This window comes from Paraburkholderia sp. MM6662-R1 (genome assembly GCF_050436245.1).
In the GTDB taxonomy this organism is placed as follows: domain Bacteria; phylum Pseudomonadota; class Gammaproteobacteria; order Burkholderiales; family Burkholderiaceae; genus Paraburkholderia; species Paraburkholderia tuberum.
The window spans coordinates 978002-1031784 of record NZ_JBNDLV010000003.1; the positions used below are offsets into that span (position 1 = coordinate 978002).

The 53783-nt window shown below is 61.2% G+C and carries 61 protein-coding genes and 6 pseudogenes (2 of these 67 running past the window's edge); 41 read left to right on the forward strand and 26 right to left on the reverse strand.

Features of this window, described 5'->3' with window-relative positions; translation table 11 throughout:
- The 5 genes and pseudogenes from OKW39_RS27330 to OKW39_RS27350 form a co-directional block, all read left to right on the forward strand.
- Positions 1-363, forward strand: a pseudogene (locus tag OKW39_RS27330) (LysR family transcriptional regulator); its annotated part reaches 375 nt to the left of the window's first position; the annotation flags it as partial.
- Entirely contained in the window at positions 314-511 is a 198-nt protein-coding gene (locus OKW39_RS27335; RefSeq protein ID WP_429564290.1) for a hypothetical protein, read from the forward strand. The pseudogene OKW39_RS27330 and the gene OKW39_RS27335, both read left to right, overlap by 50 nt.
- A gap of 122 nt (positions 512-633) precedes the next feature.
- Positions 634-975, forward strand: coding sequence for an HPF/RaiA family ribosome-associated protein (locus tag OKW39_RS27340; RefSeq protein ID WP_429332185.1), 342 nt, complete (start codon positions 634-636; stop codon positions 973-975).
- 155 nt (positions 976-1130) lie between these two features.
- Positions 1131-2000 carry a protease HtpX gene (gene htpX, locus OKW39_RS27345; protein WP_429332184.1) on the forward strand — a complete coding sequence of 290 codons (870 nt, stop codon included), beginning with the start codon at positions 1131-1133 and terminating at the stop codon, positions 1998-2000.
- A gap of 168 nt (positions 2001-2168) precedes the next feature.
- Positions 2169-3245 (forward strand): AI-2E family transporter, encoded by a 1077-nt coding sequence (locus OKW39_RS27350; protein ID WP_429332183.1) that lies wholly within the window; start codon positions 2169-2171, stop codon positions 3243-3245.
- 79 nt (positions 3246-3324) lie between these two features.
- Here the strand turns inward: OKW39_RS27350 and OKW39_RS27355 are convergent, their stop codons facing one another.
- On the reverse strand, positions 3325-3762 hold the full coding sequence (locus OKW39_RS27355; RefSeq protein WP_429332182.1) for a GH25 family lysozyme: 438 nt from the start codon (positions 3760-3762) through the stop codon (positions 3325-3327).
- 114 nt (positions 3763-3876) lie between these two features.
- Between OKW39_RS27355 and OKW39_RS27360 the strand changes: the two genes are divergently transcribed.
- Together OKW39_RS27360 and OKW39_RS27365 are read left to right on the forward strand one after the other, a co-directional pair.
- The gene (locus OKW39_RS27360; protein WP_429332181.1) at positions 3877-4227 is read left to right on the forward strand and encodes a hypothetical protein; all 351 of its coding nucleotides are present in this window, start codon (positions 3877-3879) and stop codon (positions 4225-4227) included.
- Between the two features lie 125 nt (positions 4228-4352).
- On the forward strand, positions 4353-4706 hold the full coding sequence (locus tag OKW39_RS27365; RefSeq protein WP_184070392.1) for a BON domain-containing protein: 354 nt from the start codon (positions 4353-4355) through the stop codon (positions 4704-4706).
- Positions 4707-4741: 35 nt separating this feature from the next.
- Here OKW39_RS27365 and OKW39_RS27370 read toward each other — a convergent pair.
- A pseudogene (locus OKW39_RS27370) lies at positions 4742-4887 on the reverse strand (XdhC family protein); the annotation flags it as partial.
- A 302-nt stretch (positions 4888-5189) separates the two neighbouring features.
- Between OKW39_RS27370 and OKW39_RS27375 the strand changes: the two are divergent.
- Entirely contained in the window at positions 5190-5456 is a 267-nt protein-coding gene (locus OKW39_RS27375) for a hypothetical protein (RefSeq protein ID WP_429332180.1), read from the forward strand.
- A 298-nt stretch (positions 5457-5754) separates the two neighbouring features.
- On the opposite strand, the gene OKW39_RS27380 is transcribed toward OKW39_RS27375, so the two are convergent.
- Complete coding sequence (locus OKW39_RS27380) at positions 5755-6663, reverse strand: LysR substrate-binding domain-containing protein (RefSeq protein ID WP_429359835.1); 909 nt, start codon at positions 6661-6663, stop codon at positions 5755-5757.
- Between the two features lie 104 nt (positions 6664-6767).
- Between OKW39_RS27380 and OKW39_RS27385 the strand changes: the two genes are divergently transcribed.
- From OKW39_RS27385 to OKW39_RS27450, 14 genes and pseudogenes are all read left to right on the forward strand, one after another.
- On the forward strand, positions 6768-8144 hold the full coding sequence (locus OKW39_RS27385; RefSeq protein WP_429359837.1) for an FAD-binding oxidoreductase: 1377 nt from the start codon (positions 6768-6770) through the stop codon (positions 8142-8144).
- Between the two features lie 13 nt (positions 8145-8157).
- A complete protein-coding gene (locus OKW39_RS27390; RefSeq protein WP_429359839.1) occupies positions 8158-8454 on the forward strand; it encodes a hypothetical protein in 297 nt (98 codons plus the stop codon).
- Between the two features lie 312 nt (positions 8455-8766).
- Complete coding sequence (locus tag OKW39_RS27395; protein WP_429359840.1) at positions 8767-9558, forward strand: GntR family transcriptional regulator; 792 nt, start codon at positions 8767-8769, stop codon at positions 9556-9558.
- Between the two features lie 96 nt (positions 9559-9654).
- A complete protein-coding gene (locus OKW39_RS27400; RefSeq protein ID WP_429359841.1) occupies positions 9655-9921 on the forward strand; it encodes a hypothetical protein in 267 nt (88 codons plus the stop codon).
- On the forward strand, positions 9918-10688 hold the full coding sequence (locus tag OKW39_RS27405) for a cupin domain-containing protein (protein WP_429359843.1): 771 nt from the start codon (positions 9918-9920) through the stop codon (positions 10686-10688). Before OKW39_RS27400 ends, OKW39_RS27405 begins: the two co-directional genes overlap by 4 nt.
- Positions 10685-11233, forward strand: a complete 549-nt coding sequence (locus tag OKW39_RS27410; protein WP_429359845.1) for a 2,4'-dihydroxyacetophenone dioxygenase family protein — start codon at positions 10685-10687, stop codon at positions 11231-11233. Before OKW39_RS27405 ends, OKW39_RS27410 begins: the two co-directional genes overlap by 4 nt.
- A 23-nt stretch (positions 11234-11256) precedes the next feature.
- Positions 11257-12504, forward strand: coding sequence for a CaiB/BaiF CoA transferase family protein (locus tag OKW39_RS27415; protein ID WP_429564083.1), 1248 nt, complete (start codon positions 11257-11259; stop codon positions 12502-12504).
- Entirely contained in the window at positions 12501-13265 is a 765-nt protein-coding gene (locus OKW39_RS27420; protein WP_429332171.1) for an enoyl-CoA hydratase-related protein, read from the forward strand. Before OKW39_RS27415 ends, OKW39_RS27420 begins: the two co-directional genes overlap by 4 nt.
- Positions 13250-15058, forward strand: a complete 1809-nt coding sequence (locus OKW39_RS27425) for an acyclic terpene utilization AtuA family protein (protein ID WP_429564084.1) — start codon at positions 13250-13252, stop codon at positions 15056-15058. The genes OKW39_RS27420 and OKW39_RS27425 overlap by 16 nt, the downstream gene beginning before the upstream one ends.
- Positions 15055-16215 carry an acyl-CoA dehydrogenase family protein gene (locus OKW39_RS27430; RefSeq protein WP_429359850.1) on the forward strand — a complete coding sequence of 387 codons (1161 nt, stop codon included), beginning with the start codon at positions 15055-15057 and terminating at the stop codon, positions 16213-16215. Before OKW39_RS27425 ends, OKW39_RS27430 begins: the two co-directional genes overlap by 4 nt.
- A 294-nt stretch (positions 16216-16509) precedes the next feature.
- Positions 16510-17004, forward strand: a complete 495-nt coding sequence (locus tag OKW39_RS27435; RefSeq protein WP_429332168.1) for a YbhB/YbcL family Raf kinase inhibitor-like protein — start codon at positions 16510-16512, stop codon at positions 17002-17004.
- A gap of 202 nt (positions 17005-17206) precedes the next feature.
- The gene (locus OKW39_RS27440) at positions 17207-18340 is read left to right on the forward strand and encodes a porin (protein WP_429359851.1); all 1134 of its coding nucleotides are present in this window, start codon (positions 17207-17209) and stop codon (positions 18338-18340) included.
- 30 nt (positions 18341-18370) lie between these two features.
- Positions 18371-18751: a BON domain-containing protein gene (locus OKW39_RS27445; protein WP_429564085.1), complete on the forward strand. Its 381-nt coding sequence runs from the start codon at positions 18371-18373 to the stop codon at positions 18749-18751.
- Between the two features lie 72 nt (positions 18752-18823).
- Positions 18824-19152: pseudogene (locus tag OKW39_RS27450) on the forward strand (DDE-type integrase/transposase/recombinase); the annotation flags it as partial.
- Here the strand turns inward: OKW39_RS27450 and OKW39_RS27455 are convergent.
- Positions 19130-19377: pseudogene (locus OKW39_RS27455) on the reverse strand (VOC family protein); the annotation flags it as partial. The pseudogenes OKW39_RS27450 and OKW39_RS27455 overlap by 23 nt on opposite strands.
- A gap of 624 nt (positions 19378-20001) precedes the next feature.
- Here OKW39_RS27455 and OKW39_RS27460 point away from each other — a divergent pair.
- The 3 genes from OKW39_RS27460 to OKW39_RS27470 all read left to right on the forward strand — a co-directional run bounded on the left by OKW39_RS27460 (position 20002) and on the right by OKW39_RS27470 (position 22093).
- A complete protein-coding gene (locus tag OKW39_RS27460; protein WP_429360670.1) occupies positions 20002-20652 on the forward strand; it encodes a BON domain-containing protein in 651 nt (216 codons plus the stop codon).
- A 524-nt stretch (positions 20653-21176) separates the two neighbouring features.
- Entirely contained in the window at positions 21177-21494 is a 318-nt protein-coding gene (locus OKW39_RS27465) for a transposase (protein WP_429564086.1), read from the forward strand.
- A 32-nt stretch (positions 21495-21526) separates the two neighbouring features.
- On the forward strand, positions 21527-22093 hold the full coding sequence (locus tag OKW39_RS27470; RefSeq protein WP_429564087.1) for an IS3 family transposase: 567 nt from the start codon (positions 21527-21529) through the stop codon (positions 22091-22093).
- Between the two features lies 1 nt (position 22094).
- Here the strand turns inward: OKW39_RS27470 and OKW39_RS27475 are convergent, their stop codons facing one another.
- Genes OKW39_RS27475 through OKW39_RS27485 form a run of 3 tightly spaced genes read right to left on the reverse strand, consistent with a single transcriptional unit; the run spans position 22095 to position 24403 of the window.
- On the reverse strand, positions 22095-23468 hold the full coding sequence (locus tag OKW39_RS27475; protein ID WP_429359710.1) for an IS30 family transposase: 1374 nt from the start codon (positions 23466-23468) through the stop codon (positions 22095-22097).
- A gap of 15 nt (positions 23469-23483) precedes the next feature.
- Positions 23484-24089, reverse strand: a complete 606-nt coding sequence (locus tag OKW39_RS27480; protein WP_429359708.1) for an IS3 family transposase — start codon at positions 24087-24089, stop codon at positions 23484-23486.
- Positions 24086-24403, reverse strand: a complete 318-nt coding sequence (locus OKW39_RS27485; RefSeq protein ID WP_429332140.1) for a transposase — start codon at positions 24401-24403, stop codon at positions 24086-24088. Before OKW39_RS27485 ends, OKW39_RS27480 begins: the two co-directional genes overlap by 4 nt.
- A 266-nt stretch (positions 24404-24669) precedes the next feature.
- Here OKW39_RS27485 and OKW39_RS27490 point away from each other — a divergent pair, with 266 nt between their 5' ends.
- The gene (locus OKW39_RS27490; protein WP_429564088.1) at positions 24670-25824 is read left to right on the forward strand and encodes an IS110 family transposase; all 1155 of its coding nucleotides are present in this window, start codon (positions 24670-24672) and stop codon (positions 25822-25824) included.
- 259 nt (positions 25825-26083) lie between these two features.
- Positions 26084-26638, forward strand: a pseudogene (locus tag OKW39_RS27495) (transposase); the annotation flags it as partial.
- A 551-nt stretch (positions 26639-27189) separates the two neighbouring features.
- On the opposite strand, the gene OKW39_RS27500 reads toward OKW39_RS27495, so the two are convergent.
- The 6 genes from OKW39_RS27500 to tnpA form a co-directional block, all read right to left on the reverse strand.
- The gene (locus tag OKW39_RS27500) at positions 27190-27414 is read right to left on the reverse strand and encodes a dodecin family protein (protein ID WP_429332161.1); all 225 of its coding nucleotides are present in this window, start codon (positions 27412-27414) and stop codon (positions 27190-27192) included.
- A gap of 193 nt (positions 27415-27607) precedes the next feature.
- Complete coding sequence (locus tag OKW39_RS27505) at positions 27608-27988, reverse strand: hypothetical protein (RefSeq protein WP_429564089.1); 381 nt, start codon at positions 27986-27988, stop codon at positions 27608-27610.
- Between the two features lie 519 nt (positions 27989-28507).
- Positions 28508-29119 (reverse strand): Uma2 family endonuclease, encoded by a 612-nt coding sequence (locus OKW39_RS27510; protein WP_429564090.1) that lies wholly within the window; start codon positions 29117-29119, stop codon positions 28508-28510.
- A 116-nt stretch (positions 29120-29235) separates the two neighbouring features.
- Positions 29236-30831, reverse strand: a complete 1596-nt coding sequence (gene tnpC, locus OKW39_RS27515) for an IS66 family transposase (RefSeq protein ID WP_429562207.1) — start codon at positions 30829-30831, stop codon at positions 29236-29238.
- A 92-nt stretch (positions 30832-30923) separates the two neighbouring features.
- Entirely contained in the window at positions 30924-31280 is a 357-nt protein-coding gene (tnpB, locus tag OKW39_RS27520; RefSeq protein WP_429564091.1) for an IS66 family insertion sequence element accessory protein TnpB, read from the reverse strand.
- Entirely contained in the window at positions 31277-31732 is a 456-nt protein-coding gene (gene tnpA, locus OKW39_RS27525) for an IS66-like element accessory protein TnpA (protein WP_429354897.1), read from the reverse strand. Before tnpA ends, tnpB begins: the two co-directional genes overlap by 4 nt.
- Before the next feature lie 703 nt (positions 31733-32435).
- On the opposite strand from tnpA, the gene OKW39_RS27530 reads away from it, so the two are divergent.
- Positions 32436-32645 carry a hypothetical protein gene (locus OKW39_RS27530; protein WP_429564092.1) on the forward strand — a complete coding sequence of 70 codons (210 nt, stop codon included), beginning with the start codon at positions 32436-32438 and terminating at the stop codon, positions 32643-32645.
- Positions 32646-32700: 55 nt separating this feature from the next.
- Here OKW39_RS27530 and OKW39_RS27535 read toward each other — a convergent pair whose 3' ends face one another.
- Positions 32701-34044, reverse strand: a complete 1344-nt coding sequence (locus OKW39_RS27535) for an IS4 family transposase (protein ID WP_425199403.1) — start codon at positions 34042-34044, stop codon at positions 32701-32703.
- A 179-nt stretch (positions 34045-34223) separates the two neighbouring features.
- On the opposite strand from OKW39_RS27535, the gene hfq reads away from it, so the two are divergent.
- Together hfq and OKW39_RS27545 are read left to right on the forward strand one after the other, a co-directional pair.
- On the forward strand, positions 34224-34487 hold the full coding sequence (gene hfq / locus OKW39_RS27540) for an RNA chaperone Hfq (protein WP_429332158.1): 264 nt from the start codon (positions 34224-34226) through the stop codon (positions 34485-34487).
- Positions 34488-35253: 766 nt separating this feature from the next.
- Positions 35254-36384 (forward strand): IS110 family transposase, encoded by a 1131-nt coding sequence (locus tag OKW39_RS27545; RefSeq protein ID WP_090812607.1) that lies wholly within the window; start codon positions 35254-35256, stop codon positions 36382-36384.
- Positions 36385-36793: 409 nt separating this feature from the next.
- On the opposite strand, the gene OKW39_RS27550 is transcribed toward OKW39_RS27545, so the two are convergent.
- Together OKW39_RS27550 and OKW39_RS27555 are read right to left on the reverse strand one after the other, a co-directional pair.
- On the reverse strand, positions 36794-36997 hold the full coding sequence (locus OKW39_RS27550; protein ID WP_137333051.1) for a cold-shock protein: 204 nt from the start codon (positions 36995-36997) through the stop codon (positions 36794-36796).
- Positions 36998-37247: 250 nt separating this feature from the next.
- A complete protein-coding gene (locus tag OKW39_RS27555; RefSeq protein ID WP_429359855.1) occupies positions 37248-37988 on the reverse strand; it encodes a 3-ketoacyl-ACP reductase in 741 nt (246 codons plus the stop codon).
- A gap of 1813 nt (positions 37989-39801) precedes the next feature.
- Here OKW39_RS27555 and phaP point away from each other — a divergent pair.
- From phaP to OKW39_RS27585, 6 genes are all read left to right on the forward strand, one after another.
- Positions 39802-40377 (forward strand): TIGR01841 family phasin, encoded by a 576-nt coding sequence (gene phaP, locus OKW39_RS27560; RefSeq protein ID WP_429332155.1) that lies wholly within the window; start codon positions 39802-39804, stop codon positions 40375-40377.
- Positions 40378-41077: 700 nt separating this feature from the next.
- Positions 41078-41347, forward strand: a complete 270-nt coding sequence (locus OKW39_RS27565; protein ID WP_429359859.1) for a hypothetical protein — start codon at positions 41078-41080, stop codon at positions 41345-41347.
- A gap of 337 nt (positions 41348-41684) precedes the next feature.
- On the forward strand, positions 41685-41957 hold the full coding sequence (locus tag OKW39_RS27570; RefSeq protein WP_429332154.1) for a DUF1488 family protein: 273 nt from the start codon (positions 41685-41687) through the stop codon (positions 41955-41957).
- Between the two features lie 171 nt (positions 41958-42128).
- On the forward strand, positions 42129-42377 hold the full coding sequence (locus OKW39_RS27575; RefSeq protein ID WP_429332153.1) for a hypothetical protein: 249 nt from the start codon (positions 42129-42131) through the stop codon (positions 42375-42377).
- Between the two features lie 365 nt (positions 42378-42742).
- Positions 42743-42943: a hypothetical protein gene (locus OKW39_RS27580; protein ID WP_090812531.1), complete on the forward strand. Its 201-nt coding sequence runs from the start codon at positions 42743-42745 to the stop codon at positions 42941-42943.
- A 47-nt stretch (positions 42944-42990) separates the two neighbouring features.
- The gene (locus OKW39_RS27585; RefSeq protein WP_429564093.1) at positions 42991-43692 is read left to right on the forward strand and encodes an IS6 family transposase; all 702 of its coding nucleotides are present in this window, start codon (positions 42991-42993) and stop codon (positions 43690-43692) included.
- A gap of 1051 nt (positions 43693-44743) precedes the next feature.
- On the opposite strand, the gene OKW39_RS27590 is transcribed toward OKW39_RS27585, so the two are convergent.
- The 4 genes from OKW39_RS27590 to OKW39_RS27605 form a co-directional block, all read right to left on the reverse strand.
- On the reverse strand, positions 44744-45193 hold the full coding sequence (locus OKW39_RS27590) for a hypothetical protein (RefSeq protein WP_429332151.1): 450 nt from the start codon (positions 45191-45193) through the stop codon (positions 44744-44746).
- 139 nt (positions 45194-45332) lie between these two features.
- The gene (locus OKW39_RS27595) at positions 45333-45539 is read right to left on the reverse strand and encodes a hypothetical protein (protein ID WP_429564094.1); all 207 of its coding nucleotides are present in this window, start codon (positions 45537-45539) and stop codon (positions 45333-45335) included.
- A 573-nt stretch (positions 45540-46112) separates the two neighbouring features.
- Positions 46113-46352 (reverse strand): hypothetical protein, encoded by a 240-nt coding sequence (locus OKW39_RS27600; protein WP_090812650.1) that lies wholly within the window; start codon positions 46350-46352, stop codon positions 46113-46115.
- Positions 46353-46408: 56 nt separating this feature from the next.
- Positions 46409-47683 (reverse strand): polyhydroxyalkanoate depolymerase, encoded by a 1275-nt coding sequence (locus tag OKW39_RS27605; protein ID WP_429564276.1) that lies wholly within the window; start codon positions 47681-47683, stop codon positions 46409-46411.
- Positions 47684-48103: 420 nt separating this feature from the next.
- Here OKW39_RS27605 and OKW39_RS27610 point away from each other — a divergent pair, with 420 nt between their 5' ends.
- Positions 48104-48763 (forward strand): TetR/AcrR family transcriptional regulator, encoded by a 660-nt coding sequence (locus OKW39_RS27610; protein ID WP_429359864.1) that lies wholly within the window; start codon positions 48104-48106, stop codon positions 48761-48763.
- A gap of 670 nt (positions 48764-49433) precedes the next feature.
- On the opposite strand, the gene OKW39_RS27615 is transcribed toward OKW39_RS27610, so the two are convergent.
- Positions 49434-49610, reverse strand: a complete 177-nt coding sequence (locus OKW39_RS27615; RefSeq protein WP_425199409.1) for a KUP/HAK/KT family potassium transporter — start codon at positions 49608-49610, stop codon at positions 49434-49436.
- A gap of 29 nt (positions 49611-49639) precedes the next feature.
- On the opposite strand from OKW39_RS27615, the gene OKW39_RS27620 reads away from it, so the two are divergent.
- Positions 49640-49927 carry a hypothetical protein gene (locus OKW39_RS27620; RefSeq protein ID WP_429564095.1) on the forward strand — a complete coding sequence of 96 codons (288 nt, stop codon included), beginning with the start codon at positions 49640-49642 and terminating at the stop codon, positions 49925-49927.
- Between the two features lie 11 nt (positions 49928-49938).
- On the forward strand, positions 49939-50118 hold the full coding sequence (locus OKW39_RS27625) for a DUF2934 domain-containing protein (protein ID WP_429332147.1): 180 nt from the start codon (positions 49939-49941) through the stop codon (positions 50116-50118).
- A 131-nt stretch (positions 50119-50249) separates the two neighbouring features.
- Here the strand turns inward: OKW39_RS27625 and OKW39_RS27630 are convergent.
- Together OKW39_RS27630 and OKW39_RS27635 are read right to left on the reverse strand one after the other, a co-directional pair.
- A pseudogene (locus OKW39_RS27630) lies at positions 50250-50330 on the reverse strand (IS6 family transposase); the annotation flags it as partial.
- 168 nt (positions 50331-50498) lie between these two features.
- Positions 50499-51080, reverse strand: a complete 582-nt coding sequence (locus tag OKW39_RS27635; protein ID WP_429332146.1) for a hypothetical protein — start codon at positions 51078-51080, stop codon at positions 50499-50501.
- Between the two features lie 635 nt (positions 51081-51715).
- Between OKW39_RS27635 and OKW39_RS27640 the strand changes: the two genes are divergently transcribed.
- Positions 51716-51922 (forward strand): type II toxin-antitoxin system VapB family antitoxin, encoded by a 207-nt coding sequence (locus OKW39_RS27640; protein WP_018420240.1) that lies wholly within the window; start codon positions 51716-51718, stop codon positions 51920-51922.
- Complete coding sequence (locus OKW39_RS27645) at positions 51919-52299, forward strand: type II toxin-antitoxin system VapC family toxin (protein ID WP_429332145.1); 381 nt, start codon at positions 51919-51921, stop codon at positions 52297-52299. Before OKW39_RS27640 ends, OKW39_RS27645 begins: the two co-directional genes overlap by 4 nt.
- Positions 52300-52727: 428 nt before the next feature.
- On the opposite strand, the gene OKW39_RS27650 is transcribed toward OKW39_RS27645, so the two are convergent.
- The 3 genes in view from OKW39_RS27650 to OKW39_RS27660 are tightly spaced (at most 54 nt apart) and all read right to left on the reverse strand, a layout consistent with a single transcriptional unit that may run on beyond the window.
- A complete protein-coding gene (locus OKW39_RS27650) occupies positions 52728-53159 on the reverse strand; it encodes a PIN domain-containing protein (RefSeq protein WP_429564096.1) in 432 nt (143 codons plus the stop codon).
- Positions 53156-53398 (reverse strand): AbrB/MazE/SpoVT family DNA-binding domain-containing protein, encoded by a 243-nt coding sequence (locus tag OKW39_RS27655; protein WP_027803752.1) that lies wholly within the window; start codon positions 53396-53398, stop codon positions 53156-53158. Before OKW39_RS27655 ends, OKW39_RS27650 begins: the two co-directional genes overlap by 4 nt.
- A gap of 54 nt (positions 53399-53452) precedes the next feature.
- Positions 53453-53783 carry the end of an ABC transporter substrate-binding protein gene (locus OKW39_RS27660; RefSeq protein WP_429332143.1) on the reverse strand. 728 nt of this gene lie beyond the right edge of the window, so the window shows 331 of its 1059 coding nt (coding positions 729-1059); the start codon falls outside the window, past its right edge; its stop codon occupies positions 53453-53455.

The following is a 53783-nucleotide window of genomic DNA, read 5'->3' on the forward strand; positions in this document are numbered from 1 at the left end:
GAAGGCGAAGCGGAAGACCTGCTGGCGGAACTGGCGCATCACCATCTGGATCTCGTGCTGTCCAGCCAGCCCGCGCCGCACAACTCGAATCTGCGTCTATCCAGCGAGCGCCTGATCGCTTCGCCGATCGACTGGTACGGGCCGGCCGCCGTGGTGCGAAAAACGCATGTCGATCATTTTCCGCAATGCCTCGCGTCGCTGCCGGTGCTGCTGCCGACGGGGCACTCGTCGCTGCGTTCGCGCCTCGACCGCTGGTTCGAAGCGGAAGGCATCCGGCCACGCGTCCGCGGGCGAGTTCGAGGACAGCGCGTTGATGGCGCTGTTCGCGTCGCGCGGCATGGGCGTGTTTCCGCTCGCGGCGTTCGGCGCCGAGCGCAACGATCCCATGCATCGCGGCTTGCGCTGGCTCGGCCGCTCGCCGGAAGTGAAGGAGGAAATACACGCAATCGTGTCGCGGCGCGGGCGGCATCATCCTTTGACGCAAAAGGTGCTGAGTGCGGCGCATGCGTGAGCGCGTTCGTGATCACGAAAAAGAAGGTTCGGTTTTTCCGAAGCTGCATTTCCGTTATTTCTGCTTTTTCCTCGACGCCTCCTCACCGTACTCTTGAGCCGTACCCACGAAGGAGGTGTCTCATGCAAGTCCTGTTCAAGTCCCGCGACCGTGAAGCCGTCCGTCTGTGCAGCTTCGCGCGCCAACGCATCCGGTTCGTGTTTCGCCGCATGGACTGGCTGATTTCGAAGGCGACCGTCAGCATGTCGGACATCAACGGCCCGCGCGGCGGACTCGACAAACGCTGCCAGGTGCAGGTGCAGACGCCCGATGCGACGCCTGTCGTCGTGACGTCGATCGCAAGAGACTGGCGCGGCGCACTCGATCTCGCGCTGGCCCGCGCGGCGCACTCGATCATCCGCAGGCAGCAGGCGCGCATTGCGACTCGGGGTCCCCGTGATTTTGATGCCGCTTACGGGCGATGAACAAGGTACGCGCGAATTCCTATGAAGACAGATAGCAAACGTCTTGTGCTGAAATAGAAACATTACATAAACCTTTCGGTTATCCGGTGTCAAAGGAGAGTTGAGGGTTCTATGTCACCGCAGTCATTCAGCCAGTTTCCACAGGAGACTTGTGAATGAAAAGAATTTTGCTGTTCCTCGCCACCAACCTCGCGGTAGTGCTGGTGCTTTCGTTAGTAACGAATGTATTGGGCGTCGGCCGCTTCCTGACCGGGAGCGGGCTCGACTTCAATGCGCTGTTCGTGTTCTCGCTGGTGATCGGCTTCGCCGGTTCCATCATTTCGCTGCTTATCTCCAAACCGATGGCGAAATGGGCAACCGGGGCGCGTGTGATCGATTCGCCGCGCGATTCGACTGAGCAATGGCTGATCGACACTGTACGGGAGCTCGCGCAGCGTGCTCGCATTCGTATGCCGGAAGTCGCAATTTTTGAAGGCGCGCCGAACGCGTTCGCCACAGGGGCTTTCAAGCATTCAGCCCTAGTGGCTGTCTCCACGGGATTGCTGCAATCGTTGAACACGGAGGAAGTGGAGGCTGTCCTTGCCCATGAGATTTCGCACGTGAGCAACGGCGACATGGTCACCTTGACGCTCATTCAGGGCGTGGTGAATACCTTCGTGATTTTCTTGGCCCGTGTGGTCGGGTACTTCGTGGACAAGACCTTGTTTCGTACCGAACGCGGTGTCGGTCCCGGGTTCTACATTACCGTTATTGTTTGCGAGATGATTTTCGGCATTCTCGCTTCGGTGATCGTCGCGTACTTCTCGCGCCGGCGCGAGTTCCGCGCTGATGCGGGCTCTGCGCAACTGCTGGCTTCTCCGCGACCGATGATCAATGCGCTGGCCCGCCTGGGTGGACTTGCACCCGGCGAACTTCCGCAATCCTTCAAGGCATCCGGCATTACCGACAAGCCGGGATGGCTCGGGCTCTTCTCCACGCACCCACCGATCGACAGGCGCATTGCCGTGCTGCAAAGCAGCGGGTAGTCAGTAAAGCAGGGCTGCGCGCGGCATTCCAACATGCGACGTCGACGTTTAGACAAGGAGTGCTCAGGCGCGGGCCGGTATGGGGCTTCCTGTAACGACCAGGTGCCACGGCGCGCGGAAGCACCGGCGCGCCCGCAAATTCTCAGCGTATCTAAAGGGAAGGCGTTCATGGACGAGAGCTATCAGATGTCCCCGGTCAAGCGCATCATCCTTGCATTTCTTCTTGGCGGGCTCGTAGTGCTGAGCTACGTAGTGCTGCACCTGTTCCTGGTGCCAGTGGCCTGGGCCACCATCTTTGCCTACGTGACCTGGCCCGCTTATCGCCACTTGCGCTCGCTTATGCGCGGGAACGCCACCGGCAGCGCGATGCTGATGACGGTCATTCTCTCGGTGGCGTTCATTCTGCCGTCAATCTGGCTGATCGTGCTGCTGCGTGACGAACTGACCGCGGCCTACCAGACCGTCGCCAGCTACCTCGCCAATGGGCCGCACAAACTGCCGGAATTGATTGCGCGCGTCCCGTGGCTCGGGCTGTGGCTGCAGGATCTACTGAACCAGGTATCGGCCGATCCGATGGCTTTGCGCGCGCAAATCGCTGAGTGGGGCCGGCAGTGGACCGGAGAGGTCGGCCAGTTAGTCGGCGGCGTGGGTCGCAATGCGACGAAATTGGGCTTTGCCTTGCTGACGCTGTTTTTTATGTACCGGGACGGCGAAAGCGCGTTGGATCAAGTGCGCCGCATACTACGGCGTTTTCTGGGCGATCGCCTGGACGCCTATCTCGCTTCTATCGGCGGAACGACCAAGGCGGTCGTCTACGGGCTCGTGCTGACGGCACTGGCGCAGGGCGCGCTTGCCGGCTTGGGTTACTGGGTGGCCGGGATGCAGGCGCCGGTGTTGCTGGCTGCGTTTACGGTGCTGATCGCGTTGATACCCTTTGGCACGCCGTTCCTATGGGGATCGATCGGTGTATGGCTCCTCGTCACAGGAAAAACGATAGCCGGGGTCGGTCTTTTACTCTGGGGCGCACTGGTCGTTAGCTGGGTGGACAACCTGATTCGTCCGCTCGTGATCAGCAGCGCTACCCGGATACCGTTTCTTCTGGTCGTGTTCGGTGTGCTGGGCGGGCTTGCGGCCTTCGGCCTGGTAGGACTGTTTGTAGGTCCCGTCATCCTGGCGGTCCTGATGGCAGTGTGGCGTGGGTGGCTGGAGGAACAGGCAACCGTGGGCACTGGAACACAAGGCTAGCCCAACGCACTGCTGAAGTGATCAACTGCTTGCTGCAGCCACTCACGGCTTGGGCACCGCGGCTAAAGCGGCATCAAAATCACGGAGACGCTGGATCATCCCGCGGACGCGTGAGGAAGGTGGCGAGATCCACTCCGCTGGGAAGCAGGACCACGTCCCTATCGACGAGCGTCTGGATGCCCGGCACTCCCGGCTGGACCGCGTTCTGCCAGATTGAGAACGTCGGCCAGCCGCCCGGGATGATGGGTGCGATCCCACGCGGCTCGAACCCTCCGTCCACGCGCTTTGTCCCATAATTGGCGATCCACAGGTGCTGCTTCGTGAACAGGCTCGCGTTCGCCATGCCGTGCGTCCAGAATGACGGGTACGTGTAAATGATCGGCGCCTTCCCGCTACCTTCCTCCACGATCGACAGGAAGAACTGCAGCGACGCGACCGCCTGGTCCACGCTCACGTTATTTGGCAAGAGCTCAACGTCGACCATTGGCGGCAGATCCCCCAGGTCAGCTCGGGTCACATCGGAGATCGGTTTCCGCTATATTTTCGAGAACACTCAGCTTTCCCTTACATTCACAATCGGTTTGGAACGGCGTCGCAGTTGATCGTTAAACTACGACTTTAGCAGTTCATCGTGCTGCTGTTTCTCGATACCGAGTACACCGGCTTCGGGCAACGGACTCCCCGGCTGATCAGCCTGGGGATTGTTGCCGAAGACGCTAGCCGCGAGTTTTATATTGAGTTCTCGGACACGTGGCAAATCGAAGATTGCTCAGACTTCGTCAAAAGGGAAGTTCTGCCATTGCTTGAGGGAGCGCCCCTTACGTTCGAACAAGGTCGCGTTCGCCTGCGGGAATGGTTTTTCAATGCTCCGCGTGCGGTCCGGATAGCGAGCGACTCGAGCACAGACTTTCGGTTCCTTCGGCTCTGCGGTGAAGCCTCGCCAGCGATACTGCGGCTGCTCATTCGCGAACTCGCCCGATGATCGGCCTGCCAGCGGCCGCGCGTCTGGATACGGACTTTCCCTGAATCGTGCAAGCAGCTTTGTTAGAAGCGGAATGTTGGCTATCTTTGACTCACCATTTGCCAGGCCGAACGAGAGAGGCAATCATGAAAGCATGGAACGTCGTGAATCTGCTCGTCGTCGTGGGATGCGTGACGTTGACGTCGAACGTCTACGCGCAAGCCAGCAACGCTATGCCGATGGGCTCGAGTCCGGCTGCAAGTTCAGGCAAGGCGACGCCAGCGGACAAGAAGCTGGCTCGGGATGTACGCAAGGCGTTGTCGAAAGCGCCCAACTTCAACGTGTCGAACGTATTCGTCAAGGCGCGCGGCGGTGTCGTGACATTATCCGGCAGCGTGTCGGACGGTCCTCAGATCCAGCAGGCCGCGGAAGTGGCGAAGGGCGTGCCGGGTGTAACGTCGGTGAGTAACCATCTGACGCTCTATACGAAAGGGTATTGACCCTTCGAGGCGGCGCCGGGAAGTACTGGCCGTTTTCAGCCGTGAATATTGCAGGAGGAGCCGACGCTTCGTGAAATTTCACGCGCTCCCTTAGCGCCTTCGATTTGCAATAGCGTTGGCAACGTTACGCCGTTCTTCGCCGCTGTCACTCGGCAAGAATCGACACGAGCATTTCAGGCGGGGCCGATCTACACTCAAGTCGCGCCAGAGCACAGATTCATGTTCCAGACACGGCTCCGGCGCTTCTGTGAGGGGCTCAGCACCGCTGGTCGCGATTGGCGGTACCCCACCCTGATGCGACATTCGAAGCCCCACTTTAGGTGACTGGTACGCAGTCAGAAGACGCCACCCCGCCGGGCAGCCTTCGACAACCAGCCGAAGCCGCCTGTCATCAGTGCGGCGTGATGTCGCCTAGCATCCGGCCATGAGGACACGTTGTGGGACAATCCAGTGCGGCAACCACCAGTCTGGAGGGCGAACGTCATGGATTCGTCATACATCAAACTGACAACCCCAATTGTCGACAGCCGGTCAGCGCTGTGGTTCTCCGCGTATGACTTCGGCTGGGGATACTGCGCCTTCGAACTCAGACCGGAGGTTGTTTGCGAATACCTCGGAGCGGCAGACGACAGCCAGAAGCAGTTGCTGCTCGCGTTTCAGTTGGGAAAGCAAAAGTTAGTGGGAGTTGCGGAACGCAAAACACCTCCATCGAGTGGAGAGCGCATCGAGATTACTGGCCAGGATCTTTAAGCCGCGCTGCAGCAGTGCACACGACCGGCCGGTTCGGTCTAAGCACCCGTCATTCGCGCATGAAGTCGGACTGACCGGACCTGGCCGACCTCTGCCTGACGCGATCGGCGGCACGCGACCCCATGCGGTCGTTCACACTCGTATCGTTGCTATGGTCGCTTTTCGGTGCACAACGGCCATCTCTTGGCCACGAAGCTGCCCTGCTCTCACCTGAAGCCACCTTACACGTGACGGTGGAATGGTTCCGCCATTAGAAGGGGGTTTGATAAGGCGATTTTGAACGAACAAGAGGAGCGGATTAAGTAGCTGACCGCAACCACTCCGAGAAGGCTCGGATGGTCCTTTCGCGCGGATGGCCTAGCCTGCGAATCACATAGAAGCCATACCCGGGCAAGCTTAGCTTGAATGCTTTTACGAGCGTACCGGCGGCGAGTTCGGGTGCCACGAGCGCGTCACTAAAAATCCCGATTCCCTGGCCGGCGATCACCGCCTCGATGGCATGCAGCTCCTCCCGGAAGCTCAGGTGCTGCATGTCCTTGAATTCGGGCACTTCGCGCCACCTGCGCTGAGCCGCGGCAAGCCATCTCTGCCATGTGGGCGGCTCATGGTCGACTGGTGACCAATAGGAGTGGATCAGAACATGCTCTGCGAGATCGACGGGTCTCTTCAGTTGTCCCGTTGAAAGCAAGCGCGGATTGTAGACGGGCCAGAATGTATCTCTCAAGAGATCATCGACGATCCCGCCCGTCGGCACTGCTCGGCTGGTCGCGTAACGAATCGCGACGTCGCCCTCGCCGGCCTGCAGATCGAGCACGGTATCCGTGCCGATCACCTCCAGCGGCACGTCGGGATGCAATTTCCGCCACGCGGACAGGCGGGGCACGAGCCAACGGCTGGCAAACGCGTTCGTTGTCGTTACGCGAAGGGGCTGTTGGTCGCTATCCCGCTTGACGGCCGCGATTGCGGTGGCAAACACCTCGAGCCCGCCATGAATGGCGGGGAACAGCCGCGCTCCGGCATCGGTCAGCGTCAAGGGCCGCGGCCTGCGACGGAACAGGGCGCAACCACAATAGCGCTCGAGCAATCGGATCTGGTGACTGATCGCGGTAGGGGTGACACATAGCTCGAGCGCGGCCTTCTTGAAGCTCATATGGCGAGCGACTGCGTCAAACGCGCGGAACTCTACGAGGGGCGGCAGCTTATGCATGTAGCAGTGTAGATGAAATCAGTTCACCCTTAGCTGAATTCTTCGAGTTTGCTCCCGGGCCGATTTCAGTGAAGACTTGGAGCCGAATTCGAGGAGACGACACCATGCTGCCGATTGGATCTTTGGCCGACGCTGCGGCCGAGCTTGCCGCCACCTTCCGCGGGCAACTCCTGCAACCCATGGACACCGGCTATGAGGACGCGAGGAAGGTCCACAACGGCCTGGTCGATAAGCGGCCCGCCTTGATCGCCAGGTGCCACGGCGTAGCCGACGTTGTCGGAGCCCTCGATCTCACCCGCAGGCTCGGCCTCGAGGGTGCAATTCGCGGTGGCGGCCACAACGTGGCGGGACGGGCGACGATTGATGGTGGGGTGATGGTCGATCTTTCGCCGATGAAGGGCATCCATGTCGATCCGGAGGGCAGAACAGTCTGGGCGCAAGGCGGCGTCACTTGGGGCGAGCTCAATCGCGAGACGCAGTTGCACGGCCTGGCCGTCACCGGGGGCGTGGTCTCCAGCACGGGCATTGCCGGGCTTACCCTCGGGGGCGGGGTGGGCTGGCTGATGGGCAAATACGGCCTGGCGCTCGATAATCTGCGGGCGGTGGAGCTCGTCACGGTTGGCGGCAAGCTCTTGCGGGCCAGCAAGCACCGGGAGCCCGAGCTTTTCTGGGCGCTTCGCGGCGGCGGCGGAAACTTCGGGGTCGCCACGAGCTTCGAGTATGAACTCCACCCGGTCGGGCCGACCATTATGGGCGGCCCGATCGTCCACCCGATCGAACGCTCCCGGGCCCTGCTCGAATTTTTCCGCGACAGCACACGATCGCTGCCTGATGAGCACGCACTGTTCGCAACGCTGACGCATGCGCCGGACGGGTCCGGCACGAAGGTGGCCGCCCTGGTCACCTGCCACTGCGGGCCGTTGGAAGACGCCGAAAGGGCCATGCGGCCGCTGAAACAGTTCGCGCTTCCCATCCTGGATGCCGTTGGGCCGATGCCCTACTCCCAGCTCAACAGCATGCTCGATGCCAACTACCCGAAAGGCGCTCTTAACTACTGGAAGTCCAACTTCCTCACAGAGCTGAGCGACGCTGCGATCGACACCATGATTAGCAGCTTCGCGCGGTGCCCGACGACAATGGGCCAACTGCTCCTCGAACATTTCCACGGCGCGGTCACCCGGGTCAATGCTACCGACACGGCCTTCCCGCACCGGCGTGAAGGCTACAACTTCCTCGTGCTCGCTCAATGGATGCAGCCGGCGGAGACCGGCGCCTGCGTCGCCTGGGCTCGCGAAACCTACGAAGCAATGCGACCTTTCTTTGCTGCCGGTCGCTATGTCAACTACTTGGACGACGATGAGACGGGCGAACCCATTGCGGCTGCATACGGTCCCAATTACCGACGGCTTCAGCAGATCAAGGCCCAGTACGATCCGACGAACTTCTTCCGCATGAACCAGAACATCCGGCCGCTGGCCTGACGGGCACGTCCCAATGCCGATCATCTTGACCGGCGCGCGCGCCGGATCTGCAGCGCGCCGTCGGCTTGCCGAAAACTTGTTGCCCGATCCGCTGAGCAAAGAGGAAGCATTGAAGGCGCTCAACGCCGAGATAATGTTGCGATTTCAGGAAGCTGGCATCGCGGCCTTGTCCGACACAACGGTGCACGGAGCGCATTGTCTGCGGGTCGCGATACGCAACGACCGAACCCGTCGCGATGACCTGGATCTGCGGGTCAATGAAATCGTTCGACTTGGACACCAGATTTTGAATGCGCGCCGCAGTGCCTGACTTCTTCGTTCGACTCTCGACCTGCTTCGGCGTTGAAGGCTGAAGCAATATCGCCCTCCGGAACCTCGACATCGTTCGGCTATGGCCGATCAATGACCGTTCTACTGAGCGTAGCCGACGCTTGAATGACCGTTGGAACATGAAGGCGAACGGCTGAAAGTGGCCGAAAGTCGCCCAAAAGCACGACTGGTGCATGAGCAGCAAGGAAAGTTGTTTGGGTGTGCCAGAAACGCGAGCGACTGCTCGCGCATCGCTGACATATAATTCGAAAGTTGGTTAATTAGGATTTATATGATGGCGGATGAGCGACACATGGAGACCGCGTGGCCGGAGCTGCCAGCCGAGCGCGGCGTTGCGCAATATCACCGGCTGGCGTCCCTGCTGCGGCACCGAATTGCGAAGGGCGAGTACCCGCTCGGCACGCAGCTGCCGCCGATCACGCAACTCGCGGACGACCTGAGCGTCGCCGTCATCACCGTTCGGCAAGCATACGAGCTGCTTTCCAAGGAAGGGCTTATCCGCAGCCAGCGGGGCGTCGGGACCCACGTTGCAGCGCTGCCCGCCGTCACGGGCGACCTCGAACAGGTGATCAACAACCCCTTCGCCGCACCGCAGGCGCTTGCCTTCGAGATACTCGAAGTCCGGCGCCGCACCCTTGTGCCACAAGAACTGCTCGGACCGGATGGCCGGTCGGCCGACGAATACGTCTGTGTCCGCAAGCTGCACTCCTATTCCGGCGAGCCGTTCTGCTACGCCGAAATCTATGTGCCGACGCCGGTTTTCGAATCGCTGCCCAAGGACATCGCCATGCAGCGGAAACTGCTCGCCGCGGTGCTCGACAAACTTGGCGCGCGCTGCAAACGCTTGCGACAACGCGTGACCGTGATACCCGCCGATTTTCCTCTGTGCGATATGCTGAAGATCCCGTTTGCCTCGCCCGTCGCGAAGATGTCGCGACGCCTGGTTGACGGCAAAGGCAACGTGCTCTACGCCGGTGCGACCTGGTATCGGGGCGACCGCTACGTTTCCGAGATCGACCTCCCCGCGTCCGCCGTGAAAACCGTGCCCGGGATCACCGAGCCCCAGCGGCGGGCTGTCGGGTAAGCCCGTACTTGACGCCACTTTTCGCATGCCTAAACTACTAACATTAGTCATTTAGGTTTAACTCCCTGAAGTTGAGTCCTCATTGGAGCGATGCGCATGCGGAACCTTCTCTTCCTCCTGGCTACCCCTGTCTTTGAGCCGCGAGCGATAGCGGCGGCCCCTTATCCGGCCAGGCCCATCAAGTCCATCATTCCCTTTTCGGTCGGAAGCGGAACGGACGCCGAGGCGCGCGTGCTCGACCAATCGCTGGCCGCCGGCAAGGGCCAGCCCGTCATCGTGGAAAACCATTCCAATGCCTCCGGCTTCATGGCAGCGCAGGCCGCCACCCCGGCGATCAAGACCGCATGGAGCCAGCCCGAATGAAGCCCGTACCTACCGTGGTCAGGGCGGCCGATCTTGCCGCCTACGCGCCGGCCAACCACACCGGCACCTCCAACGTGCGCGTGATCGGCCCCGAGACTGTCGGCGCGACGGCGCTCGAAGTGCTGGTCGGCACGATCGTGAAATCGCACGGCGCGCGGCCGCACGCGCATCCGCACCTGGAGCAATGCGCCTACATGATCGAGGGAACCGGCGAGTCAGGGGCGGAAGGCCGCGTGGAAGCGATGGAGCCCGGGACCTGGGCCTACGTGCCGGCAGGCGTGTTCCATTCGTTTCGCGTGACCAGCGACCAGCCCGGGCGTGTGCTGGTCGTCTATACACCGCCTTATGGCGAGAACCCGGCGCACACGATCACGGAACCCGACGGCGCTGCCGCCGCGCCTGCTCACGCCAAAGTGCGCGTGCTTGCCGCCGGCGACGCCGCCACCGGCACGGTTCCCCTCATCGACCGCGAGACCGCTGGCGCGCGCTGGGTCGACATTGCGGCGCTGCGCATGCCTGCCGGCAGCGCATCGGTCTGCACCGCGGAGCCTGACGCCGAGCAGGTTCTCTACGTCGAAGACGGACGGATCGACGCACGTGTCGATGGGCAGCACTTCGGTCTCGCCCCGGGCGACTTCCTGTTTCTTCCGCGCGGGGCTGCCGCCTCCCTGCGCTGTTTGCCGGAGCAGCCTGCGTCCGGCTTCCTTATCAAGGGGCGGCTTCCATCGACTGCTTTAAATCCAGTAACAACGGGAGACAATTCATGAACGCAAGAATGCTCGCGCAGCCCACCACGTCCACCGGCGCCCCGCTGCCGCTGCCCGCTCTGCCACAGGACAAGCTCCTGACCATCAACATCGAGCAGATCCCGCTGATCAGGGATGTCTTTCCGGGCATCCACATCAAGCCGCTGCGCCTGGACCTGGAGCGCGGCGAGTGGGTCTTCATGGCCATCCTGGAACCCGGTTGCTCGCTGCCGATTCACTACCACACCGGTACGGCGCAGGTGTGGACGATCCAGGGATGCTGGGCGTATCGCGAGTACCCCGAGCAGCGGCAGACGGCAGGCTCCTACCTGTACGAGCCCGGCGGCTCGGTGCACACCTTCTACACCCCCGAGGACAACACCGAGGACACCATCACCATCGCCTGGATCGAAGGCGCGCAGGTCAGCTTCAACGAGGACGGGACGTTCCACTCGCTCAATGACGCGGTTTCGATCCGGTACGCGATCGAGGCCCTCGCGGCAGCGCGCGACATCGGACCGGTGCCCTACATCCGCGGCAACGGCGCCGACGTAGCCGGTTCCTGACCGGAAAGAGGAGCACGGACAGAATGAGCAACGACTCGAACCAGTGTGGGCCGCTGGCCGGCCTGCGCATCATCGACATCACCGAAGTCGTCATGGGACCATCGGCCACGCAGATGCTGGCCGACCTGGGGGCCGACGTGATCAAGGTGGAGCCGCCCGGCGGCGACATGCTGCGCGCCGTCGGACCCGGCGGGCGCTCGGGCGCCGGCCCGCTGTTCCTCAACCTGAACCGCAACAAGCGCAGCGTCATGCTGGACCTGAAGCGCCCTGCCGGCAAGGAAGCGCTGCTGAAGCTCGCGCAGACGGCTGACGCGCTGGTCTACAACGTGCGGCCGCAGGCGATGCAGCGCCTTGGGCTGGATTACGAGGCGCTGCGGCTGGTGAACCCGCGCATCGTCTACGTCGGCACCTTCGGCTTCAGCCAGCGCGGTCGCTATGCGGACTCGCGCGCTTTCGACGACCTGATCCAGGCGGCCGTCGCGATCCCCGAGGCCAGCGTGCGGGCCGGTTCCGACGTGCCGCGCTATGCCCCGCTCAACCTCTCGGACCGGGCCACGGGCCTGTACGCGTTCGGCGTGATCTGCGCGGCCCTGCTCGCGCGCGAGCGCACGGGCTGCGGGCAGGCGGTGGACGTGCCGATGTTCGAGACCACCGCGCAGATGATGCTGGGCGATCATCTGTACGGCCACACGTTCATCCCGCCGCGCGGCGGCTTCGGCTATCCGCGGCTGCTCAACCCGCAGCGGCGGCCGTACGCCACGCAGGACGGCCTGGTGTGCCTCGTCGTCTACACCGACGCACAGTGGCAGGCCTTCATGCGCGTGGTCGGCGAGGCCGAGCGGTTCAACAGCGACCCGCGGTTTGCCGACGGCGAATCGCGCACGCAGCATGTCGAGGCACTGTACGAGATCCTCGCCGACAAGCTGAAAGCGCAGACCACCCAGCAATGGCGCGAGCTGCTGGAGCCGCTCGGCATCCCGGTGTTGCCGGTGCACACCTTCGAGTCGCTGATGGACGATCCGCACCTGCAGGACATCGGGTTCTTCCGGCAATTCGAGCATCCCACCGAGGGCGTGCTGCGAACCATGGCGGTGCCGAGCGAATGGCCGCAAACGCCGCTGCCGCCGCTGCGCCCGCCGCCGCTGCTGGGTGAGCACAGCGCACAAGTGCTGGCCGAGGCGGGCTACTCGCAGCAGCAGATCCGCGAGATGGAGCAGGCGGGCGTGACGCAAGTGGCGGCGTGCAGCGAGTCAACGGGAGTCGAAGCATGAGCGAGGTCGTGCACGCCAGCCGGCAGGACGGGCGGCTGATTCTCACCATCGACCGCCCGGAGCGCCGGAATGCGCTCAACGCGGAAGTGATCGGCACGTTGCAGGAAGCGCTGGACCGCGCCAGGTCTGACGAGACGATTCGCGCGGTGGTGCTCACCGGTGCCGGCGACGAGGCGTTCTGCGCCGGCGCCGACCTGGGCGGGGATGCCTTCGCGTTCGACTACGCCACGCCGACCAGCGCCTATGCCGACCTGCTGCGCACGGCCCGCACGCTGAACGTGCCGCTCGTCGCGCGGGTTAACGGCGCCTGCATGGCCGGCGGCATGGGCCTGCTCGCGATGTGCGATCTCGCCATCACGGCCCGGCACGCGAGCTTCGGCCTGCCCGAGGTGAAGGTGGGCGTGTTCCCGATGCAGGTGCTCGCCGTGCTGCAGGCCCAGCTGCCGCTGCGCTGCCTGGCGCAGCTGTGCCTGACGGGCGAGCCCATCGACGCGGCGCGGGCACGCGAGATCGGTCTGGTGAACGAGGTGGCTGACGACCTCGACGCTACGCTCGAGCGCCTGCTGTCGCGGCTGCTCGCCAACTCACCTACCGCGCTGCGGCGCGGCATGTATGCGATGAAGGCGATGCGTTCGATGTCCTTCGACGAGGCGATCGCCTTCGGCGAAGGGCAGATCGGCCTGCTGGCCCTGACCCAGGACGCGCGCGAGGGCCTGGCCGCATTCAAGGAAAAAAGGAAACCGCAATGGACGGGCAACTGACATCGTCGACGCCGGGCAAGGTTGTGCGCATCGGCGGCGCCTCGGGCTTCTGGGGCGACAGCAGCCTCGGGCCGCTGCAGCTGGTGCGCTGCGGCGCCATCGATTACCTCGTGTTCGACTATCTCGCCGAGCTCACCATGTCGATCCTCGCGGGCGCGCGCACGAAGCGGCCGGAGGAAGGCTACGCCATCGACTTCGTCACGGTGGCGCTGCGCTCGGTGCTGAAGCAGGCCGTCGGGCAGGGCATCCGCATCGTCAGCAACGCCGGCGGCGTAAACCCGAAGGGCTGCGCCGCAGCGGTGCGGGCTCTGGCCGACGAACTCGGCGTACCGGTGCGGGTCGCGATCGTCGAAGGCGACGACGTCCTCCCGCTTGCCGCCGCGATGCGAGCGGCCGGCACGGGCGAAATGTCCAGCGGCGAACCGATGCCGGAGCGGCTGGTGACGGCCAATGCCTATCTCGGCGCACTGCCCATCGCACGGGCCCTGGCCGCGGGTGCCGACATCGTCATCACCGGCCGCTGCGTCGACAGTGCTGTCACCCTCGGCGTGCTGATGCACGAGTTCGGCTGGGCGGCCGACGACTTCGACCGGCTCGCCGCCGGCAGCCTGGCCGGCCACATCATCGAATGCGGCTGCCAGGCGACAGGCGGCCTGCACACCGACTGGGCCAGCGTGCCGGACTGGGCGAACATCGGCTATCCGATCGTCGAGTGCCGCGAAGACGGCAGCTTTGTGGTCACCAAGCCTGCGGACACCGGCGGCCTTGTCACGCACGCAACTGTCGCTGAGCAACTGTTGTACGAGATAGGCGATCCGGCCAACTATCTGCTGCCGGACGTGACCTGCGACTTCCGCCAGGTGCGCATGGAGCAGGCCGGGCCGCATCGCGTGCTCGTGACCGGCGCGCGCGGCCGCCCGCCGACCGGCACCTACAAGGTCAGCGCCACCGCGCCGGCGGGCTTCAAGATGTCCGGGCAGCTCACCATCGTCGGGATCGACGCCGCAGCAAAGGCCAGGCGCACGGGCGAGGCGCTGCTCGAGCGCGGCCGCCGGCTGCTGCACGACAGCGGGTTCGCGGACTTCCTGGCCACCCATATCGAGCTGCTCGGCACGGAATCGGCTTACGGGCCGCATGCGCGCCCCTTGCCGACGCGCGAAGTCGTGTTGCGCCTGACGGTGACGCATGCCGACCGGCGCGCACTGGCGATGTTCAGCCGTGAGTTAGCCGCACCCGGCACGTCCTGGTCACCCGGCACGACCGGTGCCGGTGGCCGTCCCTCGGTGTCGCCGGTGCTGCGGCAGTTCGCCTGGCTCATTCCGAAGGCGCAGGTGACGCCGACGGTCACGCTCGGCGAGACGACGTTCACCGTGACGTTGCCGCCACCGCAACCGCAGGTCGCGCGGGAACCGCTGGCGCCCATCGAGGGTGCGTTGCCCGCCGGCCCACGCCAGACCGTGCCGCTCGTGAGAATCGCGCTCGGACGCAGCGGCGACAAGGGCGACACCTCCAACATCGGCCTCATCGCGCGGCATCCGGCCCTGCTGCCGGTGCTGAAAGACCAGGTGACGCCAGAACGCGTCGCGGAGTACCTCCGCCATCTGGTGCAGGGGCCGGTCCACCGTTACGAGCTGCCCGGCATTCATGCCATCAACCTCGTCTGCGAGTGCGCGCTGGGCGGCGGCGGCATGGCGTCGCTGCGCAACGACCCGCTCGGCAAGGGCATGGCGCAGATGCTGCTCGACATGCCGGTCGACGTCCCCGCAGGCCTGCTGCAGGAGCGCCCCGCATGAATTTCGACTTCTCCGACGACCAGCTTGCAATCCGCGACGCCGTCGAGGCCCGCTGCGCCGACTTCGGCGCCGATTACTGGCTTGAGCGGGACCGCGATGGACGCTGGCCCAGCGAGTTCTGTGACGCCGTCGCTCGCGGCGGGTGGTTCGGCGTGACCATGCCCAAGGAATATGGCGGCGCCGGCCTCGGCATCTCGGCGGCCGCGATGGTGATGCGCACGATCGGCAAGCTCGGCTCGGCGGCGGTGTCGTCGGTACACCTGAACCTGTTCGGCCCGCAGCCGGTGGTCGTGTTCGGCAGCGAGGCGCAAAAGCGGCGCATGCTGCCGCCGTTGATCGACGGTTCGGATCGCGCCTGCTTCGGCGTGACCGAGCCCAGCGTCGGTTCCGACACCACACGCGTCAGAACCTTCGCCCGTCGCGCAGGCGACCGCTACATCGTCCGCGGCCAGAAGGTTTGGACCTCGACCGCGCAGCACGCCAACAAGATCCTGCTGGTGGCCCGCACGACGGCGATCGAGGCATGCGCGCGGCCGATGGACGGCGTCACGCTGTTCTACACCGACCTCGATCGATCGCGCGTGCGCATCAGCGAGATCGACAAGATGGCGCGCAAGGCAGTGGACTCGAATGAACTGTTCATCGACGGACTGGAGATCCCCGTCGAGGATCGCATCGGCGACGAAGGCCAGGGTTTCAGGTACCTGCTGCACGGCCTGAACCCGGAGCGCATCCTCGTCGCGGCTGCCGCGCTAGGCGCCGCTGAGACAGCGCTGGCGCGGGCAACCGACTACGCCAGGGAACGCGTCGTGTTCGGCCGGCCGATCGGCAAGAACCAGGCGATCCAGCATCCGCTGGCGGAATGCTGGATGCACCTGCAGTCGGCCGAACTGCTGATGTGGAAGGCGGCGGCGCTCTACGACGCCGGCAAGCCCTGCGGTGTCGAGGCTACGGCGGCCAAGTACCTGGCGGCAGAGGCCAGTTTCGAGGCGTCGTTGCGTGCGGTGCGCACGCACGGCGGCTACGGCTACGCGACGGAGTACCACGTCGAGCGCGGCCTGCGCGAAAGCGTGCTGTCGCTGCTCGCACCGGTGACACAGGAGCTCGCGTTGTGCTACGTCGCCGAGCAGGCGCTCGGGTTGCCGAAGTCGTACTGACCCGCGCAGCGCGAGACAAACCGCATCCAGGGCGTGGCAACGGCACGTCCGACGACACCGACCGGATCAATCAGCAACGGTCCATAAACCCGAGCCTGGAGACTGCGAAATGAGAATGAACATTGCGGGAGGACACGATTGAATAATCGTCCGCCGCCGAACGTGTCGTGCGAGGGGAGGCCGTGGCGCAGCTGGAGGAAGCGGCGCCATGACAAATAAGTGCATCGGTTCTGGGGCGCATCCAGGCGATGCGGCTTCCCTGGTTCTCAAATCAAGTAAATCAAAGGAAATGGCGTGAGCATCTTGACAGTGATATCGCCTGAATTCAGGGATCAGGAACGGCTGCAACTGGTGCATGAATTCGATGGCTTCGACGGGACCGGCCAGAACCGTTCGCCCGCGCTGCAATGGCACGGCGCGCCGGCAGGCACCAGGAGCTTCGCCCTGACGCTGTACGACCCGGACGCACCCACCGGCAGCGGCTTCTGGCACTGGATCCTGTTCGATATCGATTCGTCCGTCACCCAGCTCGCCGCAGGCATAGGCTCATCCGACGCCACTGACCTGGGCGCCAGCGGCACTCAGGCCACCAACGATTACGGCGCCACCGGCTACGGCGGTCCCTGCCCGCCCAAGGGCTTGCCGGCGCACCGCTATATTTTCACCGTGCACGCGCTGGGTGTGCCCAAGCTGGAGCTGCCGGCCAACGCGCCCAACGCGGTGGCGCGCTTCGTTATCTACCAGAACACGCTCGCCATGGCCACCCTGACCGGCCTCTACAACCGCTGAGGGTGCGCCTTGCTGTCACTGTTTGAACCGCTCGCCGGCAGTCCCAGGGCGATCAGCCCGAATGGAGGAGCCACGATCTAAGCATGGGGACTGCTTCCTGTCCACCCGATGCCGATAGAAACGCCCGGCCCAGTTTCATTCCACCACTAGCCGTACGCCTGCCGGAAGTGTCCCGCGATCGCGACACAACTAGGAGACCGAAATGAAATCGAAGTGGAGTGGCGCTGCAGCGCTTGTCGTGTTCGCGAGCGCAGCACATGCGCAATCGTCGGTGACGCTGTACGGCCTACTCGATACCGGGTTCCTGTATCAGAGGGCGAACGCGAGCAACTTTCAGTCGAAGGTGAATCTCGGGCATGTCTACGAGCTCAAGGACGGCGGCATCTATGCGAGCCTCTGGGGCTTGAAGGGCACCGAGGACATCGGGGGCGGCTACAAGGTCAACTTCAAGCTGCAGGGGTCGTTCAACACGCCCACCGGGAGGGCCGGACTGGCCGGCACGCCGACCGCCACCGCGATGTTCAACGAGCAGACTACGGTGGGCGTGTCGAGTCCGTACGGCACGCTCGACCTGGGCCGGCAGATCCTGCCGATGATCTATGCGATGGCGGACACCGACGTACGGAACGCCCAATACTTCGGCAGCATCCTGACCGCGTGGCTCGGCCTGAACCAGGCCGCGGGCTGGCCGGGCACCAGCACGAACGGCTCGATCGGCGCGCTGTATGACGACAATGCGATCGTCTACCAGTCGCCGAAATTCTACGGCGCATCGCTTGCGCTCGAGTACGCGCCGGGCGGCGTCGCCGGGAAGTTTCAAGGCGGCACGCGCGAGTCGGCCGTGCTCAAGTATTCGAACTACGGCCTCAACGTGGCGGGGGTGTACTACAACGGACACGACGCCAACCCGTTTGCGCCCAACGGTGCCGTGACCCCGGCGACAGGCCTGAACAACAACCGGTTCTGGTACGTTGGCGCGCAATACACGTTTTACAATGTTTCCGTGTCGACGTCGTACGCCATGGGCAAGAATCCGGCGAAAAGCAGTCAGGACAGCTTCGAGATGATCTCCGCCGGCCTCGGCTACCAGTTCACCCGATTCTTCAAGGTCACGTCGGGCTTCTATTACCTGAGGGACCGAAATTTTTCGTCCAACCAGTCGAATCTGTTCGCGGTGGGCGCCGAATATAACCTGTCCAGGGCCACCCTCGCCTACGCACAGGTCGGGTACGTCAACAACCGGGGCAACATGAGCCAGACGATCATATACGCCGCGCCGGTTCCGGAAGGAACGTCGAGCACCGCAGCGATGATCGGCATCCGTCATGCTTTCTGACCCCGTGAACCACGACAAGCGGAGCATCGAATGAGCACAAGCAACATGGCACTCAGGATGGCCGGCGGCATATTGCTCGCGCTGGCATCGGTTCACGTCTCGGCGCAGTCAGGCGCAGCGAGCGCGGCGTCGAATGGCGCCGCGACGGCGGCGTCGGCCGCACCGGCGGCCAAATCGGACCGGGCGGCCAATCGCGCACTGCGCCGCAAGGTCTATTCGGCCATCGTGAAGCACAAGGAGATCAACGCCGGGAACATCAGTGTCGTCGCGAAGGGCGGTGCAGTCACGCTCTACGGGACGGTCGTCGACCCATCGCAGATCGACAAGGTGGCCGAAATCACCAAGGGCGTCCCGGGCGTCATCTCCGTGACCACCAAGCTGACGGTCGAGAAACCGTTCGGCGGCCAGTAAGCTATGGCGGTTCTGTTGCAGTAAGGCCGGTCCGCTATGATGTGCGGAACGACATGAACGACTGAAAGCTCGATGAAGACGATGAATCCGGTGGTGGCCCGAGTGCTCAAACGCCTGCATTATCCGCTGGACGTGATTCTGACTTGCGTGCGCTGGTAAGTGGCCTATCCGCTGAGCCTACGGCACCTTGAAGACATGATGGCTGAGCGCGGCGTTTGGATCGATCATTCGACTGAGCACCGCTGGGCCATCGAGCGCTGTTGCCGGTGCTGGAGAAAGCGTTTCGCCGCCGCAAGCGTCCGGTGGGTAAGAGCTGGCGGATGGACTAGACGTACATCCGCGTCAAGGGGGAATGGCGGTATCTTTACCGGGCCGTTGCTCGATGCGCAGGCACAGATGATCCATATTGCGCCCCGCACCTGGCGCACCGCTCTCTGGGCGATCGATCTTTCCGCCGACCTTCAGCAGATCGATCAGCGAGTGCCCGGCGTGTAACTGGATGAGCCCGAGATCCGCCTGTTCCTTTTCCACACTGCAACCAAGCACATCGCAGTAAAACCGGGTCTCGAATCGAGATCGGCGGCCCTGATCACGACGTGGTCGATCTCACGGATTTGAAACTCCATGGAAAAGCCTCCTCCTTCGTCCGGTTCTTCGTGCCGCTCGCGGGAACTTTCCGAGTGTAGGAGAAGGACGAGCCGGGCGTTAGCCTCGTCGCTTCGCCGAAGGTGAATCCGCTTGCTCATCGCCATGCGGATCGCACGTTGTCGGTATTTGCAGAGACGACCTGACCGTCGGTGATGTTTTTGAATGCCCCGGTGTACGCGCACGGGGCGATCAGGATTTCCAGCGGCATCATCGCGCGCGGGCCAGATCTCCGCGCTGTCCAACAGACGGCTGCTGCCCAATAGAAAGTGCGCACGAAAATCGCGTCGCGTTTGAGCGACGTTGCGTCCGGTGCAGTTCCAGTCGGCGGGCAGTCACTTTGAGCGACCGTTGTAGCTCGCGCAGCCGACGTTCGAATGTCCGCGTGACAGCGCGAGCCAACGGCCGTAGATGGCCGATCACCGTCATAGCGGGCGCGCGCCGGGGCCGGGCCACGCCCGCGCACACTGAAGCTCTGGGTTGATCGATATCAACATAGTCAGAACGCTTCGGACGATGCTAGAAGTTGCGCGTCACGCCACGTGCGGGATGCGTCGCCGTGCCGGCGTCCTTCGGCGCCGTCGACGATTGTGCAGGAGACCGGGATGAAGTCAGACCAAGCGCTAAAACAAGACGTCGAGCAGGAATTGCTCTGGGACCCGGCAATCGACGCCAGGCAGATCAGGGTAGCGGTTCATGATCGCATCGTTACACTCGTGGGGGCAGTGTCGAGTTACGCGCAGAAACTCGCGGCACAGAAGGCGGCGCAACGTGTGACCGGCTGCCGCGCGCTCGTGATGGAATTGAATGTCCCGGAATCGTCGCCTGCGTCGCACAGCGACGAGGATCTCGCCACCGCGATCTTATCGGCGCTCAAGTGGCAGGAGGACTTCCCCAAGGACGCCATTCAGGTCGAAGTCGAACGCGGTTGCGTGACCCTTGCCGGCGAAGTCGACTGGGGCTATCAGCGTCATGCCGCTGAAATGCTGGTGAGCCGCATGCGTGGAGTAATGGGTGTGTCGAACCAGATCACCGTCCGGGCCGATGAAGTCGCCGCCGACGTTGGTGCCCAGATTTCTGCAGCACTTGCGCGACGTGCAAAGCGAGAGTTCGCCGGCATCGCAATCGACGTGCACGACGGGGTCGTCACGCTGACCGGTACTGTCAGTTCGCTGGCAGAAAAGCGCGCTGCGTGCGGGGCTGCGTGGTCAGCGAAAGGAGTGCAGCGCGTCGTGGATAAGTTGAGCGTGGTGTGAAGCGCGGACCTAGGGCGCAATCGTGCACCTCGCTTCGACTCAAGTGTTCGACAGGCACTCGACGTTCCAAGGACGGCCTCCTACGCTGCGGAAGGTCTTCACTTCGGTGCCACAGCAGCCATTCGACTTCCGCTGGAACTTGTCGACAGCGAACGGGGCTTTCGAGAAATTCGAATGCTCCTTGCCGACCCGTTGCTGACCGTCGGCCCCACCGAGACATATATGGCGGCTCTCAAGCGATACTGTTGAAAAAGTGGCTGACCGTCTCTCTCGGGAGGTTTTCATGGGTCTTCTTACCCTTGATCGACGCTCGCGAGCGGTTCGTGGGCCGATCTGAGAGGTCGATTTTTTAGCTTGCCAATTGCAAAAGCCATGTAGCGACTTTTTCAACAGTATCGAAGCAGAACTGCCGCCTGAATGTCATGGCGACGCAACGAACGGAGGCCGCCTTCTGGCCGCCCGCTGCCTGTCTGAGATTGACCCGCAAAAACGGACACCTATCCTTTTGATCAGGAGGTGTCGAAATGGGCAGGCATCGTACCCCATACCCTGTGGAATTCCGGGCCCACATGGTTGAGCTGGTGAAGGCCGGAAGAACGCCTGAGGAACTGGCTCGTGAGTTCGAACCGACCGAGCAGACGATCAACAACTGGGTCGCGCAGGCCGATCGCGATGCGGGTGTGCGTCACGACGGGCTGACCACGGCCGAGAGGCAGGAACTCACACGGTTGCGTCGTGAGAACCGGCAACTGGAGATGGAGCGGGACATTCTCTCGCAGGCTGCGGCCTGGTTCGCGAGGGAGACGGGAGCCGTTCCGCCGAAGGGCGGTACGGATTCATGAGAGCGAACCGGGCCAGGTGGCCCATTGCCACAATGGCACGGCTGCTCAGGGTCTCCACGAGCGGCTACTACGCATGGCTGGTGCGAGAGCCATCGAAACGCTCATGCAGCGATGCGCAACTGCTCGAGCGTATCCGCACGCTGCATGCGAGTTCGCGCGGCACGTATGGGGCGCCACGTATCCATGCGCAGCTTGCGCGTGAAGGCGTGCACGTCGGACGCAAGCGGGTCGCACGCCTGATGCGCATGGCCGGCCTGCATGGTGCGAGCCGGCGGCGCTGGCCACACACCACGCGGCAACGCGCGGGGGCACGGCGCGCTCCGGATCTGGTGCGTCGGCACTTCTGTGCCGAGGCGGCGAACGTGCTGTGGGTGGCGGACGCCACCTACATCCCGACTGGCGAGGGGTTTCTGTACCTGGCTGTGGTCCTCGACGTGTTCAGTCGTCGCATTGTGGGCTGGGCGATGTCCAGCCATCTGTACACCGAACTGATGTTGCGCGCACTCGATATGGCGTTGCTGCAGCGACGCCATGAAGGCATCATCCTGCACTCAGACCAAGGGTGCCAGGGCGGATTCAACCGGTCGTCGCAACACTAGATTATTGAACAGATTTTAGGTATTCGTCCAAGGCCTCCGCAGGCGTCTTCCAGCCGAGTGTTTTCCGGGGCCTGGTATTCAATGTGTTAGCAACGGCCTGGATCTCGCGAGCACTCCACCGGGACAGGTCTGTGCCCTTTGGAAAGTATTGTCGTAGAAGGCCATTGGTGTTTTCGTTCGTACCACGCTGCCATGGGCTGTGCGGGTCAGCGAAGAACACCTTCACGCCGGACTCGATCGTGAAGCGGGCGTGATCGGACAGTTCCTTGCCACGATCCCAGGTCAATGATCGCCACAACTGAGCAGGCAAGTCCGCCACGGTCTTCTTGAGTGCGTTGGCCATCGTAACAGCTCCGTAGCCGGCCAGCGCAGGCCCGTTTTTCGTGCGTGGAATTAGCCCATAGCCTTTCTCGCGAGGTAAGTGCACGAGCATCGTAAAGCGGCTTGATCTTTCCACCAACGTCCCGATGGCTGATCGGTTTAAGCCGATAATCAGGTCGCCCTCCCAATGGCCTGGCACAGCACGATCTTGCACCTCTGCAGGCCGGCTGGAAATCATCACCTCCTCGCTGACGTGCGCCCACGCCTTGGCACGCGCTCTCGCTCGGGGAACGCGCAACGCGCGCCCGGTGCGAAGGCAACCCACCAGCTCGCGCTTGAGCGCACCGCGCCCTTGAATATAGAGCGCTTGATAAATGGCTTCGTGAGAGATGCGCATAGATTCATCATCCGGGAAATCAGCTTGCAATCGATTGGCAATCTGTTCAGGTGACCAGCCGTTGACCCACTTTCGGTCACCGCGATGTGGTTTATTGCGCCCCTTGAACGGTGCCTGCCTGGGCCCCGCAATTTCACGACCATCAGCGTCATGTACCTTGCCCTCAAGGCGCTCCTGTACGTATTGGCGCAGCCGTGCGTTCGTCGCCAGCTTCGCTGGCTTTGGTCGTTTGGCGAACCGTTCCGCCTTCCACTGCGCGACCGAAGCACGATACTCGAGGCACCCACCACGGGTTGCCGCATTGCGTGTGAGTTCCCGCGAAACGGTTGACGGACTGCGTCCAGGACGCCGGGCAATTTCGCGTACCCCAAGACCTTGTACCGAGAGCAACGCTATATCTTCCCGCTCAGCGAACGACAAGTATCGACCAGCGATAGGTTTCGACATGAATAGTGGCATGCCGCCACGATAGCGGAACCAGCGCGAGCCTACCGCTTGAGATACGCCTACCGCCTCCGCTGCTTTCTCGCTTGTAATGCCCGTTGCGATCTGTTGCCAATACCGACGCTCCATCACATGTCCAAGTGATGGCGCACCCGGCGAGTACATCGCTTCTCGCCCTGTCAACCGATACACCTGCTTTGCACTTCGTCCCATGCAACACCTCCTCGATCAAAGGTGTTGCAACGACCGGTTGAATCCGCCTTGACAGCCTTGATCGGAATGTAGAATCACACCGTCATGGCGTCGCTGCTGCAACGCCATGTCAAACGCCCGCAACATCAGTTCGGTGTACAGATGGCTGGACATCGCCCAGCCGACGACGCGACGGCTGAATACATCCAGCACAACCGCCAGATAGAGGAATCCTTCGCCCGTGGGTACATAGGTCGCATCTGCGACCCACAGCACGTTTGTCGCGTCGGCACTGAAGTGCCGGCGCACCAGATCAGGCGCACGCCGGGCGCCTGCGCGTGGCCGCGTGGTGCGCGGCCAGCGCCGCCGGCTTGCCCCGCACAGACCCGCCATACGCATGAGGCGCGCCACCCGCTTGCGCCCCACGTGTATGCCTTCGCGCGCGAGTTGCGCATGAATACGCGGTGCCCCATACGTGCCGCGCGAGCTTGCATGGAGCGTGCGGATATGCGCGAGCAGTTGCGCATCGCTACGCGTGCGCATCGCGGGCTCCCGCACCAGCCATGTGTAATAGCCGCTCGTCGAGACGCCGAGCAGCCGTGCCATCATCGCGATGGGCCAGCGGGCCCGGTTCGCTTTCATGAATCCGTACCGCCCTTCGGTGGAATGGATCCCGTCTCCCTCGCGAACCAGGCTGCCGCGTGAGAGAGTATGTCGCGCTCCATCTTCAGTTGCCGGACTTCGCGACGCAACCGTGTGAGCTCCTGGCGTTCGGCTGTGGTCAGACCGTCATGCCGCACACCTGTGTCGCGATCAGCCTGCGCCACCCAGTTGTAGATGGTCTGTGCAGTCGGCTCGAACTCCTTTTCCAGTTCCTCCGGCCTGCGCCCGGCCTTCACCAGCCCGACCATTTGCGCCCGAAATTCCGCCGGGTACGGGGTACGATGCTTGCCCATAATCGGCACCTCCTTCTCCAAAGGATAGATGTGCGTTTTTGCGGGTCAACTTCAGGTCTGGTCGTGGGACATCACCTGGCTACCGGCGGCGGTCAAGGGCAAGTATTACTACTGGTACATGATGCTGGACGTGTTCAGATAGTATGACTTCCCGTGAGGTGGAAGGCTGGCCTGGCGTGTGAAAACAAACGCGGGTTAGCATGACTGCCAGAGCCGCACGGTGTGGACAGGGCCACACCCGGCGATTTCCGTCACGGAGGCCAGCAATGGAAAACGATAGCACAGTCTATGTAGGGCTCGATGTTCACAAGGACTCGATCGCGGTCGCCTATGCGCTGGGCATGGGCGAAGTGGAGCAGTTGGGCAGGATCGGAACGACGAAGACTGATGTTGACCGGTTGTGCAAACGTCTGCAGTCCAAAGGGCGACACGTGCGCGTGGTCTACGAGGCCGGTCCATGCGGTTATGGGCTTTACCGGGAACTGGTTCAGAAAGGATTCGACTGCATGGTGTGCGCGCCATCGCTGATTCCCAGAAAGCCCGGTGATCGCGTCAAGACAGACCGGCGGGACGCGATCAAGCTAGTGCGCGCACTGCGCGCGGGCGACCTCTCAGCAGTGTATGTGCCGGGCGTAGACGATGAAGCATTCCGCGATCTGGCCCGTGCGTGGGCAGCGGCCAAAGCCGATCTGAGGCACGCGCGGCAACGGCTGAAGTCATTCCTGCTCGCGCATGGTGTAGGTTATACCGGTACCGCTGACTGGGGACCCGCGCACCGGCGATGGATCAGCTCATATTCGTTTCCAAGTCACTGGCAGCAACTGGCCTTCGACGAACACCGTCGCACGATCGAGGACAGGCTCGCGCAATGTGAGCGTCTCGAGGTGGCGCTGCGCGAGGCCGTGCTCGAGTGGCGCTTTTATCCGGCCGTACTGGGCCTTCAGGCCATGCGTGGCATACAGTTCACCACTGCGATCGGAATGCTTTCGGAGCTCGGAGACCTGTCACGCTTTGAGCATCCGCGCCAGCTGATGGCATGGCTGGGCGTCACCCCCTCTGAATACTCTTCCGGAGAGCGGCGTCGTCAGGGAAGCATTACGAAAACCGGCAACAGTTACGCCCGCAAACTGCTCGTCGAGGCCGCCTGGAGCTACCGGTTTCCCGCACGTGTGAGTACAGATATCCAGCGTCGGCAAGAAGGCATCCCCAAGCCCATTACCGATCGAGCCTGGGACGCACAGTTGCGGCTGTGCCAGCGATATCGCAAACTGGCAGAGCGCGGCAAGAATGCGAACATCGCTGTGGTTGCCGTGGCCCGTGAACTCGCGGGATTTATCTGGGACATTGGCCGGCTGTCAATGTCCCTGGCTGTACCGGGCGGTGCACAGCCAACACACCAGCTTCATCCTGCCGGCCACTGAAAAGCAGCAATCTGAAGGAGTTTCCTGAAGGCGGCGTAGCCCGGCACACGAGTAACCCGCGCTCCGGCTATGCAGCGGATGTCATCCGATTTGCGGCTTCAGATAGCGGCAGGCTCATTGGGCGGAACACTGTAATGCGGTAACCAACCCGCGTATATCAGGGTGATCCACCGTCGAGACTTACTGCTACGTCGCCCTCAGGAAATTTAGCGTCCTGAAAAACCGAAAACCGATCTCTCTTGACACGGGAAGTCATATCAGCCGCAAGATTGTCGGTCACGAAGTTCAAGAGGTGGAAGCGGCAGAACTGGCGGCGTTGCTGATGCGGCGCGCGAGTCTGGCCGAGGGCTTGGCAGGACGCCCCCTGGTGCTGCATTCGGATAATGGCAGCCCAATGAAGGGCGCAACGATGCTCGCCACCTTGGAGAACCTGGGCGTGGTGGCCTCGTTTAGTCGGCCGCGCGTGAGCAACGACAACCCATATGCCGAGTCGCTATTCCGCACCTGCAAGTACCGGCCTGACTATCCGCGCCGCCCGTTCGGCAGCGTGGACGAGGCACGCACCTGGACGCAGCAGTTCGTGCGCTGGTATAACCACGAGCACAAACACAGCGGCCTGAAATTCATCACGCCGGCGCAGCGGCATAGCGGCGTCGCCACTGCGGTGCTCGCGCAACGCGAAGCTGTTTACGCGCAGGCCAAGGCGCGCAATCCGCAGCGGTGGTCCCGATCGACTCGCAATTGGAAATTGAAGGACGAGGTCTGGCTCAATCCGGAGCGAGTTCAGCCGACAGAATTAAAGCAGTCCGCGTGAAGTGACGTGACAACTACGTTGACAACCGCCGATTGGCGCCGCATAAGCAGTCGCGGAGGCTCGTCTCGCGGTTCGTCCCGACACGGCAATCGATGGACCTCGATGAGCTGGACATGAGCCCCTGCGGCGCCACGCGCGAGTGGCTGTAGCGCTGCAGCGCCAATGTAAATACTCCTGCCGCATCGGCCAGCGGCGGTTTGACCGCGGCGCGACAGTAGCCGGGCCCGGATGGACTGCGTTATCAGCGATGCGACGAACGTGGTCGAATTTACGTGCGTTGGAGGCGAGCGCGTCCCGCCAGCTCGCAGCGACAACGGGCGCAGGACTGACTGAAGCCCGCTGCCACGCAGGCACACCGCCAGACTGAACTGCACGGCCCCGCAGGCGCGCTAGCGCTACATGCCGAGGGCGTCGTGCATCTCGACCACCGGATCGTAAGTGCTAGCATAAGCATTCTGGGAGTTGCGCCCTCCGCAACCGGCGTACAAACTCGATGCCGCAAACTTGCAGTATCGGAAGCCTCTTCTCTGCCGTGGTGCGGAGTCGCCGTTTCATGCTTCGTACTTGAACGACAAAGATACCCGCGCCCGGTATTCAACGACCTTGCCGCTATCGACCCTCATGTCGAGCTTGCAGACCTCGGCGACTCGCAAATCACGCAGCGAGTTCGCTGCAATTTCCACAGCATTTTTCGCCGCATCCTCCCAGGAGGTTGTGCTGGTGCCGATAATTTCCGTGACGCTGTAGACGCTGGATTCGGTGTCTTGCTTGGCCATGATTCCCGCTCCTCTGGGTTAGGAGGCACGTTTTCCGCACCTCAATGATTTCATCATAGGCCGTCCTGCGAGCCACGCGTCGCTTGAAGTGGCAACGCGCGCTGCCAGAGTCCCGCCAGGATGCGGGCCAATTTCCAAGGGGGAGCCATGTTCGATTGCACACCAAAACGTCGACACGCCTGGCGGCCGGGCGCTAACGTGCACGGACTTTCTCGAACGGTCGTTGCGGCGTCGTGCCCTTACAGCGGCGCACAAAGGAGGCAGCCACAGGGACCCAGTCGCGTTGTCGGTATCGCGGATACGGCATTGTGGTGCAGATAGCGGAAGTCCAAAGTCCATCGTTTAACGGAACAGAACGCCGTTTCTCACTGTCGTGGTCCATAGAAAAGGAGGGGTCGCCGGCGAGCAGCATCGCAATCTTGCCGGAGCCGGTGAAATCTATGTCTGCCAGTGAAGCGTTGCGCATGCGAGGGAGCGCGCAGACGTTCACCGATTCCACGTTAGCTTGTGCAGAAGCGGAGTAGATTGGGGGCACCACGCCGAGCCGTTGTTGTTCATAGAGCCGCTGCTGCACCGCATCGTTCCGCTATCGGAGCAGGCGGAATTCGGCGGCGTGCAGTGCGGGGCGGAACGCGCGAGTCAAGCGATAATTTTTAGCTGTTGGACAGCACGCGCGTGAACAGCATGGGGAGGCCTCACGCATCTCAACCGCTGCCCGTAGACGCCTGCAGGGTAGCCGCTGTGGTCAAGCTCGCGCTCAGGCAATCGCCTGTTCCTCGTAGAATAGGCCTTGCTGCATTTGAGGCATTATTTACGAGGCAAGCATGGCCACGACCCGAAAGAGCAGAACAACCGCTCCGTAGCGAGATATTGAGCAGATTATGAATCGCCTTTGTCAACCGGCCTATAGGGGCGGGCTTCAGCAACAATACGTCCCATAGCGGCCCGTCACGAGCAAGAAATGCGGACGCCGCACAGGTTGGAGTTGGCGATGTCTACAAAGCGGAAGTCCGCATCGAGGAACGACAGTTCTGCGCCCGCGCGGTTGCGACAAGTACCCGGGCCGACATCAGGATGAGTTGACGCACACGGCTTATGACTGCGCCGATGTCGCGCGATTCAGCAGCGGCGCATTAGCGTTGGTCTGCTTCGCCTCCCACTGCACCGAGTCATGTCCGACAGCCCGGGCGGAAGTCATTTCCGCAGCTCGATGGTGTATATCGTCGCAGACCTGACTGCCGATGATGCTGACGGACGCACTGACCTGGCAATAGAGGGGCTCGAGCGAGAGTGCTATCGCGAACACGGAAGCGTGGCGTCGGCCCTCGGCTCCCCAAAATTCAAGTCCCCCATCCTGTCTGACCACAATCACCTCCTTCGCGCCGCCTTCCAGGTACGACGCGACCCTACGGTTCATCTCGCGCTGCCGGTCGCTATCGAGCAGCACTTCTACGCATAGGTCGGGTACAAACGGCACGGGGGTGTCACCATCAAGACCTTCCCATTTTTCGGGCGCCATCCATATCACGTCCGGTACCCGGATACCAAACGATGGCGTCATCACGGGCACTGACATGGCGGCAAGGTGCCCCATCTGCTCGGCCAGCTGACAGTAAATGTCTGTGAAGGCCAGCTGGCGCGTTCCCGACGGGCAACCATTCGCCACCACCTCGCCGAACCCGTTCAACTCGTACCGGTCGCGCATGGCATGTTGGTAAGCGCACGATCCAGCACACGGAATTGACGTCCCTGGGTGGTGGGGAGATGGCGTCTCACGACAGCGCGTCGATTGGTGAAGTTCGCGCCAATGCGCTGGTCAAATCAAACGGGGTTGCGTGCTGCAGCCGTGAGCTTCGCGAAGTTGAAGGGCAGCAGGTCTGTGACATCGGCATCCGGTGCGCGTTGCGGCAATTCGGTCAGCACATGCACGAGATATGCGTAGGGTTCGACATTGCAGGCTCGACACGTGAGCATCAGGCTGTAAACGATTGCGCTCGCTTTCGCCCCGGCAACAGTGTCACTGAACAGCCATGAGGATCGGCCTGTACAGAATGGTCTGATGTCGCGCTCGATGACGTTGTTGTCGACGGCGGCACGCCCGTCGCTCACGTAGCGGCAGAGATACGTCCACTGGTTGCGTGTATATGAGATTGCCTTGCCCAGCAGGCTTTCTGGCAGAACCTGCGGCGCCTGTTCGTCCAGCCACTTTCTGAACGCTTCGAGTAGTGGCACGCTGTGCTGCTGGCGCAGCCGGTATGTGTAGTCAACGCGCGTCTCGCCTTCGGGCATATCGGCTTTGGCCAGCGCCTCGACCTGATACAGCGCCTTGAAGTATTCCAATGCCTGCCCGGCGCGGCCGCCGGGTTTTTTCATGCCCTTGAGCGCGTCGACGAAGGCCCGACGGGCGTGAGCCAGGCAGCCGAAGTGGGTTGGTCCTTCGAGCGTACGCCAGGCGGCGTATCCGTCCGTCATCAGCAGATCTTCATAGCCGGCGAGGAATGCCTGAGGATATTCCTGCCCCCGCCCCGGCTGATAGTCGAACAGTACGACCGGCTCCGCACAGTCTTCGGCACTGCGGTAGACCCACATATACGATGTGCTCTGCGCGGTCTTGCCGGGCTCCTTGAGCACCTGCACCGTTGTCTCGTCGCCATGGATCAACGGCTGCGACAGCAGCGTCTTGCGCAATGCCTCATAGAGCCGGCGGTAATGCAGTTCAGCGGGCCGGATGATCCAGTTTGCCAGCGTGCCACGTCCGACTTCGATGTCTGCGCGCGCCAGTGCGTGAGCCATCCGGTATAGCGGTGTCCCGTCGACATACTTGCCGGCAGTAACGGTGGCGATCATCGCCGCACTGGCATTGCTGCCCGGCAATGGCTGCGCTGGCATCGGTGCGGTGATCACCGGCGTGCGTTCGGCATGGCGTTCGCAGTGGCGGCACGCGTACTTGAAGCGCACGTGCTGCAGCACGGACGCCTTCACCTCGATATGCAACTGTTCGCTGACCTCTTCGCCCATGCGGTGAAGTGCGTGTGCGCAGCATGGACAGATCTTCTGCTCTTCGGGCAGGTCGTATTCGATGCGCTGACGTGGCAGGTGCGCCGGCAGTGGTTTGCGTCCGGGCCTGTTCCGTGCCGCCCCGGGTACATCTGGCAGGCCAGTATCGGGCAGCGCGAACGTGCCTTCGGCATCGCCGGCGTCATCGTCGTCGTGGTCGGTGGCGGCGATCTGTTCGGCCTCGTCGAAGACACGAGCCCCGAGCTTCTCGCTACTCGGCGCGAAGCGCTTGCTCTGCGCCAGGCGGAACTGCTCCTCCAACTGGGCAATCCGTTCGCCCAGCTGCCGGTTGCGTGCCTCGAGTTCACGGATATAGGCCTGGGCGACCGACGGCAATCGGGAGAAGTCGTCTTCGTTCATGCTCCCAGGATAGCGAATGATTGCGCGCGACGGGTTTACGGGAATTTGTAACCGTCCACCCGCCCGTTGTTTTTACTGGGAACGCCCGGCGTTCAGCTCGCGTGATGGTACCGCCGTGCCGGATGGCGGCGCACTGCGTCAACGTCAATGCCCTCAAGGAGCCAATGCAGCTGTTCGGTCGTCAACTCGATCACAGCCTGTTGCCGACGTGGCCAGACGAAGTGGTCCTGCTCGAGGCGCCGCAGCATCAGCCAGAAGCCGGTGCGCTCGTAGAACAGTAACTTGACCCGGTTGCGTCTGCGATTGTGGAAGGCAAACACGGCACGTGCAAATGGGTCGAGTTGCATGGACTGCTCGACCAGTGCCACGAGGCTATTGATACCGGCACGGAAATCGATCGGCTCACGATGCAGGAAGACCTTAATGTTCGCCTCGAACCGGAACATCATTGGGCTCTCAGTGCGGCAATCATCGCGCTCACCAGTGCGGCGTCGCGCCCTGAGCATTCGAGCTCAAGCTTTACACCGTTGGGCAATCTGGCCGACAGGCGCGCAGCTTGTGTCGCCGGTGGCGACAGATCTGCGCGATCCAGTTCAGGCGTCGGCTGCGCAACATGTGTCGTCGGCGCCGCGTCGTCGATCGCGACGACCGGCACGAAGGCCGACAACCCGACAGCAGTGTTGAATCTCGCGGAGGAAGTCGACTGTTCGCGCAGCCGAACCCATTTGCGCAACTGGTTGGCGTTCACCCCAGCCTTCAGGGCGAGGCCAGACAGCGATGCGCCTGGCTGCAGGCAGGCGTCGACCAGTCGTCGCTTGTCTGACGGGTGGAAACTGCGCTTGCCGCCGACACCAACGCGTGTCACCCGCAAGGGCAAAAAGGTCAGGTCATTCTCGGTCATGGATTGCGTCCGCAAGTTTGGGTTGCGGACGCAATCGTGGACCTTCTCAAAGGCAGAAGCTAGGTGCGTGAAAACTAGCGCTTACGCATGTTGCGCGGTCGCGACAAGGCGATGCCATGCGGCAAGCAATCCGTTGCGGTCCAGCAGGATGGGCGTGTCCATGGTTGTCTCGCAGGGAAATTGTCCTAAGCGTATACCCTCTCCCTGTGGTTTAACAACGTGTAACACTTCATTCGTACTGTGCAGTGCACAATTAGAGCTCGGCCAGCAGCGTTATCGGGTGTCCGCAGCCGCACACTGCGGCTGTCAGTTTCCTTGCTACTGGAGGTCCTGCAGTCTAGTATTCAAGTAGTTTCTCAGGTTCGCTGTGCAGTGCGGCAGGAGGAAACCGATGAGAGCCAGGACACGACGTGCTGATAGGACATTGGGTGACGTCAACCGCGCCCGCACCTGCGCGGTGCTGAGGGCGGTCTCGACCCGGAATACAATGCGATTGGCAGCAACGGAAGGCACCACCGAGGCCGCCTTGCCACACGACGTCCAGCACCGCGAGTCACATGAGCCGTCAACGCAGATTCGTGTCCGTCGCAGGCCGAAGCGGGTGCTTAACTGAACTGGTGGGGACGCCCGCAAGTTGGCGGGGCCGGGCAGCGCCTTGAGGCAGTCAGCTTAGGGTGAGTTCTGCCCGCTGAGGAGTTCCAATATGAAACTTGACGCCGCCACTTTCCGGCAACTGCGTCGCCTGGCTCCCGTCCTCGACGACATCCTTAGCGCAGGCGAGGTCGAGTATGCAGACCAGGCTGTGAATCTCACTGCATTGGCAACCCTGTGCTCACAATTGTTTGACGCATACCGCCACCTGCATCCGAACGATACTGAGCAGGCATGCATCGACGCTCTCGAGTCGCGGTAACACACTTCCTCTGGACTGGCTCGCGGCTTCAGGTCATAGCGTTATACATAAGTCCTTAGCCGAGCCCGTCGCGGAGCGCGCGTAGCGTGTCAGCGGCAGCGAGTACCTGATCGAGCCCTCGCCAGATGGTCTTGGCACCCGGTTCACCGTCGCTCTTTCGGCCGAGGAAACCACCGATTTGCGCAATCAGCCGCACGACCTCATTCACAGTGGGCGGCGGCGTCGGCATCTTCTTTTTGGCCAGCAGGTGGGCGCCACGAATTTCGTCCGGATCGAAGAACAAGGCGGCATCCAGATCCGGACAGGTCCGGCCTTTGCGCATCAGATACGTCACACGCCATGCCACTACCAGGAACAAGGCCAGCGCACGCTCGATCCGGTCGACAGCGGCCAATTGCAGGGTCTCGACTTCGCAGCCGTTCTTGAGCACATGGAAATAGATTTCGATTTCCCATCGGGCCCGGTACCAATTGATCAGTTCGACCGCGTCTTCCTGGGTTGCGACGGCTCGGTTGGTCAGCAAACGCCACTCAATCGGCTTGATGCCAGCGGGCGCCCCCACTTCGCGTGCGATTACGCAGTGAACCTTGAGCTTGCCGCGTTCGCCGTCCACTATCTCGACTTCGCGAGCCCACAGTTGCTGGCGTACGGTGCGGCTCTTCTGAGTCTCGCGGGCGCCGGTCATGAAGGTGATTTCACCCAAGGGCTCAGCGCTGGTTGTACTCGCCCACAGCCTGGCGCCGTCACCGCCGGGCAGGCAGCGGTCATGTTGGGCGCGCACCAGCCAGTCCGCTGGCGTGCCCAGTTCGTGCGCCCGGCGCATCATTTCCACCATGTCCGCCTCGCGGTCGGCCACGTACACCAGTCGCGTGTGCGGCATGTCCGGCGCCATTTCCGCCACGCGCTCGTAGCCTTCGATCCAGCGCGTGCTTTCTTTCGGCCCAGGACGGACACCATCGGCGTCAAGCTCCTCGCGCGCCCACATCCATGCATCGAGCACGCCCAGCGGTTCGCGTTCGGTCGTCACCGCATAGGTCGGGTGCAAGTACAGCCCGCGCCTTGCTTCGTAGTTCAACGGCCCCAGACCGTCGATGTCCTGGCCGTTAAAATCAAGCTCGGTGGTGTCCTGGATGCACAGCACGACCGACTGGCTGCGCATGCGTTCCTGCGTGCTCGCCCAATGCGGCTCCAGGATGGCTTCCCAGGCCACATCCGTATTGCGCAAAAATCGGTACGCCGCGCACGTCTCGCTCCAGCTATCGCACGCCTGGGGGATACTGGCCGTCGGATTGGCCGCAAGTCGTTCCATCAATTTCTTTGCCCTCCTGTCCAGGCGGGCGTCGCCAAGGTCCAGCCCCGCAAATTCCTGCTCGATCCACTGCTGTGCCGCCTTCGTCACCGCGTCCGCCCAAATTACGAGAGTAGACGCGATCCGGCCAAAGTTTACAAGCACGGCTTTCAAGTCATTGAATGTAAACGGCTTGCTGGCGCGGGCGGCTGCCGCAGCGAGATGTGTATAACGCTATGGCTTCAGGTATCGCCGGTACAATCAAAGAACCTATCGCTTTGACCCAGAACATGACCGCACCTCCATGCGTACAGGACGATTTTCTGCAGACGCTCGCAAAGGACAAGACCACCGTAAACGTGTTCCTCGTGAGCGGTATCAGACTGATTGGCCAACTGGCCGGATTTGACCAGTTTGCAGTGCTGTTGGAGTCTGGCCCAGGCGTGCAACTTGTTTACAAACATGCCATTTCGACCGTGATGCCGGTCAATGGCAGGGGCCCGGCACGCGGTTCCGGCGCGGCGGTGAATCGGGACAAGCCGGACAACTTGTGAGTTCGGGTCCGATGAGAACTGTCATGACATGCTGTGGTCTACGCTTGACCTGCGCATAGTCAGGCGACGTCCACGTCGGGAAGGTCAGACAGGCGCGCACAATCCGTACTCTTCGGAACGATAACTCCGGCGCACCAAAGGGTCACGTCGCGTTCCAGTACGCCAAGCGAACTGGCCACCCGACTGGAAGTAACCTTTGCGCGCTTGATGGTCATGTCCAGCCGTGCAGCGAAGGCTCGCCTGGAACAATGGCGCCGCTAGCTGCGAAGTCGCATCAGCGTTCCGTTGCCGTTATTCACGGACGCTATCCGTCTCCCGCGACAACAGAGGCACGCCAGCGTCACTCACTCGTTGAAGAGGTCGCGGCACGGGGCGCCATATCGAACGTCGAGCGATGACTCGTCCATGAAAACGAGTCGCTTTACAACTCCACAATCCTGGACTTTTTGAACGGCGTCCCGTTTCACGAAGACGCCTGGACGTTCGTCGGGTAGAACCAGCTGCATCAACGGTCCGTATGTTTGCATGGCGTTGAAAAAGCTGGGTTCCGCAGAGGGCTCCGTCACCCCCAGCCAGTAAACCAGGGCTGCGCCAGGATTTCGGGCGTCGCGTGCAAGAAAGCGCAACGTCTTGCGGGTAGGCAGTATGACTTCCTGCGGGACAGAGGCTGGCCTGCCGCAACGGAATCAAACGCGGGTTAGCATTGCTGTCAGAGCCGCACGGTGCGGACGTGCCGCACCCGGCGATTTCCGACGCGGAGGCCAGCATGGAGCACGATAGCACTCTTTACGTGGGTCTTGATGTTCATAAGGATTCGATCACGGTCGCCTATGCCATTGGTTCGGGCGAGGTTGAACTGCTCGGCAAGATCGGTACTACACAGGCCGACGTGGAACGGTTGTGCAAGAGACTGCAATCTAAAGCGCGATGCGTCAGCATCGTCTACGAAGCCGGTCCGTGCGGATATGGGCTTTACCGGCAGCTTGTCCAGAAAGAATTCCAGTGCATGGTCTGCGCGCCCTCGCTGATTCCCCGCAAGCCAGGTGAGCACATCAAGACTGACAGACGTGATGCCGTCAAGCTCGTCCGATCGCTGCGTGCCGGCGACCTGTCGGCCGTATACGTCCCCAGCATCGACGATGAAGCATTCCGGGATCTGGCCCGCGCATGGGTGATTGCCAAGGACGACCTCAAGCGTGCACGGCAACGGGTAAAAGCCTTTCTGCTGTCGCACGGCGTGCGCTACACCGGCTCTGCCGACTGGGGGCCGGCGCACCGACGCTGGCTGAGCGCATACAGCTTCGACAGTGCGTGGCAGCAGTTTGCGTTTGAAGAGCTACGTCGCGCGATCGAAGACCGGCTCGCCCAATGTGACCGGCTGGAGTCCGCGCTGCGTGAGGCAGTCGTCAACTGGCGCTTCTATCCCGCCGTCCTGGGCCTGCAGGCAATGCGCGGTGTCCAGTTCACCACGGCAGTGGGCATGCTCGCCGAGCTGGGCGATCTCTCACGCTTCGTGCACCCACGCCAGTTGATGGCGTGGCTGGGGGTGACGCCGTCCGAGCACTCATCGGGCGGCAAGCGTCGTCAGGGCAGCATCACTAAAAGCGGCAACAGTTATGCAAGAAAGCTGCTAGTTGAAGCTGCATGGAGCTATCGCCACCCTGCGCGTGTGAGCCCCGATATTCAGCGTCGTCACGAAGGTCTGCCTAAACCGATTGTAGATCGAGCCTGGGACGCACAGGTGCGCTTGTGCCGACGCTATCGCAAACTCGTCGCGCGCGGCAAGCAGAAGAATATCGCCGTAGTCGCAGTTGCCCGTGAACTCAGCGGATTCATCTGGGACATCTGCCGGCTCTCCTTGTCGCTGGCCATACCGCGCGAGACACAGATGCCATGATGTACAGCAATGCCCTGCGTCTGCATCCACCGTAACGACACGTGCAGGAGTTTCCTGAAGGCGGCGTAGCCCGGCACACGAGTAACCCGCGACCAGGGTAGGCAACGGATCTCATCCGAATTGCGGTGGTAGGTAGCGGAAGGCTCATTGGGCGGACATCTGTAATGCGGTAGCCAATCCGCGGATATCAGCTTGATCCACCGTCGAGATTTACTGCTACGTCGCCCTCAGGAAATTCAAACATCGAAAACACAGAACCGATCATATTGACACGAGAAGTCATATCACCCTGGTAGGACGAGGGTTCGATATGCGGCGCATCGCACATGCCGGTCTCCGGTTGGTTGTCCGTACGTTTTGCGAAATCGGCCGCATTACGGCCCATTCATCGCGACGAGTGTCGGGCTTGTTACAGCGGCTTGATGTTGGCAGCCTGCTTGCCCTTCGGCCCCTGCTTCACTTCGAAGCTGACCTTCTGATTCTCCTGCAATGATTTGAAGCCGCTGCCCTGAACCTCAGAGAAGTGGGCGAACAGGTCTTCTCCGCCGTCGTCCGGCGTGATAAAGCCGAAGCCCTTGGCGTCGTTAAACCATTTTACTGTTCCGGTTGCCATATTCATTCCACGAAAGTTTAATGCCGCATTTTCGTTTGCTGTATTTCACAGCGCAGCGAATCAGGAGGAAGAGTCTTACCACGCTGACACCGTTTCTGCGCGTCACATCGGTCGTTAATGTGACGCGACTGGTCCTGTATTGAGCCATCAATGTGCGTGCCGCAAAGCGGCTTGAATCTCGTCGTCACCTTGTCAAAAACGCAGGCCGGGACCTCTAGCGACCTGCGCGGACCACGCGTCCAAAGAGGCCTCAACCCATATGAAGCCCACCGTTGAGCGAAAAATCAGCACCGGTCGCAAAGCCGGATTCATCGCCGGCAAGCCACGAGACAATTGACGCAATTTCCGACGCCTCCCCAAGACGGCGCACCGGAATGCCCTGAATGATTGCGTCCAGCACTTCGGGGCGCACCGCCCGAACCATGTCGGTTCCGATATAGCCTGGTGAGATCGTATTCACCGTGATGCCCTTTGTCGCTACCTCCTGCGCGAGCGACATCGTAAAGCCGTGAATGCCAGCCTTCGCTGTGGCGTAGTTGGTTTGGCCGAACTGTCCTTTCTGACCATTCACGGATGAGATATTGATGATTCGCCCCCACTCCCTGCTGACCATCCCCTCGATGACCTGCTTGGTCACGTTGAAGAGGCTCGTCAGGTTCGTGTCAATGACATCGTTCCAGTTCTCCCTGGACATCTTGCGAAACGTCCCGTCCCGCGTAATGCCGGCGTTATTCACCAGCACGTCAATCTCACCGACCGCTTTCTTCACTTTCGCGAAAGCGGCCTCTGTCGACTCCCAGTCGCTGACATTGCCCTCTGAAGCCGTGAAGGAGAACCCAAGCTCAGCCTGCTCGGCCAACCACCGTTCCCGTCGCGGCGAGTTCGGTCCACATCCGGCCACGACAGTTAGCCCGTCCTTGTGAAGCCGCTGACATATCGCAGTACCAATTCCACCCATACCCCCGGTTACGTAAGCGATTCGCTTTGACATGCTCTGCCCTCAGTTGCTGTTACGGTTAGGGAATAGAATAGTTTTCCTCGTTAAGTCACTCGGGACACCGACGTGGCGGCTTCGGTATGACTGCTTTTCCCGTGCGAAGAGCGACGCTCCCGTGTCCAGCGGCATCGCGGCCAGAGATTTTCACTCTTCTGCTCAGTCCGCCCTCTGCGTCCTGGCGTTCCGCGAGTGCAAGCTCTGGACGTTTTCGGGGCCTGCGAGCAGAGATGGGGCGGGAGGGCGCAGTGGGTGGCGCCTCTGGCAAGCGGCCACGCTCGATGAAGTCGAGAAGCACCTTCACTGCTTCAGGCTTCCCACGCTTTCCCAACCTATCAAGAAGTGCGCGCGCGAACGGCTCCAGGTCGTCGCGTCCGCGAGATGCCTCAAACAGGAGAACGGTTTCCCTTATCGCTGCCGCCATGCTTTCCGCGCACAGCGTGCTCGAAATTAGCGAGGCAGTTCGCGCCAGCTCCCTCTGGTAATGCCCGAGGCACCGCGCCTTAGCGGATGCGAGGTTGTGTTTGCCAGCTTTCAAAGCGCAACCCGACTCAACGGTAAATCCTGGTGGACTGGACTACCCGCAGGCGGCGTTCGTGCAGACGGGACGCCGAGCAGGAAGGGAGCAGCAAGAGGCATCCCGACCGACGGGAGGACTGCCTGACTTGCTGCGCGCGAGTATGCTCGCTAGACGAGGTGAGTCTGCCCGGTGCAGAGCCAGTGAATATCCAGATCAAGAGCAGCGGCGAGACGCGTACAGGCGTTCAGCGGAGGCACTGTGATACCGCTGCGCCAATACTGCACGTCGTCTTCACTCACGCCTAACCTCTTCGCTGCGTGGGCTGAGCTGATTCGGGCCCGTTTGAATGCCCTGTCAAGCTGTGCGGCCAACGCGCGCCTGAGGCGGTCGTCCTCGACGCTACGCTCGAGGTGGCCAATATTTTGTAGATGCCGATTCATCGCTCAGGTCTCTCAGCTTTATTCTTTATAGATTTCAGCGCCGGTTTGTCCGCGGCGTCGAGTGACGTTACTGGTTCGTCATGACAACCTCGTGACTCAATGTGGCGCCCCTACATCGCCTTGTCAGTACTCCGAAATTCTGTCCCGTCTGGTAGCACAACGATTTACCGCAACAAACATCGGCGTCAAGCGAAAAGCAGTTCCTGGAAAATCCGAACACAACATCAAGCGGTGAGCCGGACTTTTCCGCTTACGAAACGTGGCGAACCGCCCTCACGATGGCAATCACCCGTCCGTTGAAGCTCGATGCCAGCACTGTCCCCCTTGCCCAAACAGGGCGCCGTTAAGGCGATGGGGCCAATGACGCTTTCACGCCGGGTGCGGACGCTGCGGTCTCGCCCTCTAGCTTCCTCGATGCCTCCACCATTGAAGCACGACGCCGTGCACCAGCCTTCTGGCGAACCGGGTAGGTACCGCGTCGCGACCAGCAACTGAACGCGCGAGCGGAAACAACTCCGCACAACGTCGGAACGAGCATGACTGTACAAATTTTCTGCGGCGCTGCACAAGTCATCGTAAACACCAATATGTGGGAAGCCTGTACCGGTTGACTGCTGGGGCTTCTACTTAAAATTCATCTTCGCCAATGCCAGTAAGGCTTTCGGCGTCGACCTCCTAGGTCGCGCCTGATGCGTGCCGAAAGGTCATTGACATTCGCCCCAGCCGCTCTAGAATGATTTTGCTGCATCGCATTAATTGCTCGACGTTGTGGCTTTTGGTGGCTGATAGCTCGCGATTCCGTGCATCGGAACCTTGGGACGCTGGTCCCGCATCCTCTATGGAGTTAAAGATGAGCAGTATTCCCCCGGAACAAATCGTCGCTGCGCAGAAAGCTGGTGTTGACACAACATTTGGCATCCTGACCAAATCATTTGACGCCATCGAAAAGCTGGTCGGGTTGAACATGCTAGCAGTCAAATCAAGCCTCGCCGAAAATCAGGGAATCCTGGTCAAGGCGTTTTCGGCCGGAGCGCCGCAGGAGTTTTTCGCACAACAGGCAGGCCGGGCTCAACCCGCCATAGAAAAAGCACAGTCATACTGGCGCCACGTTTACGAAATTATCTCCAGCACTCAAGCCGAATTCGCCGCCGTCGCCGAAGCAAAAATCAAGCAGTTCCAGCACGATGCACAGGCATTTGTCGACAGCGTCGCGAAGAACGCGCCGGCGGGAAGCGAAAACGCCGTGGCTGCGTGGAAGACCTTCATCACCACGGCAAGCGAGACGGCGAACACGACGTATGAAGCTGCGAGCAAGGCCGCAAAGCAGGCGGTAGAGACTGCGGAGAGCAATATCAGCGCGGCGGCGTTGACCTCGGCCAAGCGGACTCGACAGCTTGCAGCACCGGTCGAAACCAGTGAGAAGTAGTCACGTTTTGTCGTAGCTCACTACTATCAAATCGTTCAGGCGAGCACCCCGCCCGCGTTGCTTGCGGGGTGGCCGCCTGTGGCGGTGCGAGGCGCCCGGTGCGCCTCGCACGCGGTCGCGGAACTCGTCTCCTGCGCCAGAAATTTTCAAGCGCCGTTGCGCAGGTCGCCTGCCGTAGCTTCGTTTGATTTCGTCCGGCATCCATCACGCGAAGCAACCACATTCTTCGAGGCCGCAGGTACATCGAGGCTTGTGCAACCGGGCAACGCCGAGCCGACGGTAAGGAGACTGAAGGAGGAGCGGATGAACACGGCAGAAAGGTCCCTGCGTTCGCTGGTTGAAAAATGGCTGACACCAGCTGCGGCGACGCCGATTCGGGTAACCCGATTCAGTCGCACAGGCTCTAGCCGCAGGCGTTACGTGCGCGTTGAGGCACAGCGACCGGAAGGTTCGGTTGGGCTTTTTTTCTTCCGGCACGATGACGGCACATGGCAGGTGTTCCCGCCCGGGACCCACGGGCCAGGAGTATGTGCTGGCGCTAGCGCCGTGTGATTGGGTCATCGCAGCAGTCTGTTTGTCGCATTGCTTGATTTCAAAATCCCGACCTATTTTTCATATTTTTCATATCAGTAAAGTTGGGCGCGACCGTTTTTCCGGACATATGGCGCAAAGCAGAAGCAGGTAAATCAGAGCGCACGCAATGACCTTCACTGACAGAAACCCGACGGGCGTGAGTCCCTACACATTCCGTAATATCGACCCCGCGATTGCCCATCTCGAGCAGGTGCTGGGCGCGGAAGGAGCGGAGTCTCTATTCACCAGAACTTACTGGCGCGGGCGCGTGCTTCAGGCACTTGCGACGCAGGGACTTTCACCGGACCAGCAACAACGACTGCAGAGACTGCTGGAAAGCATCGATGCATTCCCGCCTGAAATATCCGTCTCCAGTCCGGAACAGGCGATGAGTTAGGCAAACCCGCGGAGGGCTCGCACATCCAGGCGGAACTCGCCTCATCGATAGCCACTTCGGAGTTTCTATTGCACCACGCCATCGAAGTCGCGAGTTGGTTGCAGATGCAACTACAAGGGAAAAAAGTCTCGGGCTATCGTTCGGGACAGGCGCCGCTGCGAACCATCCTGACTGCACTGCGCCCGCTACCCTATGGGCTGCGGTGACGCTTCCGCATAACGAAAGGACTCGACAGCGGTCAACCCCGGGGGCCGTCTGATTTATTATTGACCGGGTATGCCAGCGGGTGCTCTCGGCGGCTACCCCGCGTTCGAGTCAATAAGGAATCTATACATCTATGGACGACACCCTCACCGCGGAACCCTGCGTTTCTTCAGACGGAAAAGTGGTTGCTTTCGCTGCATCTTTTCGCAACCAGTCGGTGCACTGCTCAATCACGTGCGACGCGCTCGAACGGCATTTCTGGTTGCCGGCCGGTGCTAACGAGGCGCGCACATTGAAAGCATTTGCCGACGGACACCAGCGCATAACGGCAGCCGTTGAAAGAAGACTGCTCAAGAAGACCGGCGCCCCGATAGTATTGTCGGCAGCAGACTTTGCGGACCGATGACGCGGCTCCAGCGGCGACCGTCTGTGACGTCTCGCACCGATTAAATCCGACGCATCTTTTAGAGTCGGCGCATTGCGTGCTTCCAATGCAGGCAGCCTCAGGGAAGCAACGCCAAACGCCAACCGAAGCGTCCGGACGGTGGTCGCGCCCGGTCCCCAGGAAACAACGACGATGAAAGCGAAAAAGGTCTCGGCGGAGGCACGCGCCCTCGAGCGCGTGGTGACCGCCGCGCGAGAAGTACAAGCCGCGTCACTACGGCTGGAAGCGCACTACGCAGGAGACCCACGTAAGCAACCAACGACCTTGGCATTGGCCAGATTCGCGGCGGCCATGCAGGAACTGAAGGACGCGCGGGAAGCCTTCGATGCGCTGCTCGAGAAAACAGACCTGACCTCACCCAGACGGCAATCTCACGAGTGAGCTTTGTGAGGCGGCAGTCGCTAGACATTAGCTTTTTCCCGCACTCGCCCTGATGGAATGCCGCAGCCGCATTACCATCGACTGTTCACACCCATTAAGCTGGAGTTCCTGATGGCCCTTCCACCCTCTGTGCAAGACGGGTTTCTTCAGATGTTGTCCAGAGACAAGATGGCTCGCCTGTGCCCATTCGGACACGATGCCGCTGTCGAGAGGGCGCGGAAATTATTGTGGTCCGGCCTGGGCGTTTCCGAGCAACAGAAATCCAATTCATTGACGGTCGGGATTGCCCGCGAACGTAACATTCCGAACATAACGAAGCGCTGCGACGTTTCAGACTGACACATCGCATATACCCGAGGCACGGCATGGAGTCCAAGCCAATCCATCACAAAGAACACGTCATCGTGCCTCTCCCCTCGATGTCGGTGCCAGGGTATGCGGCAAGCGCGTTTGTCACCAGCCCGACCGGAAAGCGCAGCGCATTCGGCATACTCGCCTATTTTGCCTCGGAGAAGGCCGCGCTCAAATTCGCCATCGCGTACGCCAAGGCGGTTCTGTTGCAGTAAGGCGGTCCGCTATGATGGGCGGAACGACACGGACGACTGAAAGCTCGATGAAGACGATGAATCCGGCGATGGCCCGAGTGCTCAAACGCCTGCACTATCCGCTCGACGTGATGCTGACTTGCGTGCGCTGGTACGTGGCTTATCCGCTGAGCCTACGGCACCTTGAAGACATGACGGCTGAGCGCGGCGTTTCGGTCGATCATTCGACTGTGCACCGCTGGGCCATCAAGGTATTGCCGGTGCTGGAGAAAGCGTTTCGCCGCCGCAAGCGCCCCGTGGGTAAGAGCTGGCGGATGGACGAAACGTACATCCGCGTCAAGGGGGACTGGCGGTATCTTTACCGGGCCGTCGACAAGGACGGCAACACCATTGACTTTCTGCTACGCACGCATCGGGACAAGACTGCGGCCCGGCGTTACTTTGAGAAATCGATCGCCCAGAACGATATACCCGAGACGGTAACCATCGACAAAAGCGGCGCCAATCTCGCCGCGCTCGAAGCGATCAATGCTGGTCGTGAAGCGCCCATCAGGATCCGCCAGTCCAAATATCTCAATAACCTGGTCGAGCAGGATCATCGGGCGATCAAGCGACGAACGCGGCCCATGCTGGGGTTCAAGACCTTTCGCTGTGCCCGGATCCTTCTGGCCGGCATTGAGATTATGCACATGATCGCCAAAGGACAGATGAAATGTGCTCGCGGAGCCCATCCGTCCGCCGCTGACCAATTCTACGAGATCGCAACATAAGCAGTACTTCGCATATCGATTCCGCTCGCTCTTTAAACCTTACCGCGACAAAGCCCTTTATCCCCGGTCCCCGGTGGCATCGGTGCTCTCCGTTCCCGGTCCCGGGACGACGCCGTCAACTAAAGTTGTAATGCCATGTGTGATTCCAACCAAAGTTGCAACGCAATGGCCGGCCCGGGCGCCCAAAGCGGTCATGGCACGGAAGCCGAGTGACCTGCTCAGGCGCATACGCAGGAAAAAGCGCACACGTGGTAGCAAGACACGCGGGGCGTTACAACTTTAGTTGAAATTTAGCTACAAGATTAGTTGCGTGAACGATGGGGACGAGTGAAAAAAAGCATCGCGAAACCAGGCTATTTGGATAATTTACTTCTCACAACAGCCGTATCTCGTTGCAAAACTTAGCCGATGCAATTCTTGCCGGTTAGCGTGGCCGCGGCCTCGTCGGCAGTGTTGAGTCATTCCTGCGCGGGGCTGCGGCATTTGACTGCCATGTAATTGGTAATCCATATTACTTGCACGTTGCGATTACGCGAGTGTTGGCTTTAGCTCGATGACAGGCCGTACGTCCCTGCCACTTTCGCGGCATTCCTCGAATTTTCGACAAGCGAAGCAGTCACCGGCTTCTGCGTCAGCGGCCCGGTTGCGCGCGGCCGAGACGGCGCTGTCAGGTTGAGAAGGCGCTCGGGTAAGATGTCTGGATGAAGAAAGCAGAATCCCTGTATCACACGCATGAAAGGATTCCGCATCGCAGCGCACGCAGGCGTTGCGGTCGGACCGTTCCGTCAGCACTTCGCATTACCCAGACACCGGATGAACGCATCGTGCCATCGAAACGAACTTGAGGCGCGACTCACCGCCTGGCAGCGGCGGACAATTGTCGAAGCCGCCAACCGTGAACATTAATTAGGATGCCATACGTTATCTGCAGAACTCATGCGGCCCACGTCAAGTCGACCACGCCGGAAGGCCCATTGATTGCACTACGGCGACGCAAACACTCATGTAACAACGCCATCCCACTGCATGCATGACGGCATCGCTGGGCGCGTCACGGTCCGCTGCAGAAAATGGCCGTTAGCAAGAGGGGGACAACCTGATGAATGACAGCGCCGCTGCCGGTCTTGCGCGCGTGCGCTTCTACTGACTCGGTGGGGCCGATTACTACCACCCCATAGGCTGAGTCCGGGACGGGCCGGCCATCTCCGCGTTTGAACAGTGCATCGTCGTGTTCATACCCTAGGACGGCGTAGACGGGAAAGCCAAATGCCGTCAACTTGCTGCCGTGCGCCGGTCGAAATGCGTTGACCGAGTTTGCTTCGACGCGCATCGGATTCGGATCGATATACTGGCTCTTTAGCAGCGGGGCGATGAACGCGTGGGCGTTCGATCTACAGTCGAGTTGCGGATCGAGCGCGTAGGCGTAGGACGAGCCCGAAGCGAGCCCCGCGGCGATAGCAGTAAGCACCGTTACCCATGCGTAGATTGCGGAAACCTTCATCAGTCGCTCCACTCAATCGAGCTTGCTCACGATCCGGAATTAGCATGTCCTGCACCCGCTCCGGTTTCATGGCCAGCGCTCATATGCGCATTCCAGGTCAGCGTGAGGGCCTCCCTGGTGGCGCTCCGGCATCATGTTTTCAGGATGACGAAGATTCCGCGCACAGGCCTCCCCGACACCGAGACCAATCGGATTCCTCACCATTCATCAATGCGGACTCCAACGCATGAACAAAACGCTGAAACGCATCCAGGGTTCCATGGACGCTTCGGTAGTCGGTGCAACCGATCCTGCCATCAAGTACGACTAGCATTCCGGCATTCCCCGCCAGTTCCAGGATGTTCATTCCGTTCTCCTCAGATCGCTCGACTATCGACCCGTCGCTCACGCCGCAAGCCGGTAAGCACGCATCGCGGACCTCCCAGCATCCAGCAAGACCGGGTTCCTCAAACAGAAATCGGTCCGACCTGATGCCGGCATTGCCTTGCCAGCAGGATCCGGCCCACGATCTCTACTAGTCTCGATGAACTCCTGGGAACATAGGAAAGTGCCCAGCCGGGAACGGGACGATAGACATGCAGTTCCACGCGTGATAAGCGCAGTGCGCTTCGAATACCTGCTCATTGGACAGGTCCCAGGTTCGTCGTACTGCCAGGACCCTCACAACGGCCACCGCCCCCCACTACTCCAACACCTCCCGCACGCCGTTTCATCGCAGTCCCCTCCGAGGCAGGATCTCCTTGGCGCTCGCCATCCGCAAATATGGCGAGCACCAGGCAGCATTTAAGACCGGGCGATTCCAGACGTCCGTAACGCGAAACCGCGGCTTGTACTAAAAATGCGAGCCCGCCGCGTTATCACACGGCCGACCAGGCCGGCCAGACTTCCCGTGCTGACGTGCCAGGTCTGTCTATCCAGTTCATGGGTAGGCATGCATCACTGGCCGCCTGGACGCGGGCGGGAACACGCGCCACGATCCGTCATCGTGCCGGAAGAAGAAAATGGCCAGCGAGCCGGTCGTTCGCAACGACTCCACGCGCACGCAGCGTCTGTGGCTCGAGTTTGCACGACCGTATCGGGTCAGGCGGACCGGCATGGCCGGCGTGGGCGCCAGCCATTTGTCGATCAACCATCGCAAGGACTTCTGATCGGTGTTCATCTGCTGCTCCTTCAACCCCATGGCCGTTGATCGGGCGCGCCCCTTGCCGTGCGCCGTCAGGCCGCCACGTCCTCGAGGAAACCGGTGTGCAAGTCGGCCGCTGATTCGTTGCTGACGTGCGATTCGTGCTGATAGATCAGGTCACGAAGTTGCGGATAGATCGCGGTGCGCCAGGCATGGCCCGAGAAAATCCCGTAGTGGCCGCAGCCGCGGGCCGTCACCCGGTGTTTGAGCAACGCGTCGAGTCCCGTGCACAGATCGTGAGCCGCGTGGGTCTGGCCCCGCCCGCAGATGTCGTCCCGCTCACCTTCGACGGTGATCAGTGCAGTGGCCTTGATGGCGCCCGGGCGGACGTGTTCGCCGCGCACCTGCCAGGTGCCGCGCGCCAGGCAGAACTCCTGAAAGACCACCCGAACCGTTTCCAGATAGTATTCGGCCGCCATGTCGAGCACGGCGTTGTACTCGTCGTAGAAGCGGCGATGCGCGTCGGCGGCTTCGCTGTTGCCGGCTGCCACGTCGCAGTAGTAGCGCACGTGCGAATCCAGGTGGCGCTCGGGATTCATCGCCACGAAGGCCGCGTGCTGCAGGAAGCCGGGATACACCTGGCGGCCGGCACCGGGATAGTTACCCGGCACGGTCTCGATCAGTTCGTGTGCGAACCAGTCGAGCGGTTTGCTGACGGCGAATTCGTTGACGGTCGTCGGGCCGCGACGCGCGTCGATCGGGCCGCCGATCAGCGTCATGCTTCTGGGCGTCGTCTCGCCATGGGCCGCCATCAGCGAAATAGCGGCGAGCACCGGCACGGTCGACTGGCAGACCGATACAACATGAACGTCCGGTCCCACGAAACGCAGAAATTCGCGCAGATACGCGACGTAGTCGTCCAGGTGAAAGGCGCCCTCGGCGAGCGGAACCGTGCGGGCATCGCGCCAGTCGGTGATGTAGACGTCGAAATCCTGCAGCATCGCCGCCACGGTGTCACGCAGCAGCGTCGCGTGATGGCCCGACAGGGGCGCGACGACCAGCGCGACGGGATGCCTGTGGGGCGTGGCGCGCTCGAAATGCAGCAGCCGGCAGAACGGCTGGTCCAGCACGACAGTTTCAGTCACCGCGACCTGCTGACCCTCGACGACGGCGTCGGTCAGGCCGAATTCCGGTTTCGGGTAGCGCTTGCAGAGCCGCGCCAACAGCTCGCAGCCGGCCACGAGCTGACTGGTGGGCAGCGCGGAAGCGGCGTTGCCGGAACCTGCAAGGAAGCTGCCGGTGGCCTGCAGCCAGGGAAGGAACGGCGCCCAGATCGCAGTTTGCAACTCGCGCAGGGGGTAGGACATCAACACGTCAGCTTCTCCTTGACTACGGCAGCCGCCTCGACGCATTCAGCAACCTGAGCTGCTGAAATAGGTCTTATGACCAAATACTAGTGGTCGTTAGACCAATAATCAAGACCAGTAACGAGGGGAGAAATACCAATAAGTACGAGGATTTAGCAACTGCTCGGTGGGTCAAGCCCAAGCAATTGGTCGTTAAGCCGGTGTTGGGCAGTATGTTAACTGTGCTTAATTGGTTTCTTGACCTACCATACATAGGTCGAATGACAGGAAGGGACGGCTGCTTCCGCTTTGCGGCGGCCCGGCGACACTGACTGACGAATCCCCTCTTGAGCCAGGCGCGAGCCGAGTCAGGCGCACCATTTCGGCGGCCGGAAGGAACTGTCCTGCGGAGATAACCCGTCACTGAGGAGTTGGGCGCAGATGAAAGAAATGACGATCACATCGGCGGAAATGCTAGGCTCGAGCGCGCCAGGCGAGCCCCGGCGGCGAGGCAACAGAACAACGCGCGTGCCGGAGATCCTCGAGGTCGCGATCAGCGTTTTCGCTACCGAAGGTAACGCAGGGTTCACACAACGCCGTGTGGCGAGCGATGCGGGTATTCGCCTGAGCACCTTGCAGCACTATTTCGGTACCCGGGAAGACCTGTTGCGAGCCACGTTGAGAGCGATGGCCAACCGCTACCTTGAGCTTTATCGAACGCTCGCCAGGGATAAGCTTCGATCGCCGGAAGCCCGCCTCGATGCGATCGTCGACGAGGCGTTTGCTGCACTGACGCGGCCTGGCACCAGCACGAGCGCCTTCGCCCTCGAATCGTGGAGTTTGGCCGAGCATGAGGAGTTTGCGCGCGATTTGACGGCGGAAATCACGGGAGAATTCCAGGAAATCTTTGCGAGTCTTGTTGCGAAAATAAACCCGGCGCTGACGTCTGGGGAATGCGCGCTCCGAGGTGCTTTGCTCGTCTCGCACTTGCAGGGCCTGGTCGTTTTTATCCGTCGAGCTGGAGATAACGCGCCTGATCTGGGCGCATTTCAGACCGCCGCAAAAGTCGTTTGGAAAGCGCTGAGTAAAGCGCCTCAATAAGCGCGTTCAAATTCGACCACCTGATACGAGCGGGTCGCCGCGGGCGTCCCTGCCTCGTCGTCTCAACGCGGCAAACCCTTGTGGGCGGCGACAATGACTACGTCCGGTCGTGTTGCCTCATGAAGGAATGTTACCCGGACGGATTGTTGTCGTTTCGCTTTCTTTCTTCTCTTCTTTCGTGGTTTGCCGGGCGCGGAGCGCCCGGCCCCCGGCGACTTTCGACGTCTCCGCAACTACACTTCGGCTGGCGCATCAGCGGACTTTCGCAGGCCGCCCAGAATCAGTTCTTTTACGCGCTCTGCTCGCCATGCCTTGCCCCGGCGCTGCAGCGTTCGTAGTTGTGCCTGACTTGCGTACGCCTGCGGAAACATCTCGGCCAACCGATCCATCAATACGTTGGCCGGCATAGAGGGCGGATTCAACCGTCCTTCGATTAGCGGCCACGTCGGCGAACGGATCCACCCGACTTCTCCACCAGTGCTTTGCCTTAGGTTGCTTTCGGTGCGTTGGACGTGCCTCACCTTCCTTCCATGCCGAAGAGAGGCTGGCGAGGAAGACGGCAACGTCTGATTCGCCAGCCGGCGCTGCTTCAGCACGCACGCCGTGGGCTGCGAAGTCGCTCAATGTGGTACAGCGAATTGACATTTTTATTGTCTCAACGTTGACGGCTTTAACGCGTTCTACGCATGACGATTTGCTCAGTCGGCGCGCCGACATCGAGCACGCCTTGCCGCAGCGCATAGATCGGGCTGGTGCCGATGTCGCCGAGCACCACGCCGAGTGCGCCGAGGATTAAGAGGGGCGTTCCGGCGCGGTGTTCGTTGCGCTCAGGCCCAGGCGCTCCGATGACCTACGTGTTCGCGCATGAATGGGGGCTTGGGTGAGCCTCAGATACGAAGGCGTGCTGCAAAAATTGTTCCGCGCGATGCGCGGCCCGACGCCATCGGAGATCGTTCGTTGGATCATGGCTTTTCACCTTCTGTCGGCAAGGGCAAGGGCAGTGGCGGAGGAGAAATTCGTACCGCGCGCGAAGACGGACGACCTGTGCCGGCGGTCGGCCCCAGCAAGGAACAGCGCTTGCTGCACTCCATGTTGCCGCCGCGCAATCCGTTTCAAACGGCAAGTTCCGCAAACCCGGAGCAGGTCTTTTTTCTGGTCTCGTGAGGAGCATGAACATGGAATACATGTCGGTGGAAGAACGCATCAGGACCAGGGCTTACCGTTTGTGGGAAAAGGCGACCGAGCCCAAGGGGACACCTGAGGAATACTGGGAACAGGCGCGTGCCGAGATCGACGATGAAGACGCGCATGCCGACGCTTCGGGTGTGCCCACGGAGCCACCCGGAACGCTGTGACGGATCTCCCGCGATCCGCCGCCCGCGCGGTCCACTGCCTGGGGGCGCGCCGTCGGGCCTGCCCGGCATTCGAAAGGGTTTTGTCGCAGTGAGGAATGCGGGGTGAACGAGCTCGATATGCACAGTACTGCTTATATTGCGAGGTCGTAAAATTGATCGGCGGTGGACAGATGGGTTCCGCGAGCACACTTCATCTGTCCATTGGCGATCATGCAAGCTTCCGCTGTCGCATAAGACACCTCCCTTGCTTGTGCCAACCATGCCGTCGTTGGCTTCGAAATCAGCCCGCCCCGTTCAGATCCAGCGACAACTGCTTTTTCGCATTTGCGCCTGGCGCTTCACCAGATGCATTCCGTTGTAGCGATGCGGCTTTTAGCACATCAAGATGAAAACCGCCCCCGCGCCGACGCTGACAATGCCATCGAACTCCTGCGCGGGATAATCGCCGCCTGCGGGGACATCGCTGCGCCCCCACCGCTTCCTGAAGCGCCTCGCTCAAGCGACGTCCGCCAGCATCGACTGGCGACAGTCCGACGCAGAACACCGGCACGCATACTGCGCCCCACGGAGGTATCGAAACCTGCCGCCTTGAAGGCTTCAAGCCCCTTTCTGTAACCCGCACCCATGATCGAATGTGCAGTGGCGAACTGCTCCATCAACTTACGGCTCCTGCCGTCGCCCAGTTTCGCCAGCAGCATGGCGGTCTGCTCGTGGACGGAACGCTCCTGCTGCTCGAAAGCCGCCCATCCGCTCGTGAGCTTCGCGGGGTTCTTCCCGCGCAGCAAAATGTCCTTCCACTCCTGAACCTGCATCTTGAATGTCACCAGTATGCTGGTGACTACCCGTTCGTTGGCGACGTTATCGCGGACAACGGTGTGGTATGCCGTAATCGACTGATCCTGCGAATGAAGTCCGTACATCGCACCGGCGATCATCGGAAATAGCGAGGCTGCGAACGCCACGGGAAGCTTGATCGTCAGTTTCGTTGATATGGTCGGGTCAGCTACAGAACGGTAGGTGAGCGCGTCATCTTCATGTCCTCAGCGCGGGCTTGACCCACGCGGCTTGACGGTGCAACGACGCACATGCCCGGTTTACGGCCAACCGGTATACGAAATGAATCCATCCCTAATTGTTGAACGCACCTCAGCAGTCCTGGCCGCAAATTACCGGAACGATCACGGGTTTTACGCTTCCGTTATGGGTTTCTGAAAGCGCTGTTGCGAAAGTTGGTAAAAAGCGAGGGACGCATCGAACATAATTTTCGAGGAAGGTCGGTTACCTGAGCGAAGCCGACGTTCGAATGTCCACTTGACAGGGGCGCGCAAACGGCCGTGGATGGCCGGCTAGCGCCAGCTACAGCCATGAATCACGGTCCGAAGGCGCCAACGTTCGAGAGGCATAGCGCCGTCCTTCTTCGCTGCTCTGTCGCCCCATGCTGGGACAGGCTCACGGCAATAGGTATAACGGGGTGCCATGGCGGAATAGTCCTCCGACGCAGTCCAGTCCCCTCGACACTCCGTGCGGCCTGCTTCAGAAGCGTTAAATATTTGATGCTATAATTGATGCGATTCAGCATCAACCGGGAGTCATCAAAATGCGAACCACTGTTACGATCGACGACAACCTTTACGAGCGCGCTCTTGAGCTCGCCGACCCTGACATGGATAAGGCCGACCTGTTTCGGGTGGCGATGCAGACGTTTGTTCGCGTTCAGGCTGGTAAGCGTCTGGCGTCCCTGGGTGGCACCGAGCCCGGTATGCCCGACATCCCGCGGCGCCGCTCGGAGCCTGCGGCTCAATGAGCGTCCTCATCGATACATCTGTGTGGGTTGATCATTTCCGTCGCGCGAATATGAGACTTACCCAGCTGATCACCAGCGATCAGGCGCTCACACATCCAGTCGTGCTTGTTGAACTCGCCTGCGGCACTCCGCCTGCACCCCGCGCACGTACGCTCCACGACATCGGGCTGCTGCAACATGCGACGCACGCGACATGGACCGAGGTGATGGAGTTGATCGAGGCAAGACAAATTTATGGTCGAGGCTGCGGCAGCAGCGACCTTACGCTGCTTGCGTCAACTTTGATGACTCCCGGTGCGTCACTTTGGACCTTGGACAAACGACTCGCCCAGCTCGCCGGTGAACTCGGCATCGCGCACATGCATGACATGCACTAGGCACGTCATCCACCAGGCACGTCATTCGGCACTTTCCAGGATCAGCGCTATCGTTGTGCAACAACCTGCGGTCTTACAGCTCACCCACCTAAGCAGATCCTCACGACGCTTCTCCGGTCTGCAAGTGGATTTTATATACCGCACGCTACTTAGTTTTACTAATGAAAATTCGCCAATTACATTATGTCAAGTCAGTGCTCAAGCGGAGGGCAGGCGGTCTCATTTTTGCGGTCGTGGCCGCCACGTTCATGCGTCGGTACGAGCGAGCCGAATCGCTTCACCGGCTCGCGCAAGGAATTCTGCGAGCTGAACAGCGGCGCGTGGATATGGACGGTCGACCGTTTCCTGGCGCAGCAGTTCGCCGCGCCGGATGGAAAAAGCGTCGCCGCTACAAACCGTGCAACGCCCGATGACGAATTAGACGGCGGTCAACTGGGTGATCGGAACGAATTGACCACCGTCAGCCGGTCGAAGATGACCTGGCCGTGTTGCATATCTTCGCTGTAGAGTACTTCGCAATCTTCAAGCAAAGCGAAGGCGATGATGCACGAATCGTAGAACCTGAATCCGTAGTGTTCGGCGATACGGCGTGCTTCCTTGTGGACTTCAAGCGTCAGTGGCACGATCTCGCAGAACTCCTCCACATCGCCCAGGAGAACGTTGATTTCCGGCCACGAGAGCCCCATTTTCCGGCTCATGACGAGCGTAATCTCGTTCATTACCTGCGTGCTGATGACGGGCATCGGAGTTCCCTGCACCACCAGCGCCTCGGCCCGGTCAGCCTTCGCGGCGTCGCTGGAGAACAGATAGGCAATCACATTGCTATCGACGGCAAATCGCGCCGGTGCCTCAACCGTCATTCAGCGTTTCCCCTTTCGCTGAGCGATTCCCGATCGAACTTGAAGTCGGCAGGCAGTCGTCCGCGGTACTTGCGCAGGCGCTCGATCCGCTCAGCGACGGTCGGCCTTTTGCTGACCGAGAACGCGCCGGATTGTTCGGCATAGATCTCAATGTCGTCGCCCTCCTTCAAACCCAGTGCATCGACGACGCTCGCGGGCAGCCGGACGGCAAGGCTGTTGCCCCATTTAGCGACTTGCATCATTATCTCCGGTAGATATACATAAACCGTATTGTATATCCAACCCAATACTTTTCAAGTGCGAAGACGGTTCTGATGATTGCCTCGCGGGCGACTATCCGTGCACGTCGCTCCCAAGCGCAGGCTTATGCTTTGGCGAGCCCAACGGCATACCGCCCCCAGCTCGTCGATCGACATGCGGCGCGGCGTGAGACCCTGCTTGAACGCGGTCGCTTCGAGGGTTTCGATCGTCTGCAGGTTTTCCTGCAGACCGTACGGCAGCGGATCGTGACCGACGATCTTGCGCAGTTCGAGATACTTCTTGTCGCTTGCGCTCGTCGCCTCACCCGCATCGAGACGCTCGAGCCATTCTTTTTTCGCCTGCGCGAAGGCATCGAACAGCGAT

What these genes read in the sequence shown, in the direction of transcription:
- OKW39_RS27335 (WP_429564290.1), top strand. Translation starts at nt 314, where the DNA reads ATGGCGCTGTTCGCGTCGCGCGGCATGGGCGTGTTTCCGCTCGCGGCG.
- OKW39_RS27340 (WP_429332185.1), top strand. Translation starts at nt 634, where the DNA reads ATGCAAGTCCTGTTCAAGTCCCGCGACCGTGAAGCCGTCCGTCTGTGC.
- htpX (WP_429332184.1), top strand. Translation starts at nt 1,131, where the DNA reads ATGAAAAGAATTTTGCTGTTCCTCGCCACCAACCTCGCGGTAGTGCTG.
- OKW39_RS27350 (WP_429332183.1), top strand. Translation starts at nt 2,169, where the DNA reads ATGGACGAGAGCTATCAGATGTCCCCGGTCAAGCGCATCATCCTTGCA.
- OKW39_RS27365 (WP_184070392.1), top strand. Translation starts at nt 4,353, where the DNA reads ATGAAAGCATGGAACGTCGTGAATCTGCTCGTCGTCGTGGGATGCGTG.
- OKW39_RS27375 (WP_429332180.1), top strand. Translation starts at nt 5,190, where the DNA reads ATGGATTCGTCATACATCAAACTGACAACCCCAATTGTCGACAGCCGG.
- OKW39_RS27380 (WP_429359835.1), bottom strand. Translation starts at nt 6,663, where the DNA reads ATGCATAAGCTGCCGCCCCTCGTAGAGTTCCGCGCGTTTGACGCAGTC.
- OKW39_RS27385 (WP_429359837.1), top strand. Translation starts at nt 6,768, where the DNA reads ATGCTGCCGATTGGATCTTTGGCCGACGCTGCGGCCGAGCTTGCCGCC.
- OKW39_RS27390 (WP_429359839.1), top strand. Translation starts at nt 8,158, where the DNA reads ATGCCGATCATCTTGACCGGCGCGCGCGCCGGATCTGCAGCGCGCCGT.
- OKW39_RS27395 (WP_429359840.1), top strand. Translation starts at nt 8,767, where the DNA reads ATGGAGACCGCGTGGCCGGAGCTGCCAGCCGAGCGCGGCGTTGCGCAA.
- OKW39_RS27400 (WP_429359841.1), top strand. Translation starts at nt 9,655, where the DNA reads ATGCGGAACCTTCTCTTCCTCCTGGCTACCCCTGTCTTTGAGCCGCGA.
- OKW39_RS27405 (WP_429359843.1), top strand. Translation starts at nt 9,918, where the DNA reads ATGAAGCCCGTACCTACCGTGGTCAGGGCGGCCGATCTTGCCGCCTAC.
- OKW39_RS27410 (WP_429359845.1), top strand. Translation starts at nt 10,685, where the DNA reads ATGAACGCAAGAATGCTCGCGCAGCCCACCACGTCCACCGGCGCCCCG.
- OKW39_RS27415 (WP_429564083.1), top strand. Translation starts at nt 11,257, where the DNA reads ATGAGCAACGACTCGAACCAGTGTGGGCCGCTGGCCGGCCTGCGCATC.
- OKW39_RS27420 (WP_429332171.1), top strand. Translation starts at nt 12,501, where the DNA reads ATGAGCGAGGTCGTGCACGCCAGCCGGCAGGACGGGCGGCTGATTCTC.
- OKW39_RS27425 (WP_429564084.1), top strand. Translation starts at nt 13,250, where the DNA reads ATGGACGGGCAACTGACATCGTCGACGCCGGGCAAGGTTGTGCGCATC.
- OKW39_RS27430 (WP_429359850.1), top strand. Translation starts at nt 15,055, where the DNA reads ATGAATTTCGACTTCTCCGACGACCAGCTTGCAATCCGCGACGCCGTC.
- OKW39_RS27440 (WP_429359851.1), top strand. Translation starts at nt 17,207, where the DNA reads ATGAAATCGAAGTGGAGTGGCGCTGCAGCGCTTGTCGTGTTCGCGAGC.
- OKW39_RS27445 (WP_429564085.1), top strand. Translation starts at nt 18,371, where the DNA reads ATGAGCACAAGCAACATGGCACTCAGGATGGCCGGCGGCATATTGCTC.
- OKW39_RS27460 (WP_429360670.1), top strand. Translation starts at nt 20,002, where the DNA reads ATGAAGTCAGACCAAGCGCTAAAACAAGACGTCGAGCAGGAATTGCTC.
- OKW39_RS27465 (WP_429564086.1), top strand. Translation starts at nt 21,177, where the DNA reads ATGGGCAGGCATCGTACCCCATACCCTGTGGAATTCCGGGCCCACATG.
- OKW39_RS27470 (WP_429564087.1), top strand. Translation starts at nt 21,527, where the DNA reads ATGGCACGGCTGCTCAGGGTCTCCACGAGCGGCTACTACGCATGGCTG.
- OKW39_RS27475 (WP_429359710.1), bottom strand. Translation starts at nt 23,468, where the DNA reads ATGGGACGAAGTGCAAAGCAGGTGTATCGGTTGACAGGGCGAGAAGCG.
- OKW39_RS27480 (WP_429359708.1), bottom strand. Translation starts at nt 24,089, where the DNA reads ATGAAAGCGAACCGGGCCCGCTGGCCCATCGCGATGATGGCACGGCTG.
- OKW39_RS27485 (WP_429332140.1), bottom strand. Translation starts at nt 24,403, where the DNA reads ATGGGCAAGCATCGTACCCCGTACCCGGCGGAATTTCGGGCGCAAATG.
- OKW39_RS27490 (WP_429564088.1), top strand. Translation starts at nt 24,670, where the DNA reads ATGGAAAACGATAGCACAGTCTATGTAGGGCTCGATGTTCACAAGGAC.
- OKW39_RS27500 (WP_429332161.1), bottom strand. Translation starts at nt 27,414, where the DNA reads ATGGCCAAGCAAGACACCGAATCCAGCGTCTACAGCGTCACGGAAATT.
- OKW39_RS27510 (WP_429564090.1), bottom strand. Translation starts at nt 29,119, where the DNA reads ATGCGCGACCGGTACGAGTTGAACGGGTTCGGCGAGGTGGTGGCGAAT.
- tnpC (WP_429562207.1), bottom strand. Translation starts at nt 30,831, where the DNA reads ATGAACGAAGACGACTTCTCCCGATTGCCGTCGGTCGCCCAGGCCTAT.
- tnpB (WP_429564091.1), bottom strand. Translation starts at nt 31,280, where the DNA reads ATGATGTTCCGGTTCGAGGCGAACATTAAGGTCTTCCTGCATCGTGAG.
- tnpA (WP_429354897.1), bottom strand. Translation starts at nt 31,732, where the DNA reads ATGACCGAGAATGACCTGACCTTTTTGCCCTTGCGGGTGACACGCGTT.
- OKW39_RS27530 (WP_429564092.1), top strand. Translation starts at nt 32,436, where the DNA reads ATGAAACTTGACGCCGCCACTTTCCGGCAACTGCGTCGCCTGGCTCCC.
- hfq (WP_429332158.1), top strand. Translation starts at nt 34,224, where the DNA reads ATGACCGCACCTCCATGCGTACAGGACGATTTTCTGCAGACGCTCGCA.
- OKW39_RS27545 (WP_090812607.1), top strand. Translation starts at nt 35,254, where the DNA reads ATGGAGCACGATAGCACTCTTTACGTGGGTCTTGATGTTCATAAGGAT.
- OKW39_RS27550 (WP_137333051.1), bottom strand. Translation starts at nt 36,997, where the DNA reads ATGGCAACCGGAACAGTAAAATGGTTTAACGACGCCAAGGGCTTCGGC.
- OKW39_RS27555 (WP_429359855.1), bottom strand. Translation starts at nt 37,988, where the DNA reads ATGTCAAAGCGAATCGCTTACGTAACCGGGGGTATGGGTGGAATTGGT.
- phaP (WP_429332155.1), top strand. Translation starts at nt 39,802, where the DNA reads ATGAGCAGTATTCCCCCGGAACAAATCGTCGCTGCGCAGAAAGCTGGT.
- OKW39_RS27565 (WP_429359859.1), top strand. Translation starts at nt 41,078, where the DNA reads ATGACCTTCACTGACAGAAACCCGACGGGCGTGAGTCCCTACACATTC.
- OKW39_RS27570 (WP_429332154.1), top strand. Translation starts at nt 41,685, where the DNA reads ATGGACGACACCCTCACCGCGGAACCCTGCGTTTCTTCAGACGGAAAA.
- OKW39_RS27575 (WP_429332153.1), top strand. Translation starts at nt 42,129, where the DNA reads ATGAAAGCGAAAAAGGTCTCGGCGGAGGCACGCGCCCTCGAGCGCGTG.
- OKW39_RS27580 (WP_090812531.1), top strand. Translation starts at nt 42,743, where the DNA reads ATGGAGTCCAAGCCAATCCATCACAAAGAACACGTCATCGTGCCTCTC.
- OKW39_RS27585 (WP_429564093.1), top strand. Translation starts at nt 42,991, where the DNA reads ATGAAGACGATGAATCCGGCGATGGCCCGAGTGCTCAAACGCCTGCAC.
- OKW39_RS27590 (WP_429332151.1), bottom strand. Translation starts at nt 45,193, where the DNA reads ATGAAGGTTTCCGCAATCTACGCATGGGTAACGGTGCTTACTGCTATC.
- OKW39_RS27595 (WP_429564094.1), bottom strand. Translation starts at nt 45,539, where the DNA reads ATGAACATCCTGGAACTGGCGGGGAATGCCGGAATGCTAGTCGTACTT.
- OKW39_RS27600 (WP_090812650.1), bottom strand. Translation starts at nt 46,352, where the DNA reads ATGAACACCGATCAGAAGTCCTTGCGATGGTTGATCGACAAATGGCTG.
- OKW39_RS27605 (WP_429564276.1), bottom strand. Translation starts at nt 47,683, where the DNA reads ATGTCCTACCCCCTGCGCGAGTTGCAAACTGCGATCTGGGCGCCGTTC.
- OKW39_RS27610 (WP_429359864.1), top strand. Translation starts at nt 48,104, where the DNA reads ATGAAAGAAATGACGATCACATCGGCGGAAATGCTAGGCTCGAGCGCG.
- OKW39_RS27625 (WP_429332147.1), top strand. Translation starts at nt 49,939, where the DNA reads ATGGAATACATGTCGGTGGAAGAACGCATCAGGACCAGGGCTTACCGT.
- OKW39_RS27640 (WP_018420240.1), top strand. Translation starts at nt 51,716, where the DNA reads ATGCGAACCACTGTTACGATCGACGACAACCTTTACGAGCGCGCTCTT.
- OKW39_RS27645 (WP_429332145.1), top strand. Translation starts at nt 51,919, where the DNA reads ATGAGCGTCCTCATCGATACATCTGTGTGGGTTGATCATTTCCGTCGC.
- OKW39_RS27650 (WP_429564096.1), bottom strand. Translation starts at nt 53,159, where the DNA reads ATGACGGTTGAGGCACCGGCGCGATTTGCCGTCGATAGCAATGTGATT.
- OKW39_RS27655 (WP_027803752.1), bottom strand. Translation starts at nt 53,398, where the DNA reads ATGCAAGTCGCTAAATGGGGCAACAGCCTTGCCGTCCGGCTGCCCGCG.